This window comes from Akkermansia sp. AE01SA01 (assembly GCF_036417395.1).
Lineage (GTDB): Bacteria > Verrucomicrobiota > Verrucomicrobiia > Verrucomicrobiales > Akkermansiaceae > Akkermansia.
Genome location: NZ_CP143890.1, coordinates 1,380,310 through 1,437,980 on the forward strand (window position 1 = coordinate 1,380,310; position 57,671 = coordinate 1,437,980).

The 57,671-nt window shown below is 56.9% G+C and carries 46 protein-coding genes (2 of these 46 only partly in view); 18 read left to right on the forward strand and 28 right to left on the reverse strand.

The window, feature by feature from the left end; genetic code table 11:
- Positions 1 to 329, forward strand: partial view of a Cys-tRNA(Pro) deacylase gene (gene ybaK / locus V3C19_RS05615; protein WP_295933167.1) — the 3' portion only. Its footprint begins 175 nt before the window's first position; only the last 329 of its 504 coding nucleotides appear in the window; its start codon lies off the left edge, out of view; it ends in the stop codon at positions 327 to 329.
- Between the two features lie 48 nt (positions 330 to 377).
- On the opposite strand, the gene V3C19_RS05620 is transcribed toward ybaK, so the two are convergent.
- Both V3C19_RS05620 and V3C19_RS05625 read right to left on the reverse strand, forming a co-directional pair.
- Positions 378 to 626 (reverse strand): hypothetical protein, encoded by a 249-nt coding sequence (locus V3C19_RS05620; protein WP_295933170.1) that lies wholly within the window; start codon positions 624 to 626, stop codon positions 378 to 380.
- Between the two features lie 43 nt (positions 627 to 669).
- The gene (locus V3C19_RS05625) at positions 670 to 1,074 is read right to left on the reverse strand and encodes a hypothetical protein (protein ID WP_295874623.1); all 405 of its coding nucleotides are present in this window, start codon (positions 1,072 to 1,074) and stop codon (positions 670 to 672) included.
- A 168-nt stretch (positions 1,075 to 1,242) separates the two neighbouring features.
- Between V3C19_RS05625 and V3C19_RS05630 the strand changes: the two genes are divergently transcribed.
- On the forward strand, positions 1,243 to 1,851 hold the full coding sequence (locus V3C19_RS05630; protein ID WP_202975629.1) for a pyridoxamine 5'-phosphate oxidase family protein: 609 nt from the start codon (positions 1,243 to 1,245) through the stop codon (positions 1,849 to 1,851).
- 15 nt (positions 1,852 to 1,866) lie between these two features.
- Positions 1,867 to 2,604: a TIGR02206 family membrane protein gene (locus tag V3C19_RS05635; RefSeq protein WP_130082614.1), complete on the forward strand. Its 738-nt coding sequence runs from the start codon at positions 1,867 to 1,869 to the stop codon at positions 2,602 to 2,604.
- 684 nt (positions 2,605 to 3,288) lie between these two features.
- Here the strand turns inward: V3C19_RS05635 and V3C19_RS05640 are convergent.
- Both V3C19_RS05640 and V3C19_RS05645 read right to left on the reverse strand, forming a co-directional pair.
- The gene (locus V3C19_RS05640; protein WP_130082615.1) at positions 3,289 to 4,425 is read right to left on the reverse strand and encodes an NADH:flavin oxidoreductase; all 1,137 of its coding nucleotides are present in this window, start codon (positions 4,423 to 4,425) and stop codon (positions 3,289 to 3,291) included.
- A gap of 136 nt (positions 4,426 to 4,561) precedes the next feature.
- Positions 4,562 to 5,155, reverse strand: coding sequence for an aminodeoxychorismate/anthranilate synthase component II (locus V3C19_RS05645; RefSeq protein ID WP_130082616.1), 594 nt, complete (start codon positions 5,153 to 5,155; stop codon positions 4,562 to 4,564).
- Between the two features lie 30 nt (positions 5,156 to 5,185).
- Here V3C19_RS05645 and V3C19_RS05650 point away from each other — a divergent pair, with 30 nt between their 5' ends.
- On the forward strand, positions 5,186 to 6,202 hold the full coding sequence (locus V3C19_RS05650) for an aminodeoxychorismate synthase component I (protein WP_130082617.1): 1,017 nt from the start codon (positions 5,186 to 5,188) through the stop codon (positions 6,200 to 6,202).
- Entirely contained in the window at positions 6,183 to 6,794 is a 612-nt protein-coding gene (locus tag V3C19_RS05655; RefSeq protein ID WP_295933172.1) for a hypothetical protein, read from the forward strand. The genes V3C19_RS05650 and V3C19_RS05655 overlap by 20 nt, the downstream gene beginning before the upstream one ends.
- A gap of 157 nt (positions 6,795 to 6,951) precedes the next feature.
- Here the strand turns inward: V3C19_RS05655 and V3C19_RS05660 are convergent, their stop codons facing one another.
- From V3C19_RS05660 to V3C19_RS05715, 12 genes are all read right to left on the reverse strand, one after another.
- The gene (locus tag V3C19_RS05660) at positions 6,952 to 8,133 is read right to left on the reverse strand and encodes an AGE family epimerase/isomerase (protein WP_295874614.1); all 1,182 of its coding nucleotides are present in this window, start codon (positions 8,131 to 8,133) and stop codon (positions 6,952 to 6,954) included.
- A 13-nt stretch (positions 8,134 to 8,146) separates the two neighbouring features.
- The gene (locus V3C19_RS05665; RefSeq protein ID WP_130082620.1) at positions 8,147 to 9,064 is read right to left on the reverse strand and encodes a dihydrodipicolinate synthase family protein; all 918 of its coding nucleotides are present in this window, start codon (positions 9,062 to 9,064) and stop codon (positions 8,147 to 8,149) included.
- A gap of 145 nt (positions 9,065 to 9,209) precedes the next feature.
- On the reverse strand, positions 9,210 to 10,652 hold the full coding sequence (locus V3C19_RS05670; RefSeq protein WP_295933174.1) for a glycosyl hydrolase family 18 protein: 1,443 nt from the start codon (positions 10,650 to 10,652) through the stop codon (positions 9,210 to 9,212).
- Positions 10,653 to 10,673: 21 nt separating this feature from the next.
- Positions 10,674 to 14,036 (reverse strand): PEP-CTERM sorting domain-containing protein, encoded by a 3,363-nt coding sequence (locus V3C19_RS05675; RefSeq protein ID WP_295933177.1) that lies wholly within the window; start codon positions 14,034 to 14,036, stop codon positions 10,674 to 10,676.
- A 93-nt stretch (positions 14,037 to 14,129) separates the two neighbouring features.
- The gene (locus V3C19_RS05680) at positions 14,130 to 14,915 is read right to left on the reverse strand and encodes a LamG-like jellyroll fold domain-containing protein (protein WP_130082623.1); all 786 of its coding nucleotides are present in this window, start codon (positions 14,913 to 14,915) and stop codon (positions 14,130 to 14,132) included.
- 462 nt (positions 14,916 to 15,377) lie between these two features.
- Positions 15,378 to 16,649, reverse strand: coding sequence for an adenylosuccinate synthase (locus V3C19_RS05685; RefSeq protein WP_130082624.1), 1,272 nt, complete (start codon positions 16,647 to 16,649; stop codon positions 15,378 to 15,380).
- A 104-nt stretch (positions 16,650 to 16,753) separates the two neighbouring features.
- Entirely contained in the window at positions 16,754 to 18,142 is a 1,389-nt protein-coding gene (locus V3C19_RS05690; protein WP_130082625.1) for a TonB-dependent receptor, read from the reverse strand.
- An 18-nt stretch (positions 18,143 to 18,160) separates the two neighbouring features.
- On the reverse strand, positions 18,161 to 19,552 hold the full coding sequence (locus V3C19_RS05695) for a hypothetical protein (RefSeq protein ID WP_295933179.1): 1,392 nt from the start codon (positions 19,550 to 19,552) through the stop codon (positions 18,161 to 18,163).
- A 14-nt stretch (positions 19,553 to 19,566) separates the two neighbouring features.
- A complete protein-coding gene (locus V3C19_RS05700; RefSeq protein ID WP_295933182.1) occupies positions 19,567 to 22,092 on the reverse strand; it encodes a transglycosylase domain-containing protein in 2,526 nt (841 codons plus the stop codon).
- Positions 22,093 to 22,399: 307 nt separating this feature from the next.
- Entirely contained in the window at positions 22,400 to 23,002 is a 603-nt protein-coding gene (gene pth, locus V3C19_RS05705; protein WP_295933185.1) for an aminoacyl-tRNA hydrolase, read from the reverse strand.
- Between the two features lie 87 nt (positions 23,003 to 23,089).
- Complete coding sequence (locus V3C19_RS05710) at positions 23,090 to 23,998, reverse strand: DUF58 domain-containing protein (protein WP_295933190.1); 909 nt, start codon at positions 23,996 to 23,998, stop codon at positions 23,090 to 23,092.
- Positions 23,999 to 24,036: 38 nt separating this feature from the next.
- Positions 24,037 to 25,041: an AAA family ATPase gene (locus V3C19_RS05715; RefSeq protein WP_130082628.1), complete on the reverse strand. Its 1,005-nt coding sequence runs from the start codon at positions 25,039 to 25,041 to the stop codon at positions 24,037 to 24,039.
- A gap of 103 nt (positions 25,042 to 25,144) precedes the next feature.
- On the opposite strand from V3C19_RS05715, the gene V3C19_RS05720 reads away from it, so the two are divergent.
- Together V3C19_RS05720 and V3C19_RS05725 are read left to right on the forward strand one after the other, a co-directional pair.
- Positions 25,145 to 26,002 (forward strand): carbon-nitrogen hydrolase, encoded by an 858-nt coding sequence (locus V3C19_RS05720; protein WP_130082629.1) that lies wholly within the window; start codon positions 25,145 to 25,147, stop codon positions 26,000 to 26,002.
- Positions 26,003 to 26,256: 254 nt separating this feature from the next.
- Complete coding sequence (locus tag V3C19_RS05725; RefSeq protein ID WP_295874597.1) at positions 26,257 to 26,751, forward strand: hypothetical protein; 495 nt, start codon at positions 26,257 to 26,259, stop codon at positions 26,749 to 26,751.
- Positions 26,752 to 26,865: 114 nt separating this feature from the next.
- Here the strand turns inward: V3C19_RS05725 and V3C19_RS05730 are convergent, their stop codons facing one another.
- Complete coding sequence (locus V3C19_RS05730; RefSeq protein ID WP_295874594.1) at positions 26,866 to 27,972, reverse strand: zinc-binding dehydrogenase; 1,107 nt, start codon at positions 27,970 to 27,972, stop codon at positions 26,866 to 26,868.
- 625 nt (positions 27,973 to 28,597) lie between these two features.
- On the opposite strand from V3C19_RS05730, the gene serS reads away from it, so the two are divergent.
- Together serS and V3C19_RS05740 are read left to right on the forward strand one after the other, a co-directional pair.
- A complete protein-coding gene (gene serS, locus V3C19_RS05735; RefSeq protein ID WP_295933198.1) occupies positions 28,598 to 29,878 on the forward strand; it encodes a serine--tRNA ligase in 1,281 nt (426 codons plus the stop codon).
- 33 nt (positions 29,879 to 29,911) lie between these two features.
- Positions 29,912 to 30,694, forward strand: a complete 783-nt coding sequence (locus V3C19_RS05740; RefSeq protein WP_295933201.1) for a hypothetical protein — start codon at positions 29,912 to 29,914, stop codon at positions 30,692 to 30,694.
- A gap of 31 nt (positions 30,695 to 30,725) precedes the next feature.
- Here the strand turns inward: V3C19_RS05740 and V3C19_RS05745 are convergent, their stop codons facing one another.
- The 5 genes from V3C19_RS05745 to V3C19_RS05765 form a co-directional block, all read right to left on the reverse strand.
- Entirely contained in the window at positions 30,726 to 31,367 is a 642-nt protein-coding gene (locus V3C19_RS05745; protein ID WP_295933203.1) for a hypothetical protein, read from the reverse strand.
- Positions 31,368 to 31,787: 420 nt separating this feature from the next.
- Positions 31,788 to 32,897 (reverse strand): radical SAM family heme chaperone HemW, encoded by a 1,110-nt coding sequence (hemW, locus tag V3C19_RS05750; protein ID WP_295933206.1) that lies wholly within the window; start codon positions 32,895 to 32,897, stop codon positions 31,788 to 31,790.
- Between the two features lie 12 nt (positions 32,898 to 32,909).
- Positions 32,910 to 34,082, reverse strand: a complete 1,173-nt coding sequence (locus V3C19_RS05755) for a hypothetical protein (protein ID WP_330937178.1) — start codon at positions 34,080 to 34,082, stop codon at positions 32,910 to 32,912.
- A gap of 67 nt (positions 34,083 to 34,149) precedes the next feature.
- The gene (locus tag V3C19_RS05760; RefSeq protein WP_330937179.1) at positions 34,150 to 35,826 is read right to left on the reverse strand and encodes a hypothetical protein; all 1,677 of its coding nucleotides are present in this window, start codon (positions 35,824 to 35,826) and stop codon (positions 34,150 to 34,152) included.
- 200 nt (positions 35,827 to 36,026) lie between these two features.
- Positions 36,027 to 36,674 (reverse strand): L,D-transpeptidase, encoded by a 648-nt coding sequence (locus V3C19_RS05765; protein WP_295933211.1) that lies wholly within the window; start codon positions 36,672 to 36,674, stop codon positions 36,027 to 36,029.
- Between the two features lie 129 nt (positions 36,675 to 36,803).
- Here V3C19_RS05765 and pyrE point away from each other — a divergent pair, with 129 nt between their 5' ends.
- The 7 genes from pyrE (at position 36,804) to V3C19_RS05800 (ending at position 44,503) form a co-directional block, all read left to right on the forward strand.
- On the forward strand, positions 36,804 to 37,373 hold the full coding sequence (gene pyrE / locus V3C19_RS05770) for an orotate phosphoribosyltransferase (RefSeq protein WP_295933214.1): 570 nt from the start codon (positions 36,804 to 36,806) through the stop codon (positions 37,371 to 37,373).
- 13 nt (positions 37,374 to 37,386) lie between these two features.
- Positions 37,387 to 38,448, forward strand: a complete 1,062-nt coding sequence (nagZ, locus tag V3C19_RS05775; protein ID WP_130082639.1) for a beta-N-acetylhexosaminidase — start codon at positions 37,387 to 37,389, stop codon at positions 38,446 to 38,448.
- A 260-nt stretch (positions 38,449 to 38,708) separates the two neighbouring features.
- Positions 38,709 to 40,133 (forward strand): adenylosuccinate lyase, encoded by a 1,425-nt coding sequence (gene purB, locus V3C19_RS05780; protein ID WP_295933220.1) that lies wholly within the window; start codon positions 38,709 to 38,711, stop codon positions 40,131 to 40,133.
- A gap of 322 nt (positions 40,134 to 40,455) precedes the next feature.
- On the forward strand, positions 40,456 to 40,911 hold the full coding sequence (locus V3C19_RS05785; protein ID WP_130082641.1) for a YbjN domain-containing protein: 456 nt from the start codon (positions 40,456 to 40,458) through the stop codon (positions 40,909 to 40,911).
- A 31-nt stretch (positions 40,912 to 40,942) separates the two neighbouring features.
- Positions 40,943 to 42,052, forward strand: coding sequence for an HlyD family efflux transporter periplasmic adaptor subunit (locus V3C19_RS05790; protein WP_295933223.1), 1,110 nt, complete (start codon positions 40,943 to 40,945; stop codon positions 42,050 to 42,052).
- Positions 42,053 to 42,269: 217 nt separating this feature from the next.
- On the forward strand, positions 42,270 to 43,205 hold the full coding sequence (locus tag V3C19_RS05795; RefSeq protein WP_295933226.1) for a hypothetical protein: 936 nt from the start codon (positions 42,270 to 42,272) through the stop codon (positions 43,203 to 43,205).
- 2 nt (positions 43,206 to 43,207) lie between these two features.
- Positions 43,208 to 44,503 (forward strand): hypothetical protein, encoded by a 1,296-nt coding sequence (locus V3C19_RS05800; RefSeq protein ID WP_330937180.1) that lies wholly within the window; start codon positions 43,208 to 43,210, stop codon positions 44,501 to 44,503.
- A gap of 743 nt (positions 44,504 to 45,246) precedes the next feature.
- On the opposite strand, the gene V3C19_RS05805 is transcribed toward V3C19_RS05800, so the two are convergent.
- The 5 genes from V3C19_RS05805 to htpG form a co-directional block, all read right to left on the reverse strand.
- Positions 45,247 to 47,289 (reverse strand): alpha-galactosidase, encoded by a 2,043-nt coding sequence (locus tag V3C19_RS05805; RefSeq protein ID WP_295933230.1) that lies wholly within the window; start codon positions 47,287 to 47,289, stop codon positions 45,247 to 45,249.
- Positions 47,290 to 47,385: 96 nt separating this feature from the next.
- Positions 47,386 to 50,208, reverse strand: a complete 2,823-nt coding sequence (polA, locus tag V3C19_RS05810) for a DNA polymerase I (RefSeq protein WP_295933232.1) — start codon at positions 50,206 to 50,208, stop codon at positions 47,386 to 47,388.
- 199 nt (positions 50,209 to 50,407) lie between these two features.
- Entirely contained in the window at positions 50,408 to 51,514 is a 1,107-nt protein-coding gene (alr, locus tag V3C19_RS05815) for an alanine racemase (RefSeq protein ID WP_295933236.1), read from the reverse strand.
- Between the two features lie 105 nt (positions 51,515 to 51,619).
- On the reverse strand, positions 51,620 to 52,447 hold the full coding sequence (locus tag V3C19_RS05820) for a potassium channel family protein (RefSeq protein WP_130082646.1): 828 nt from the start codon (positions 52,445 to 52,447) through the stop codon (positions 51,620 to 51,622).
- 72 nt (positions 52,448 to 52,519) lie between these two features.
- Positions 52,520 to 54,361 carry a molecular chaperone HtpG gene (gene htpG, locus V3C19_RS05825; protein WP_295933239.1) on the reverse strand — a complete coding sequence of 614 codons (1,842 nt, stop codon included), beginning with the start codon at positions 54,359 to 54,361 and terminating at the stop codon, positions 52,520 to 52,522.
- A gap of 174 nt (positions 54,362 to 54,535) precedes the next feature.
- Here htpG and V3C19_RS05830 point away from each other — a divergent pair, with 174 nt between their 5' ends.
- Positions 54,536 to 56,407, forward strand: coding sequence for a M60 family metallopeptidase (locus tag V3C19_RS05830; RefSeq protein ID WP_161981259.1), 1,872 nt, complete (start codon positions 54,536 to 54,538; stop codon positions 56,405 to 56,407).
- A 411-nt stretch (positions 56,408 to 56,818) separates the two neighbouring features.
- Here the strand turns inward: V3C19_RS05830 and V3C19_RS05835 are convergent, their stop codons facing one another.
- Positions 56,819 to 57,445: a DUF417 family protein gene (locus V3C19_RS05835; RefSeq protein WP_130082649.1), complete on the reverse strand. Its 627-nt coding sequence runs from the start codon at positions 57,443 to 57,445 to the stop codon at positions 56,819 to 56,821.
- A gap of 218 nt (positions 57,446 to 57,663) precedes the next feature.
- Between V3C19_RS05835 and V3C19_RS05840 the strand changes: the two genes are divergently transcribed.
- Positions 57,664 to 57,671: the beginning of an MFS transporter gene (locus tag V3C19_RS05840; protein WP_161981260.1), read on the forward strand. 1,150 nt of this gene lie beyond the right edge of the window; only the first 8 of its 1,158 coding nucleotides appear in the window; its start codon is at positions 57,664 to 57,666; its stop codon lies off the right edge, out of view.

Below are 57,671 nucleotides of genomic sequence, written 5' to 3' on the forward strand. Positions count from 1 at the left end.
GGGCTCCCCGCCAATACTACGTATTCGTCATTCCCATTGATTCGGAACTCTCCCTGAAAAAGGCCGCCAGGGCCGTGGGAACCAAATCCCTGACCATGATCCCTGTGAAGGATATTACCGCGGTGACGGGTTATGTCCGCGGCGGCTGTACGGCCCTGGGCATGAAGAAAAAATATCCCACCGTGATTGACTCCGGCGCAGAAGCCTTGCCGGAAATCGTGGTGAGCGGGGGACGTCTGGGATGCCAGATCGAACTTGCCCCCGCGGATTTGCTTCAGGCGGCGGACGCTTCCTTTGCGGATGTAGCGGAACCGGGCGGCCGCCCATGACGGCTGCTATTCCGGAAATGCGGATTTTCTCCGGAAAAAGCCTTTCCGTTAATTCGTTTTGTCCTCCATGAGCTTCATGGATTGGCACTGCCGGATTCCTTCCCCGGACCATGCGTATTCGACCGTTGCGAGGCTGATCTTTCCATCTCTGGTTTCACAGGTAAAAATAATGCACCGATCATCCTGAGAGAGAGCTGCACCGCCGGGAGTGGAAGATATGTTCCCGGCATCCAGCAGGATGTCTGTTCCCTTGACGTTCAGAATCAGGGGCAGGATGCTTCTATGGGCAAACACCACGATTTGATCGCCGTTTCTGATCCCTTTTAAATTTCCTTTCCCTCTAACAAGGGCCGTTCTGACGACATACTTGCCATGATAGAAACATCCGACCGGATTCAGGAGTTTCTGTAGCAGCGTATTGTCCCTTTCGACGGAAATGCAGCCTTCCACGGGTATTCCGTGCTGATTGTGCATGCCAACGGCCCATGGTTCTTTTCCGTGCAGATCCGGAGAAAAAACAAAAAACAGGATAAGCATGGCTCCGGGAAGGAGCCATATGCTGATTTTTAGCAAGGTATTCTTTACTCTCTTTGGCATCCCGGTTCGCTTCGTATTTCTGCTGATGAAAAATTCTTAAATGGATATCCTTATCTGCACCATGTATTAAATTATCTTCTAACATTTTTAACGTTTGGTTTCCAGATTTTTTATCCTCGGCGGCTGACTGCCGATGCGTACGGATCATGCTGCCATGCTGGACATTTTGGCGGAGAGCGGGCCGCCCTGCGTCATTTCAGCCATTCCGGAAAAGCCCGCTTTTCCCGGTAAAAAGCTTTCCCGGCAGACTGTTTTTTTGTATTCCTGTCGGAGCCAGTCCTTCCGGTTCCATGAACGGCCATCCTCTTTTCCATACATGCCGGCCCCCGATGAATGGGGGGCTTTTCCTCCGCTTCCCGTCGTCGTTCCCTGCGCTGGAATGCTTCTCTTTCCGTGCGGAAAAATCAATGAATACTGTCAGGTGATGAGAAGAAAAGACAGGGAAGTCCGCCGGAGGGAGGACCTGCTGGCCATGATCTCGCAGTGCAAGGTGTGCCGCCTTGGCCTGTGGGACGGGGAGGAAGTGTATGTCGTCCCCCTGAATTTCGGGTATGAGGAACGGGCCGGAGCCCTGCATCTGTTTTTCCACTGCGCCAGGGAGGGACGGAAGCTGGACATTCTGCGGAATAACCCGAAAGCCGCTTTTGAAATGGACGGGAATCATCTGCTGGTGGAGGGGAATACGCCCTGCCAGTACGGCTATTCCTATTGCAGCGTCATGGGGCGTGGGATGGTGGAAATTCTTGAAAAAGACGCGGAAAAGATTCATGCCCTGAACCGCATCATGCTGCATCAGACCGGACGGGAAGCGGTCTTGACGCCGTCCATGGCGCGCACCGTCTGCGTCCTGCGCCTGAAAGCGGAATCCGTCAGCGGAAAACTCCGTGCGCGGCCGGATGTTCCCCCCGGTCCCGTCGATTGTTGATATTCCTGGTGATTTATGAATGACGACGTTTCGCCCTTGTTCATCCGCTGGAGCCTGGCCCACTGGGCGGCGCTCGGGGCGGTGGCGCTGGCCGCTGCAGTCCTGCTGTGGGGCGGCCGCCGTCTCCGGATGGAAAAGCGGATACTGGTGGGCAAGGTGTTGGGGGCCGTCTTTCTGCTGACTTTTCTGGCGGAAACGTTCGGGCGTATCGTCCGGGAGCACTGGGAGCCGTGGCAGGACAGGCTTCCCCTGCATTTTTGCAGTCTGATGACGCTGGTATGCTTCATTGCCCTTTGGTACCGCAGGCCCTGGGCATGTGCCGCAGCCTATTTCGGAGTGTTGACGGCCAGCATCCAGGGGCTGATCACCCCCATGCTGTATGAAGGTTTTCCTTCCGCCGCCTTTTTCGCTTTCTTTGTGGGGCACGGTCTTCTGCTTGTTTCCGCCCTTTATCTCCCGCTGGTGCTGGGATGGCGCTCCCGCCCGTGGGACGACATAAAAACCCTGCTTCTGTGCGACGCCTATCTTCTCCTGATCATTCCCGTGAACATTTGGCTGGGAACGAACTACGGATTTACCCGGTACGCTCCGGAGGGAAGCATTCTGGAATACTTCGGTCCTGCGCCCTGGTATTTGCTGACGCTTCAGATCCCGGCTCTGGCTGTGCTGAGGCTGCTGTATCTGACCGTGCGGCCCCGGAAAAAGGGGGGCAGGGAAGGGACGGCTGCCATTGAAAAAAATCCTGGACAATAGTGTGAATTTTCTTGCGTACCGGTATGCGGGAGCTAATGAGGATTTGCTAGGGAAGAAATTCCGTCGCATCTTTTGAAAATCTCTCGTTCTGAATGGGAACAGCCCGTTTGAAATGATTTCCAAAGACGGAACGCATCTGGTTTTTCAAGAAATGAAGGCGCGTCCATTGCCCTGAAATATCCGTGAAATCCTGGATTTGAAACGCCGTACCGACAGCGGAAAAATAATGTACCCCTTCAGTGAATATAAAAACTACCGGTTTTTTTGACTACTCCTGCACCATTCCGCGTAAATATCATACTTTCTTCTTCGGAGATGGAGGTGACGTCTTTCTGCTTGGAAAATCCTAGGGACCAGTGCTCCCTTCTTGGAAAGACATCATTATTTCAGAAAACTGCATATCCGTAAATGCCGTCTCGATGCTCGCAAGGGAAAACTACCGGTTTTTTACTACCGCGGAAACGGGAGGCTGCGCGGGTATCAACCGCTCTTGATGGCAGTGACGGGGCGTCCAAGCGGTTTCTCGGCGTCTACATCGTCAGATGGCTTGCAATGGCAGGGGTACGTAAAGCGCCTGTATCCGGCTCTTGATATCCGTTGCTGCCGGCGGTCTGGGCTCATGAAGTTATCGGGGGAATATTCCTGACGCATGCCGCCCCGTGTTTTTTCTGGAGGAACCGTTTTTCAGCTCAGGGACTGGAGGGCCTCCTTTGTGAACTGGCGGATTTCCTTTTCCCGTGAATGGTGGACTTTCTGCGCCCACTCCGCATCCGCCAGCAGGGCGCGCCCCACGGCAATGAGGTCGAACTCGCCTGCCTGCATCCGTTCCACAAGAGGGTCGATGCTGGCGGCTTCCGCCTCCGGGCCGCCGTCGAAAACATTCGTGAATTCCCGGTTAAGCCCCACAGAGCCGACGGAAATGGCCGGCTTGCCCGTAAGCTTCTTGGTCCAGCCTGCCAGATTAAGGCGGGAGCCTTCAAACTCCGGTTCCCAGAACCGGCGGGTGGAACAGTCGAAGATGTCCACGCCCGCTTCCGTCAGGGGCGTCAGGAAATCTTCCAGTTCCACGGGCGTGCGCGCCAGCTTGGCGTCGTAATGCCCGGTTTTCCATTGGGAGAAGCGGAAAATAATGGGGAACTGGCTGCCTACCGCCTTGCGGACGGCATGGATGATACGGCTGGCAAAGCGGGTGCGCCCTACCAGGTCTCCTCCGTACTCGTCCGTTCTTTTGTTGGTTTCCTTCCAGAAAAACTGGTCGATCAGGTAGCCGTGGGCTCCGTGAATCTCCACACCGTCGAATCCCAGTCTTTTGGCGTCCGCGGCCGCACGGGCAAAGGCATCTATCACCTCTTCTATCTTGGCGGCGCTCATGGGGTCCGTCGTCTGCTGGAGCGTATTCACGTCAATGCCGGAAGGCCCGATGGGCGGAAGTTCCGGGTTGGGAAGGTTCTCTCCCTTGAATGGCCGCGCCATGCCCACGTGCCAGAGCTGTGGGGCTATCTTGCAATCCGTCGTGTGGACGGCTTCCAGCACTTTTTTCCAGCCCCGGAGCGGCGCGCCGCCGAAAAAATTGGGATAGTTGGAGGAAGGGGAGGCGCTCGGCTCGTCAATAAACGTACCTTCCGTGATGATGAGGCCCACTTCATGTTTGGCCCGGCGCTGGTAGTAGGCGGCCACCTCGTCCGTGGGCACGCCGCCGGGGGAAAATCCCCGGGTCATGGCCGGCAGGACGATGCGCGTGGGGGTGTCAAGCTTGCGTGAATGGAAGGGCTGGAACAGAATTTCCATGTCCCTGATCTTGAGTTCATCCTGTGTATTCATGAAATGGAGGCTGTGGTGGATGGGCCGGACTGCGGAGTGCGCCGGACATGTACAGGAATGAGACAACTCCCGGCGCGCTCCTGTTCATCCCCGTTCCGGGCATGGGGGAATTCCCGTGTACGCTGCCTTCCCTCCTTTATTTCTGAGAAAGCGCCAGAAAATTGCGCAGCATGAGGCTTCCGGACGGAGTCAGGATGGATTCCGGATGAAACTGGATGCCGTACAGGGGGCGGGTCCGGTGCCGGATGGCCTGGATATGGCCCCGGCCGTCCTCCGCCGTGACAATCAGCTCATCCGGCCAGGACTCCCGTGACAGGCGCCAGGAATGGTACAGGCCCGCGGGGAACTCCTCCGGAAGCCCGGCAAAAAGGGGAGACGGGCCGGAGCGGCGTATCTGCGCCCGCGCTCCGTGGAGCGGGCTGGGGAGTTGTTCCAGAGCGGCTCCGAAGCAGACGCCTAGGATCTGATGTCCCAGGCAGACCCCCAGCACCGGAATATCCGGCGGCAGGCGGCGCAGCAGGCGGAAGGTAGCCCGGTGGCAGAAATCGTGTACCACGCCCGGACCGGGGGAGAGGATGACTTTTTCCCCCTTCCGCACCGCTTCTTCCAGGCCGGGAAAATCATTGGGAACTACGCGCGGAACGGCCATGCCTGTAGTTGCGGCCAGTTCCGCGAGGTTCCAGGTGAAGGAATCCCGGTGATCGATGATCCAGACGTTCGGTTGACTCATGACGCGCACATGATAAAGTAAATCCCGCCAATGTACACACGGGAAGAAACCATCCGCCGCATGAATGTTCTGGGCCGGTCCGGCACTCCCTTTTTTTTCGTGATTTCCTATGATTTGGAGCACAATCTCCTGTTTGAAAAGGAAGGTGCGGGGCACGGCCGCTCTGCGGCTTTTTCCCTTCCGCTGGGGGAATATGGAGCATGGGGAAACAGCCCTCCCCTCCCGGAGCAAATCCGGTTTGAGCCCGTTCCCTGTCCCGTGGACTGGTATGTTTCGGCTTTCTCTTCCGTGCGTGCCCACCTGCTGCGCGGCGATTCTTATTTGCTCAACCTGTGCGTGGCCACTCCGGTGAAGACGAATTTGACGCTTTCCCACCTGTTCCGGTTCGCCCAGGCTCCCTACAGGATGTTTCTGGGGCCGGACGCCTCCGCTGCCGGAGTGCATGGCCGCGCCTGCTCCTGCTTTTCCCCAGAACCGTTTGTGAGGGTGCGGGGGCGGGAAATCTCCACGTTTCCCATGAAGGGAACGGCAGATGCCGCCACTCTGGAAGCCCGGCGCTGGCTGGAGGAGGATGAAAAGGAAAATCGTGAATCCGCCACCATTGTGGACCTGATGCGGAACGACCTTTCCATGGTGGCTTCCCGGGTGCAGGTGAAACGCTACCGCTATATCAGCCCCGTGGAAACGCGTGGAGGGACGATTCTGCAATGCAGTTCCGAAATCGGCGGCGTTTTGCCGGAAAACTGGCCTTCCCGCCTGGGGGAGATCATAATGGCGTTGCTCCCCGCCGGAAGCGTGACGGGCGCGCCGAAGGAAGCCACCTGCCGCGCCATTGCGGAGGCGGAAGACATGGAGCGCGGATTTTATACGGGAATATTCGGCTTTTTCAACGGAAGGGACCTGGACTCCGCCGTAGCCATCCGCTTCATGGAGGAGGACGGGGCGAACCTTGTCTATAAAAGCGGAGGGGGCATCACCGTGATGAGCCGGATGGAAGATGAATACCGGGAAGCAATTGCCAAAGTCTATGTGCCGTTTGATCTTTGAAACCGTGAAGTGGGCGGACGGAGCGCCCCGCCTGCTTCCCTGGCATCAGGCAAGGGTGGAGAGGGCGATGAGCCTGTACGGCGTGGCAGGCGCGCCCGTGCCGGATTTGGCGGCCGTGCTGGCTTCCTGTCCAGGCCCCGGCAGCGGCATCTATAAATGCCACATTACCTACGACACTCAGGGACGGGTGAAAGCCCCCGTATTTGCACCCTACCGCCCCCGCAGGGTGAAAAAACTGGTGTGTGTGGAAGCTCCGCACCTGGATTACTCCTGCAAGTGGGAGGACAGGACGGCACTGGAGGCCGTGGGTGCGGGATTGGGCGGGGATGAGGAAGCCCTCATTCTCCGGAACGGCTTGGTGACGGATACCCGCTACAGCAACGTCGCATTCGGGAACGGCTCCCACTGGGTGGCTCCGGAGACCTTCCTGCTGCCGGGCACCAAGCGCGCGTTCCTGCTGGAACGGGGGAGGATGGAATGCCGCCCCCTGAAAGCGGAGGACGTGAAAAAGTTCCACTTTTGTTCTTTGGTCAACGCCATGCTGGACCCCGGCGATGTGGTGGTGCGTACGGAAGACATTCTTCTTCCCTGAGCGATCCTTGTCATTGTTGAAAACGCCGTTCCCGGTCAGGGGACGGGCGGCATGAAGCCGGAACAATCCCTGCCGGAGGACGGCCTTTTCCGGATAAAAACGGCTGTCCTGGGATAACAGGACAGCCGTTTGAATAGGGGGAACTTTTATTTTTCCGTCAAATGGCGCCGCAGTAGTGAGCGCAGCACCACATGGCGCGGGGATGGTGGAAGAAGGACTTCCAGAGACTGCCCTTAAGGGTGTTCGCTCTGGAGCCGTCCTTGTTCAGATAGCCGAACCAGTCGCCGTGCTGCACGTCCTGGAAATGGGAGAAAGCCCAGTTGTGCACCATGTTGTGCCGGATGGCGTAGCGCTCTTCTCCGGTAAGCTTGTAGGCGAGCGTCATGGCGATGAGCGCTTCGTCGTGCGGCCACCAGAACTTCATGTTGTGCCAGTATTCCTGAACGGGCTTGCCGTACACGTCCGTGTAGTAGAGCAGGCCGCCGTTTTCCCGGTCCCAGCCTCGTTCAAAGGCCCAGTCGATCATGTCGCAGCCCACTTTGATCAATTCCGGATCATGGCCGCGGTAGCGGGCTTCCTCCAGAACGAACCAGCCTCCCTCGATGGTATGGCCGGGGTTCAATGTACGCTCGTCGAAGTGGTCAATGATGGAGCCGTCCGTTCCCACCACTTCCATCACGGCCTTGATGTCCGGCTTCATGAACAGGGTGCGCAGGTCGTGGATGCAGCGGTCGATCCACCCGGTGTAGAATCCGTCCTCGTCGCCCAGGTATTTGCGCATTTCCTGGGCGGTGGCCAACGTAATCATGCGCGTTCCCAGCCCGGTCGTGGGGCGGTTCCCGGTGAATTTTGGAGCCATTTTGCCGGGAGTGAAACACATGTCCGTGAAAATGTCGAACCAGTGGCGGGCCGCTTTGGCGGATTCCTCGCTGTCCACGGCTTTCGCATGGGCCGCAAAGGCGATGGCGGCAAAGGATTCGCTGTACGCGTAGCGGCGCTTGCGGATGGGAGTACCGTCCGCCGCCACATGGAAGTACATGCGGCCGTCGGAAGGGTCCACGCATTTGGTGGACAGGAAGGTCAGGGCGCTTTCCGCCCACTTGAGCCAGTCCGGATTTTTCTCCACGCTGTTGTACATGGTCAGCAGCATCCAGGCCATGCGGCCCTGGGCCCAGACGGACTTGTCCGTGTCTACCAGGGCACCGTCCGCGTCAAAGCAGTGGTAAAGGCCACCGTTCTTCTCGTCGCAGGCGCGGGGGAACCAGAAGGGAAGCACGTCTTCCAAAAGCTGGCGGCGGTAGAATGCGCCCAGTGCGGGCATGTCAAGCGTTGCAGCCATAAGAAAAGGCAGTTCAGTTCATGGCCCACTGGAAGAAGCCGATGGCTTCCAGCTCGGAGCGGAGTTCCTTGAGCTGGTCCGCGGTCGGATTGCCTTGCGGCAGCCGCGCCGGACCCAGGTCCACGCCCAGCCAGCCCATCAGGGCCTTGGCGCATCCCATATAGCCCTTGGAGGCCAGGATGTTGATCATTTGCACGGACTTCCACTGGCAGTCCTTTGCCGTTTCCATGTCTCCCTTTTCAAAAGCCTTGATCAGGTTTTGGTACAGGGCCGGAGCAAAGTTGAAGGAACTGCCTACCGCTCCCTTGGCGCCGACGGACAGGGCCCCCGTGAACCATTCGTCCACTCCCCATGGAATATCCACGTTTTCGTCGTAATTCAGGGTGGTCTGGTACAGGGCCAGGTCCGGATTGGTGAATTTGATGCCTGCAAAATTCGGAATCTGCTCCTTGGCCAGCTTGATGAAATCGACCGGATTGAAGCGTACGCCCGTCAGCACGGGAATATCATAATAGTAATAAGGCAGGTCCGGAGCGCCGGAAGCGGCAAAGGCGCAGCATTCCACCAGGCGCTGAACCGTGGCGGGTTTGTAGTAGGAGGGGGCCAGGGAGCTGGTGGCTACAAATCCGCATTCCTGGGCGAAAGCGGCCAGTTCCCTGGCGTCCCAGACGCTGTTGGACCCGGTATGGGCGATCACCTGAACACCATGCTTGGCGGAGGCTTCCTTCCATGCGGAATAGATTTCCTTGCGTTCCGCAAGCTGCATGGAGGAGGACTCACCGGTGCTGCCGGTAATGAAAGCGAGCTTGATGCCCTGGGAGGCAAGCAGTTTGGCCTGGGCGTCTACACTGGAAGCGTTCAAAGAACCATCTGCCTTGAACGGTGTATGTACGGCGGCCACCAGGCCGTGAAGTTTCAGTGAGGTATTCATGTAGTATGAAAAGGTTCAAGCGGATGATGCCAGAGCATGTTTATGATGACAATCCCGGAATTTACAGACCACAAAAAAGACCACATGAAAAAACGGGCGTTTCCCCGAAAAAAACGCCCGTTTGGAGAAAATACGCCTTTAACGGTTAGCGGACAGCCTGTTGCTTGATGACGCCGAACATGGCCTTGGCCAGGGATTTGACGTGCGTCAGCAGCAGATCGCCGTCATAACACCAGATCATCACGCCGCCCAGCTTCTGGTTTTTTACGTATTGGCATTTTTTCTTGATCGTGGTGATGCCGTTGAAGTAGTGCTGCTGCCCGTCGATGATGCAGGTATCTGTTCCGGGCGCTATGTTGGGATAGAGCTGGATGACGGTGGAATAGCCTTTCTGGGCGTCCCAGTTGCGGTTGGAGCGCGTTTCATTCGTGTAAAACGGCAGTCCCATCACGATTTTGCAGTCCGGCACGTTTTTATTCCGCATGGTGTTCACGTCCGTCACCATGTCCGGATAGGTGGAATGCTGGCCGGCACGGTCATAGCTCATGACGTTGACGAAGTCCAGCAGGTCCATCATTTCCGAGGTAGGCGCCAGGTAATACGGATTGATGGCGGAACTCAGGGACATGCCGTTGGCACCCATGGCGGAACGGACTTCCCCCAGGAACAGGGAGAAATAATACCATTGGGTATCGTTGTCGGGATATTCCCAATCGATGTCAATGCCGTCAAAGCCCTTTTCCTTGGCAAAGGAAATCAGCTGACGGGCGAATTTGATCCGTTTTTCCGGATCGGCCGTTATGGCCGTCATGCCTGTATCGCAGTGGGCTACACCCAGAATGATCTTGCTGCCCGCAGTGCCGCGCAGGTTCTTGAGCTTGTCCAGTCCGTTCAGGAACTGTTCGTTGTTTTGTCCGGTCAGGTTCCCGTCAGTGTCACAGCCCACATTAAAGTAAATAAGGTCCGTGAAGGACTTGAAGTGCTGGGCATTCAATTGGTCGCGGTTCCATTGCATCAGGTTGGTGTGGCGGTAGTAGGGAACCACCCGGAACTGGTAGGGGTAAACCTGGGCGCAGCCTTCCGGGGAGGGATTGGAAACGGCGATGTTGGAGTCTTCCAGCAGGGCGACTCCGGTACAGGCGGCGTCCACCTTGTTCAGGCCGCGCGCTCTGGGGGTAAGGTCCACGCACAGCCAGAAATAGTTGTCTCCGGGGGAGAGGGGATGGCTTCCTTCAAACTGGAGGGTTTTCGCGCCCTTGGAAATGGTGTTGAGGATGGGGACGGCGCGGCGGTTGGCCTGGCCCGAATTCGGGGAAAAGAACGGAGTGGTTCCGGATGCGAATATCTGCGCCTTGGCAATGTCGGCAACGGAGGTGGTTCCCGCCATGGAAAAGGTCATGCCTTTCAATATCTGGCTGGTTTCCGGGGCGGTTATCTTGATTTTCATGATGGCCTGGCTGACGCCCCCCGCGTACAGGACGGAGTGTGTCTGCTCGCAGGAGGCCGTGGCTGACGCCGCGCAAAGAGGGGCCGCGCCGCAAACGCCCAGGGCCAGGGCGCACAATGTCGGTTTAATGATGCTGTTCATGGTGGAAGGAAGTAAATGTTTTTAATGGAAACGCTTTCTTCTGGCAAGCATGCTCCCGGCCGCCAGAAGAAGCAGGATGGCGGTTGAAGGTTCCGGGACGCTGAGTCCGGTGGAAATCCAGTCCAGGTACAGGGCATGGTTTTCATCCCAGCGCAGCTCCCAGCGGCCCAGTTCCAGTGAGGGGTCATAGCCTTCCAGCCCCAGATCGCCTACCGTGACCGTGGAGGAGTTGGAGAGGCCGGAAAGAGCCCCGGAAAATTCACCGTCTGTCCGTGTGACGCCGTCCGAATCCATGACCAGCCAGGACTGGTCGGTCTGCCATGGGCGGGCGGTGTAATCCACAGCGTTGTCATCAAGAGCCAGGCTGCCTCCTAGGGTCAGCATATCCGCATGCAGGACGAGTCCTACCTGTGCACCCTGTGAAAGGTCAATCGTGATGCCGTTGGACATATCAATGGCGGCGGCGGTAATGGAGAAGCTGCCTGTCCCCGCGCCGATGATGGAAACGTCGTTGCCCAGGGTCAGCGTGTCCGCGTTCAGGCTGCCGGTTCCCGTGATGGAAAACCGCGTGCCGTCCGCAAAGCTCACGTCCGCCGCATTCAAGGAGGATTGTTCGCCTATGTGAAGCGTTCCGCCGTTGACCGTGAAGGAAGTGCGCGAATCTTCCGCGATCCAGTCGGAAGACTGGTAGCCGTAGGAAGCCCCGTTGATGACGGAGAATGTGCCTCCGTGTACCGTGGTATTGGCCTTGATGCCGGACTGGCTGTCCGCTCCGGACATGGAAACATCGCCTTCGGCCCCCGCTTCTTCGTTCACATTGATTTCTACAACGGAATCTTCCAGTGAGCTGATGCCGTCTTCAAAAAGAATCCGGTGCCCGGCTCCGGCATTGAAGGAGGCTGTGGCGCTGTCGTTAAAGTGAATCGCGTTGCGTACGCTTCCATTCTGGGCCGTATTGCCGCGGAAAACGATGTCCGCATGGTCCGCCGCCAGTGTCAGGGTACCGCCGTTTTGCAGGTTGACGGCTCCTCCGTTGTCCTCCGCGCTGTTGTTCTCGAACAGGACCGTATCCGTATTTCCGGAAATGGTGACGTTGCAGGCATCCAGGGCTCCCCCGTCATAGCCGGCGGTATTGCCGGAAAAGGTGACCTTTCCGGAATCGGAAACGGTGATGTCGTTATAGGCGGAAATGGCCCCTCCGTAGGTGGAGGCATGGTTACCTGAGAAGATGATGCTGTCCACGCTGGAGAAGGAAACGCTGCCGTCTGCGTAAATTCCGCCTCCACCTCCGTCCCCTGCCTGGTTGTCCGTTACGGTGAAGGAGACGGCCGTATCCACCGTCATGTCCATGCCGGTCCAGATTGCGCCTCCGGCACCCGCCTCCGCGTTGTTGGAGGTGAAGGAAACGTTGCCGACGCTGGACCATTCCACGGTCTCAAAATCGTTGTTGATGGCCCCTCCGTTTTCTCCCGCCGTATTGCCGGAGAAGGAAATGTTTTCCGTGATGTTGGAAAATGCCAGGCTGCCCGTGGTGCCTCCCGCATGGATGGCGCCTCCGTGCGTCATGGCGGTGTTGCCCGCAAAGCTGATAGCGCCGGTATTGGTGAACAGAGCTCCCCCGGAAGCATAAATGGCCCCTCCGGATGCGGCGGAATCTCCCCGGACGCTATTGCCGCTGAACGTAAGGGCTCCCGTGCCACTGAACGTAACCGTGTCATTGGCCGCAATGGCGCCTGCTCCGTAAAGGGCGTCCGTATTCGTCATATCCGCCGCATTGTTGGAGAAAGTCAGATCACCGGTATTCTGGAAGGTGACGTTTTCCGAAAGAATGACCGCCCATTTGGCCCCGTAATTGTCAATGTTGATGCCGTGTCCTCCCGTGAAGGAAATGCTTTGACGCGTGTTGTTGTTTCCCCTGCCTCCTATCCAGCAGTTGACGGCGGCTCCCAGTGCGCCCAGATTCTGGTTCGTGGTCAGCGTAAAGACGGTATCCGTGTCCGTGACTATGCTTCCGGCTCTGGATTTGACCCCCAGTTCCAGTTCCGTGTGGGTCATGATGTTGAGCGTGCCCTTGTTGTTCTCCGTGTTCAGGAGAATGCCGCCTTCATGCCAGTTGATCAGTCTGGCGTAGGAACTGCCCCCCATGTCCAGCGTGGCTCCGGAAACCACCTCAATGGTGTTGTTCAGCCTGTGCCCGTCCATGGAAAGCATGGCTCCGGAGGCGATATTCACGCCGCCCAGGCCGGACCCCGAGCCGAAGGCGTTGTCCACGTCCAGCGTCAGTTTGCCTGCATCCACCCGTACCACGCGGCCGGAGGAAATCGTATTGGCCCGTTTGATGACCAGTTCCCCGCTGCCGGATTTAATCAGGCTCAGGCCGGAAAAATTGGAGGTGGTCGGCGCCCCGTATTCGTTGGCCGTGTTCTTGTTGGCGAACTTCTGGTCGAAATTGAACACGGAATTTTCCCCGACGTCCAATTGCAGGGCACTTCCCGCGCCGGACTCGCAGACGATGGAATCAAAATTCTGTCCGTTGGAAGAACTCCAGGTAAATGTCTGGTTGGCTCCCAGTTCAATCACGGCGGTGGTGCCCCAGCCGGCAATGTAAATACCCCGGCTGCCCGTGCCTCCGGACTCGTAGCCCTGGGAGATAACGACGCGGCTGGTGGTGCCGGAGGAGAATTTAAGGGCGTAAAAATTATTCTGCAAACATCCCAGTGAGGCGGAATTATAACCGAACTGGTTCAGCTTAAGTGTTCCGCCGTTCAAGGTGATGGTAGGCTGCTCCCAATTGGATGCGTAGTTGGCGGCATGGAACAGGCGTCCTCCGCTGGCATCCAGAACCGCGCCGGAGGCAATGTTGATCTGCCCCCCCCCCGTAATATCCCGTGTACCTGTAAATACGAGGGTTCCTTCATTGATGTTCCAGGCTCCGTTCGCCGTATGCGTTCCGGATAAGGCAACCGTTCCGTTTCCCGTTTTGGTGAGCGTGGAGGAACCGCTCAGGCTGGTATCCCGGACAGTCCACCCATCTTCCTGATTGGTGGAGTTCAGGGTCAGCGCCGTTCCGGAGAGGGTGGCGGAACCTCCGTTGCTGCCGGAAGCGCTCCCGGCCAGAGTCAGGGAACCTCCGTTCAGCGTGACGGCCGCTCCCTCGTAAAGGAGGCCGGAGGCGCTGATGCCGCTGCCCACGGTAAGGGTGGAGCCGGTTCGGAACAGGGCGGTGTTGCCGTTAATCCAATCCGCGGAGCTGCCGTCCAACAGCCACGCTCCGGAGTCCGTCCAGGAAGCGTTGCCGCCGTTCCAAGTATAGTCGGCGGCACAGGCAAAGGGAACAGAAATGCAGCCGGCGAAGATTCCGAACAGAAGCGAGATAATTTTCATGAAAAATGTATAAGAGGATGTTGTCAGACAAACAAAACGGGAAAACAAACCTGTTTTCCCGTAAAAAAAATAATTGCCATGTGGGGCCGGTATTCAGGCTCTGCGGCGGCAGCTCAGGGCAGCCAATCCCAGCATGCCTAAGGCGGCCGTTGCTGGTTCCGGTACGGGGAGGGCTGGATTGGCGGCCAGGGCCGCAATTTCATCGTGATTCAAGACGCCGGAATACAACTGGAGGTCATCCATGATAGTATCGGCCGTGGAAGCCAGTTTCAGAGATTGGGCATCCCCGGTGAAATTGACGCCGGAAGCGCTGATCCTGCGCTGTCCATCCAGATAAATGTTCAGCTCTCCAGCCTGGAAGGTAATGATGATATTGGAGAAGGAATCCCTGGAGATGGTCATGTTGGCCCAATTGCCCACGTTGCCGCCGCAATAGGCGGCCCATTCTCCGGCGCTGGAGGCGTCTCCGGAGTCCTTTTGAAGATACATGGTTTGCCCGCTTCCGGAAGTGAAGGTCAGCAGCCCTTTCCAAAGAGCGGTGGATTGGGAATGGCCGGGGGAGAAGTCCTTGACGGCAATGGAAAGGCTGAATCCATCCTCCGTATTCAGGCCCAGGCCGTTGTCGGCGGACCCCAATGTAAGCTGGCCACCGTCCGAACGGCTGTCGTATCCCTTTCCTTCATAACCGTCCGCATAATTGATCCAGCCACCGCCGCTGAATACGGCGGCGCCTGCCGTTTCTCCCGCCAGATTGTTGTCGTTCAGGGAAGACAGGTTGCCGTTGAGTTTGTTGAAATCATAATAATATTTAAGAGTGGCGGCCTGTACGTCCAGCCCGGAATAAAGCAGAGTGGCTGCAATAAATAAGGATTTTTTCATTTTTAATTCAGATTGTTAAAACCAAACAAAAAGATATTCGGATTTATAATCCGGAATATTTTTCAATGGGAGGAATCATGCTTTTCCCGTCGAATAGAAATTTCATATTCCGGGGAATCAACAAATTCACCTTGCTTTGAAACGGAAAATAAACTTATGACAGTGAGTCTATTCCATCATGTTCAAAACTCTGGATGACAAAAAAGAAAGAAGAAATCCTCATGTAAAGCACTTTTGGAATCTTTTGTTTACGCGATCCGAAATGCTTCTGTCCCCGGGAATACAGCTTTTGTTCATCAAGAGAGCTTTTAAACGCAACCTGTTTTATGTTAAAAATGTGGCTTGACTTCCGGATTATAAATCCGGTGCAGTCTGAAAAATATTGAAAATAAAAGGACTGCTCCGCCTGGATGACGGCGGAGCAGTCCTGAAGATAGGAAAAGGGATATTTCCCCGGATGGGTTATTTGACGGCAATCGTCTGCTCGCGGTCGGGTCCCACACCTACGGTGGTGACGGGGCAGCCGATGAGTTCGCTCATGCGTTTGACGAACTTTTTGGCGTTTTCCGGAATCTCTTCCCAGGAGCGGCAGGAGGAAATGTCCTGGAGCCAGCCCGGCATGGTTTCATAGACGGGCTTGCAGCGTTCCCATTCGTCCACCGTGGCAGGCGGATAGGCCAGGATTTCCCCGTCCAGGTCATACCCTGTGCAGATTTTGATTTCCGGGCACTTGTCGTAGCCGTCCAGGTTGGTCATGGCCATTTCGTCAAAACCGTTGAACATGGCGGAGAAGTGGAGCAGCACGCCATCCGCCCAGCCGCAGCGGCGGGGGCGCCCGGTCGTAGCGCCGAATTCGCGGCCCATGCTGTGCAGGTGGTTGGAAATGTCCTCATCTTCCGTGACAAAGGGACCGGCTCCCACGCGGGTGGTATAGGCCTTGCAGACGCCAATGATGCGGTCGATCTTGTGGGGGGGGACTCCGGTGCCGGTGCAGGCCCCGGCAGAGGAAGTGTTGGAAGAGGTCACGAACGGATAGGTGCCGAAGTCCACATCCAGATAAGCTCCCTGGGCGCCTTCAAAGAGGATGCTCTTTCCGGAGGCAATGGCCTCATTCATGACTGGGATGGTGTTGGTGATATGCGGGCGCAGCACATCCGCGGCGGCGCTGACTTCCTTCACCATTTCTTCCTCGTCCATGGCGGGAAGGCCCATGCGTTCCATTTCCGCGTTCGCCATTCTGATGCGGCGGCGCAATACTTCGTCAAAAATGGACGGATCACGCATGTCCGCCATGCGCACTCCGATGCGGCGGGCCTTGTCCGCGTACGTCGGGCCGATGCCGCGCTTGGTGGTGCCGATGGCTTTTTTGCCGAGGGCGGATTCCTGGGCAGCATCCATTTCCTTGTGGAAGGGGAGGACCACGTGGGCGCGGTCGGAGATGAGAAGGTTTTCACTGGTGATGGAAACGCCCTGGCCGCGGAGTTCGTTGATTTCCTCCACCAGGCCTACGGGGTCCAGTACGACGCCATTACCAATGACGCAGAGCTTGCCCGGCCACAGGATGCCGGAGGGGACAAGGTGCAGAATATACTTCTTCCCGTTGGCGATAACGGTATGGCCGGCATTGTTGCCGCCCTGGCCGCGGGCTACCACGTCGGCCGATTCCGTTAAGAAATCAATCATTTTGCCTTTGCCTTCGTCGCCCCATTGGGAGCCGATAATAATGGTATTCATGATAAAAATGGAACTCGAAGACCTTAATGATTTTCCTGCCGCATGGCAAGACAATCTTGTTAAGTTTTCCTGATTAAAGGAATAGGAATGCAGCCGCGCGGGCGTTAGCGGAAGTGCAGGGCGGAGCGGTGCGCCTCCGCCGGGACCAGGGTTTTCCAGATGTCCTCATCCGCGGCGATCATGCGCTGGATGTCTCGCGGCGTGTGGCGCAGCAGGTATTCGTTGAAGAAGGGGACGTCCACCACCAGTCCGTTGGCCAGGAAGTGCTGGTAAAGGTGCACGTACTGCTCCGGGGCGCGGAAGGTTCTGGCCGTGACGAATTCACCGGATTTGCGGTTGAGCCAGGGGGAGACGTACAGGCGCGTCTTGTTCTGGAAGGTGCGGCCGAAGGATTCCAGAATGCCGCCGGGAATGTCTTCCGTCCATTTTTCCTTGAACAGTTCGTTGAGCAGGCCAATGGAAAGGGCGATGGCGATGGGTTCCTTCGTGTAGCGGGCGAGCAGTTCCGACAGGTTGTCGAAACGCGGCATCTTGGTGATCAGCACATTTTTGCCCAGCGCCTTCAGGCTGTCCGCGCGGTCCAGGAATTCCAGATGGTCCACGTCTCCGCCGCGCAGCAGGTTGTTCATGGAAATCTCGCAGATTTCCATGCACCGGTCCGCCTGCGTCTCATTAATGTGGGTGAGGAAACATTTTTTCACCTGCGACATGACTTCCAGGTGCAAGTTGCAGACGGGGTTGAAACTGCCCCTCATCAGCACGATGGGGCGCTTGTACAGCACGTCCGCCGCCTGCGCCACCTGTCCGTTGGCCAGGAACAGGGTGGCCGGAGTCAGGCCGGACTTCACCAATTGCAAGGCAAAGAGGCGGTTGTCCACCATGGAGAAGCCGTGGCCTTCAAAGCGGACGACGTCTATTTCCACCAGCCGGGGGTCCAGGTTGTCCACCAGCGCTTCAATGAATTCCTCCAGCCGGTCCCTCTTGAAAAAGACGGCGTGCAGGATATTGACGCCCAGAATGCCCAGGTCCTTCATCTGGCTGTCGTGGTCAGGATCATTCAGACGCACGTGGATGATCAGGTCTGAGGGTTCGGCTTCCGGCTTCAACTGGAAGCGTACGCCTATCCAGCCGTTCCACGGGCCGTTGTCCCGGTAGCCTTTCACCTTTACCGTATTGCAGAAGGCAAAGAAACGGGTGTCCTTCCCGCGCTTGGGGCCCAGGCGGTTGATGAGCTGGGAGAATTCATAGTCCAGCATTCCCTTCAGGCGTTCCTCGGAAACGTAGCGCTTGACGGGGCCGTACAGCGTGTCGCTGACGGTCATGTCATAGGCGGAGATGGTCTTTGCCACAGTTCCGGCGGCGCCGGAAGCCCGGAAAAACCAGTTGGCAGTTTCCTGCCCGGCGCCGATTTCCGCAAAGGTCCCGTAAATGGAGGTCGCCAGATTGAGCTGGAGGGCCTTGTCCTGTGTTTGCGCTAATGCCTTGGAACTCATGAGAAACAGGTAATCCGGTTAATATTGTCGGTCGTTTTTGGGAAGAAGCTTCCGGGTAGTGTCGCTCATCCAGCCGGGAAACTCCACCCTGTCTATGATGACGGATTGGCTGCCGGGGAGGTCCGCCGGATAATGAATGGAGATGCAGGCACGCACGGCGCCGTTGTAAAGCAATTTGGTCAGTTCCAGCGCCAGCGGAGAATATCTGTCCACATAGGCGTTCAGGCGTTCTCCGTTAGGGAATTCCAGCGTAAAGGCAATGTAGGCGCTATTGCGGTAGCTTTCCGGGGCGGATTCTTCCAGGAACGGAGCTGCGTAATGGCTGGACATGCTGATGGTCACCCTCACCGGAACAGGAGAAGAAGGGCGCTTTTCCTTCAATTCATCCGGGAAAAGGGGGGAATAGCCTTCCCACGCCTCCCAGTCCAGCTTCCATTTTTTGGAGTCGTGGTCATACAGGAATACGGCCGGGCGCATCGTATTGTCGTCCATCAGCACGGGAATCTGGAGCAGGTCGCCATTCTTGGAGCTCTTTCCCGGTTCGTGGGGCAGGTAATCCTTGTAATGGGCGTACTTGGCCCAGTGCGCCATCTTTGGACGCGTGGCGGCGGGAGAGATAACATGGTTGAGCCGTTCTTCGTCGGATCCTGCCATGCAGTACAGGGCCAGTTCATTCATGGCGGCCGTGATGTGTCTGGCTACGGATTCAGCTTCGCGGTCCTCCTCCCTGCGGTGTCGGAAAGCCATTTGATATTGTTCCGCCTTTTTTTTCAGGGCCTGCATCATGGCGTCATCCGCTTCAGTAGAGAAATCAGCCTCATGATCCACGAATTTTTCCGAGATGTTCAGAATCTTGCCGTCTTCCGCCTCCAGGTCATTACCTCGGAGGAACATGAAGACGCCCAGAACGGCGAGAACCAGTCCGGAGATAAACAGCCAGATATGCCAGGTGGTTTTGCGCTTCTCCCCGGCAGTTCCGCCTGAGGGGGAATTGTATTCGGGCAATTCTTGCGCCAGGGCGGAGGTGCCTGCCGTGGCGATGGCCGGGGATTCTTCTTTCCGTTCCCCACGCTTGCGGATTTTCGTGGTGTTCCGTTCCGGTGCGGAAGGCGCTTTTCTGGACCGGGGGATGTTCCGCACATCCGTCTTCTTTTGCGGTGAAGGAAGATATTCGGAAACCGGGGGGCGTGGGTGTTTTTCTTCTTCCGTTTCCGGTCCGGATGGCGTTGTCTCTTTATCTTGCCTTGCTTTTGATACGGTTTCCGGCTGTTTTACGTCCCGGGCGGCTGTAATGATGGAGCTGCAGACGGGGCACCTGACCTGACGGCCCAGGAAGGAAGTCTTGACGGCAAAAAGATTGCCGCATGCCGGGCATGAGCAGGCTACCGTATCCTGGGGAAGGGATGACATGGGGAAAGAGCGTATTACAGGTGGATGAATTCCGGAACCGGGATGGCGATGGGCTTGGGAGCGGGCAGCGTGATGCTCGTGTCCGCATGGTCTGGAGCGACGGGATCAGAGGAAAGTGCCTGCGCCTCCGGCACGTTTTCATTGGTGCCCAGCAGTTCGAAATTGCGGTTGGGCGGTCCCTGGTTCAATTCCGTGTGGTAGGGATCGGCCCCTATCAGGATGGGCTTGACAGGCAGGATGGGAGGCAGGGGAAGAATACGGTTCTGCGCCGTGAAGGGGGAGGACGGCGCGGCAGGGTCTTCTCCGTGCAAGTCGCAGAAGGGGAGGCTGGAATCCCCCTTGCGGAGGTATTCGAACATGGTGTGGCGGCGGTATTTCTTGTCCACCGGGTCAATGTCGTAGCAGCTGTGGGTGGCCCGCTTTCCAGTCGTCAGGCAGATTTCCACGCGCTCCACGCTGGGCGGGGGGACCAGTTCCCCGGCTGGGAACAGGCGTTCGGATTCCTTAAAGGCCGTTCCCAGGATGGAGGCGCAGGTATCCGAGGAGAAGGCGCCGTTGTAAATGGGCTTTTTCCCTTCCAGGAAGCCGATCCAGATGCCGCAGGTCACCCGGTCGTCATAACCGAACAGCCAGTTGTCCCCGAAGTCGTACGTGGTGCCGGTCTTGACACCGCCTTTGAAATTCGCGGGCAGGCTGTCCGCCACCCGCTGGGCGGAACCGTTTTTCAGGGAAGAGTGCAGAATATTGTGAAGCTGGAAGGCGGTGGCCGTGGAGGCGGCTCCTTTCCGGACCTGGGCGTTGTTTCTGGTTTCAATGGCCTGGGTGGATTCCCAGATCAGCCGTCCGTCCTCGTCTTCTATCCTGTCCAGGTAATAGATGTTTTCCGGCCGGGAGCCTCCGTTGGGAATGGCGGTGTAGGCCAGCGTCATTTCCGTCAGGGAGGCCGGTTCCGTTCCCACGAAAATCTTGGGCCGGTAAACCGGGTTTACCTCCGTGCTTCCCGCTTCCCGGACCGGTTTGCGGATGCCGAAGTCCGCCAGTTTCTTGATGAAGGGGGCCGTTCCCATGTCCATGCCCATGCGCAGGGAGGCGGCTATCTTGGAGGCGGCCAGGCCGCGGTGGGCGGTGATCATGCCTTCATAGCGGTTCCTGGAGTTTTCCGCCCCCCATTCTCCCAGGATTCCTTCCGATCCGCCGATACCGGTCAGGCGGTTGTCGATGGCGTCGTCCAGGATGCGGGTGACGGGGCTTTTGCCCGTGTCAAAGGCGGCGGCGTACAGAAAGGGCAGGATGGCCGTGCCGGTGGGGCGCGCTCCTTCCTTGATGACGTCGTACTGGCGGTTCGTATAGTTGCGGCCTCCGTGATAGGCGAGGACGGCGCCGGACTGGTTGTCCACCATCAGCACGGCTCCTTCCAGATAGCGGGGCTTGGTGCCTGAGAAGCGGTCGTAGTCCGCGGCTTTCTGGTGGCTGTATCCCGGGCGTTTTTCAATGTTTTCCAGAGCCTGGGACAGGGCCTTCCCGGTAGCGTCCTGAAGTTTCTTGTCAATGGTGGTGTAAATCCTCAGGCCGGCGGCGTTGACGCGCTCCTCGCCCAGATAGGCGGTGATTTCGGCAGAAATGCGGTCGTAAATGTGGGAGACTCCGCGTTTCAGAGGCTTGGGATTGAGGCCCAGGTCCATGGAGGAAAGCCGCTGCGCTTCTTCCGGAGTAATGTATTTTTCCCTGGCCATGCGGTTGAGCACGTGGTTGCGCCATTTCAGGTTACCCTCCTTGTTGTTGAGGGGTGACAGGCCGTACGGGTTCTTGATCAAAGCGGCAATGGAGGCGGCTTCCCGCGTAGTCAGGTCCGCTGGTTCCTTGCCGAAGTACCCCAGGGAGGCGGATCGTATGCCGTAAAACCCGCTGCCGAAGTACACGCGGTTGAGGTAAAACTCCAGCACCTGTTCCTTGCTGTACCGTTCCGTGATGCGCCGCGCCAGGGCTATTTCCACAAACTTGCGGCCAAAGCTTCCTTCATTCCGCGCCTTGGCCCTGTTTTTCAGGTCGTAGGCGTTTCTGGCAAGCTGCTGGGTGATGGAAGAGGCTCCCTGGTTGATCTCCCCGCTGTTGCTGGCATATTCCTTGGCCGCTCTCAGAATCCCCAGAAAATCGTAGCCCGGATGTTCCCAGAAGCGCGAGTCCTCCTGGGCGACCAGGGCGTTGATCATGGCGGGGGAAATTTTATCCAGCGTCACATAACTGCGGTTTTCCACGTAAATGCGGCCTATTTCCTCCCCGTTCCGGTCAAAAATAATGCTCGGCTTCTCCACGTCGTTGATGCGTTCCAGGTCAAACTCCGCGGCCCAGTTGTCGTAGCGCTTCCAGGCGGCCATGAAGCCGAAGTACCCCACAGCGCCGCCGATCAGGGCCAGAACGAGGCACCAAGCGACGAATTTTTTGACAAAACCCCGGAAACGGTTCCGTGGCTTGGCCTTGGGATGCCGCCTTTTGTTTGCCTGGGTGTGTCTGCGCGGAGCCTGTGAATTTAATTCAGCCATGAATACGTAGCAGGGTCTGTCCTGAGGAAAAAAACGTGTAAAAAAGCTTACCGGATTCCGGTTTGTTTAGCAATACCATACACTGTTGGCAGGTGAAAAAGATGCGTGCCCGCGCCATTCTCCTTTCCGCGTCCGGATGGTCGCGGGCCTTTGCCGCGGCGGGGCGGCGATGTGGCCGCAGCCGCACCTGCTTTTTGGAAAAAACTGTTCTCTGTTCTTAAGAGAATTTCAACGGACACTGGGACTTGCGGCGTTCGGGCCGGAGCAGGACTGGGATTGAAGGGCGGCGGACGATGGAAAGACGCTTCTACACATCCTGCACGGCATTGAAGATATTGCCCGCCTTGGTCAGCCCGTGCTGCATGGTGTACAGGACGGCATCCGCGGCTTTGGCCACCATGACGTCCAGAAGCTCCCGTTCCTCCGGGCGGAATTTTCCCAGGACATGGCCCGTCATTTCCCCCTTGCCGCGGGGCAGCCCGATGCCGAAACGGAGGCGCGGGAACTCCTGCGTGCCCATGTGGGCGATCAGGGACTTGAGGCCGTTGTGGCCTCCCGCGGAGCCCTTCTCCCGGAGCTTGATGACGCCCAGCGGAAAATCCACCTCGTCATGAATGACGAACACGCTGCGCGGGTCCAGCTTGAAGAAGCGCATCATGGGCCCTACGCAGAGGCCCGATTCGTTCATGAACGTGTCCGGCTTCACCAGCAGTACGCCGGGACCTGCCGCCAGTTCGCACTTGCGCTGTTTGTCCGCCTTGAACACGCATCCCCAGTGGGCGGCCAGGCGGTCCGCTACCATGAATCCGGCGTTGTGCCGGGTATCTTCATAAGTCTTGCCCGGATTGCCCAGGCCCACGATGATTTTGGGAGTAACGTCCACGGTGGGAAAAACAGGAATGATGAACATGGCGGAACCCGTCCGGGAACACGCGCGGGCCATCCTGCCTCCGCTGCGTCCGGCAATCAACCGTTCCGTGAGACAGCGCCGCCGCCTTTACCTCCCCGTCTTCTTCTTCTGGCGGCCCATCAGGAATCCCGTCAGCACGGATTCCAGGGAATCCCCGGTGCGGACCAGGCGGTAGTCCGCGTTGATGTCCGTGCAGATGTTTCTCGTTTCTTCCAGGTAATTGGAGACGATGGTGCGGTACTCGTCCGCGATGAGGTCCGGTTCCGTAATCAGGGAGCCGCCCCCTTCCATGTCCACGAAGCGGATGGGGCGGTCGAAGTCGAAATCTATTTCCAGCTGGTCCACCAGATGGAATACGGCCACGTCGTGCTTGCGGAAGTGGAGGTGCCGCATGGCGTTTTTGAGTTCGGCCGTATCCGTGAACAGGTCTGAGAAAATCAGGATCAGTGCGCGGCGGCTCACCCGCTCCGCCAGTTCGTGCAGCGTCTCCGCCAGGACAGTCTCCCCGCGGGGATGGTGCGTGTCCATCTGGCTGATGAGCACGTTCAGGTGGGCGGGGCGGCGGGAGGCGGGAATGTGCAGCGCGGCGCTGTCCTTCCCCTGCTGGGAAAAGCTCAGCCCAACGGCATCCCCCTGCCGGATGCCGATGTAGGCCAGGTTGGCGGCCAGCCTGCATGCGCGCATGTATTTGGACTCCACCTGTTCCGGGTGGTAGTTCATGGAGCCGGAAAGGTCCATGACGATGTAGGCGCGCAGGTTGGTGTCCGCCTCAAACTCCTTGATGTAATACCGGTCCGAGCGGGCGTAGGCCTTCCAGTCCAGGCGCCGCGTGTCGTCGCCCGCCACGTACTTGCGGTATTCCGCAAACTCCACGGAAGAGCCGCGGTTGGCGCTCCTGTGGCGTCCGGACACGTTCCCCGCCATGCTCTGGCGCGCCTCCAGGGGGAGGTTGCCCAGGCGGGAAAGCAGGTCGTGGTTCAGGTACTTCGTGGACATGAACAGTCGGGGAAAAGGGGTGAATGTGTTCCGCCGCGTCAGACTTCCGCGGCCAGTCGGGCAACGGCCTTGCGCGGCGTGATGCCCTGGGATTCCGCGGCGAAGTTCGTGACCACGCGATGCATCAGCACGGGTTCCACAATGGCGTCGATATCCTCCTTGCGGACGATGTAGCTGCCCTGGAGTGCGGCGCGCGTCTTGGCGCCCAGGATCAGGAATTGCACGGCGCGCGGGCCTGCGCCCCAGGCTACGTATTGTTTCACCCATTCCGGGGAAGTGTCTAGGGAGGGGCGGGTGGAGCGCACCAGCTTCACGGCGTATTCGTAAATATGTTCCGGCACGGGGACGCGCCGCACCAGGTCCTGGTAAAAGATGATTTCGTCCCCGGAAAGGATGTGCTTCAGTTCCTCGCTGCGGTTGCCCGTAGTTTCCCGGGCGATGCGCATTTCCTCGTCTTCCGTGGGGTAATCCACTTCAATCAGGAACATGAAGCGGTCCAGCTGGGCTTCCGGCAGGGGATAGGTGCCTTCCTGCTCAATGGGGTTCTGGGTGGCAAGCACGAAGAAGGGGGGAAGCAGGGTGAAGGTGCGGCCCATCACGGTAACGCGGCGCTCCTGCATGGCTTCCAGCAGGGCGGACTGGGTCTTGGCGGGGGCGCGGTTGATTTCGTCCGCCAGCACGATGTTGGCGAAGACGGGGCCCCTGATAAATTCGAACTGGCGTTTTCCGCCCGCGGAATCGTCCTGGATGATATCCGTGCCCGTGATGTCCGCGGGCATCAGGTCCGGGGTGAACTGGATGCGGTTGAAGCTGAGGTCCAGGGTCTTGGCCACGGAACTGATCAGCAGGGTCTTGGCCAGTCCGGGCACGCCCATGAGGAGCGCGTGGCCCCGGGAAAACAGGGCGATGCTCAAAAGTTCCACGACGCGCTGCTGGCCGATAATGACCTTGCTTAATTCCGCAGAGAGTTCCTTGTAAATGGTGCCGAGACGGTCAATGGCGGCTACGTCGTCGGCGGGCAGGGAGGGGTTGGCTGGTTCCATATTGAGGATTCATAGCACTTTTTAGCGTGTTTTCCATCAAATAATTGCGTCGCGCGCATTTTCCCTGCTTGGAATGCGGGGACAAACAGGGTAAGGAAGAGGCATGCCGAAAATCGCACTCATTCAATTGTCCGCAGACGCCCGGCCCGCCGTGAACAAGGAGAAAACGGAAGCCGCCATCCGGGAGGCCGCCGCGAACGGGGCGCAGATCATCTGCACCCAGGAACTCTTCACCACGGAATACTTCTGCAGAACGGAGGAATGCGAACTGTTCGACCTGGCGGAACCGGTTCCCGGAGAACTGACGGCTGCGCATCAAAAGCTGGCGGCGGAACTGGGCGTGGTGATCGTGGCCTCCGGCTTTGAAAAGCGTGCCACCGGCCTCTACCACAACACCGCCTGGGTGATTGACGCGGACGGAGCCTTCCTGGGCATGTACCGTAAAATGCACATTCCGCAGGACCCGGGATTCGAGGAAAAATTCTACTTCACGCCCGGAGACCTGGGCTACAAGGCGTTCGACACCAAATTCGGCCGCATCGGCGTACTCATCTGCTGGGACCAGTGGTATCCGGAAGCGGCGCGCCTCACCGCCATGCAGGGGGCGGAAATACTCTTTTATCCCACGGCCATCGGCTGGCTGCCGGAAGAAAAGCCCCTGCTGGGCGCACAGCAGCACTGCGCGTGGGAAACCGTCCAGCGCGGGCATGCCGTGGCAAACGGGTGCTACGTCTGCGCCGTCAACCGCGTGGGCACGGAAGGGGAAAGCGAATTCTGGGGCCAGTCCTTTGTGGCGGACTATTACGGCCAGATCGTCGCCAAGGCTCCCGTCAGTGATGAAACCATCCTGTACGCGGATCTGGACCTGGATGCTCTGGAAGACCACCGCCGCATCTGGCCCTTCTTCCGCGACCGCCGCATCGACTCCTACGGCGGAATCACGGAACGCTGGGGAAAATAGGATATTGAAAGTCCGTACTGAAAGTTTTTGCCCTTTGCGGTCCACTCCCCTCCCGGGCGCTTCCCTGAAGAAACGTTATCGGTTATGAAACGGCTTCTTCATGTGCGCAAGGCAGTGGCGAACCTGCGCAAGGCGGTGCCGTGGAGGCAAATTGTCCCTGTTTCCCTGGGAATCATCAGGATGTGCTTATTCGGAAACCGGAAACTTGGCAAACGGAGCCGCAGCCGGAATGGGTTCCCGGTTTTCTTTGCCGGATGAAGGAAGATTGCAGGGAAGTAATGGTTGACTGCCTTGCGGAAACGGTGGATGAACGGGGATGCCGGATTACTGTCCGGGATCGGGGGGCTGTCCTGAACCTGTTCCACATGCTCAACGAATGGTATGAACAAGGTCTGCCCCGGAGGGAAGATGGCGACGATGAAGAAAATGATCCGTGGGACGATGTGGAACAGGGCGTGTGGTGCTCCGTGGCGACCTGGCTGTATGAATTTGATTTTTACGGAAGGCCGGGGGAGCTTGTCCAGTTTGCCGTGGAGGCCCGGCTGAATCCCGATGGTTCCTTCCGGGGAATTTATTCCCTGCGCCGTGACGCTTATGGAAATGAGGCCCGTTATTTTGGGGAAGAAAAAGATGTGGCTGAAAACGAATTGAATACGCTGGTTCCGGAATTGAAAAAGCTGGTGAACGCTTCTTCGAACGCATACGAGTTTCTGGACTGGAAAGACGCGTTTCCGCAGGATGACGATTAACCTCAAGAAAACCGCTCCGGCACAGGAGAGGACGGTCCCGTTCCAGCGGACAAAAAAGGCTGTCGCACTCTTCAGTACGACAGCCCGGAAGTGGGGGAGAGGTACAGGGAAGGATTAGTCGCAAATGACGGCGATCTTGATGCCCTTCATCTGAACGTTGGTTTCCAGAGCCTCCGTGATTTCATCCAGCTTGAAGCGGTGGGAAATCAGCTTGGTCAGCGGCAGGCCGATTCCGTAGGCGCGCTTGAGGAAGTCAAACGTGGTCGGGTAATCCTGCGGGGAATACACCCAGGAGCCTACGGCGGTTACTTCCTTGTTGCAGAGGTCGAAATGATGGTTGATGACGCTTTCCCCGCCGTCCATGAAAAAGCCCACCTCGCACAGGCCGCCGCCGCGCTTCACGAACTTCCAGGCGTTGGCCCCGGCCTTGCCGACGCCCGTGCACTGGAACACGAAATCCGCCAGACGGCCGCCGTTGTCCGCCTTCACGGCGTCCAGCAGGGTGTTCAGGTCGGCGTAATGAGTAAAATTGTAAGTGCGGGAAGCGCCCATCTCCCTGGCCAGTTCCAGGCGGGAATCGTTGCCGTCCACGGCGATGATGGTTTCAATGCCCAGCGTGCGGAGCGTCGCGATCTGGAGCAGGCCGATGGGGCCGCAGCCCTGGACGAGCACCACGGAATTGAACTTGAGCAGCCCCGTGGACTTGGCGCGTTCCAGGGAGTGGACCACGACGGCGGCTGGCTCCACCAGGATGCGCTGGTCCAGGGTCATGTTGGAAACGTTGAAGAATGTGGAACCCTTGCGCACCACCATGTACTCCCCGAAGTAGCCGTTCAGGTGAACGTTGTCGTCGGGCATCAGGCCGTACACGCCCACGTTTTCGCACAGGTTGGTGCGGGCCGGGGTGTTCAGGCAGGCGTCGCAGGTGCCGCAGGGAATGATGCAGGTGACGATCTTGTCCCCCAGTTTCACGGGATTTCCCGCCGTATCCCTGGTGATGTTTTTCCCCATCGCGACGATTTCCCCGGTGCCTTCATGGCCGAGCACCACGGGGCAGAGACCGAAGGGATCGCGGTTGTACTCATGGCCGTCCGTACCGCAAACGCCGCACGCTTCCACCTTGATCAGCATTTCGTCGTCGCCGATGGAGGGAATGGGGTATTCACGGATTTCAAATGTCTTGGGAGCTGTCAGAACAGCTACGCGAGCGGTTTGTTGCATAGTGTTTCTACACTAGCCTTTTGCCTTCGGCCTCTTCAAGGACAAATGAAACCGGACGTAAATTAGTCTGCCGCCAATCAGGATGGAGCGCGTTGTGCTGGGGACGTTTTCCGGACGGAAACGGAGTGCGAAGTGTCCATAAAATACTGTCGTTCCGGATGGAACCCACTGGAAGGAGGACGGCTTCCGGTGTGAAAACGATCAGCCGGACCTTTGCGCTTTCAGCCAAACTTCCCCACGGCATTCTGGCGGTTTTAGGGGTCAAGGGAACGATTTCCGGAGCATGCTCCGGGAATCGCTCTGGAGAAAGAAAATGCCCCGGTTTGTGGAATTGGAGTGTTGGCTTGCATGCCGCCCATCCTACAGGGAAAAGGCATGGGAATGGCGGTTGAATAAAAATCAACGGTCTTTCCGGAGGCGCCTCGTCAAATGCTCCGTAGCCGGGAATCACGCATATTCCACTGTCGTGAGTTTTGCCGGAAGAAACCCGGAAGCCGTGCAACATACAGGTTGTAAAGCATGTGGCGTGTGTCTTGGCGGCATTTGGAAGCGGATGGCGTTTTTCTGTTGGGGGCCGTTCATTTGGCTTGCCTGACGGAGGGAAGAAGTGCAAGCTGTGCGCGTTATGCTCGATATCCGTGTAATACGAGAAAATCCGGAGGAAGTGAAAGCGCGCCTGAAGCCCCGCAGCGGCGACGCGTGGAAACTTGTCGATGACGTTCTGGCGTGCGACGAAGCTCGCCGCAATGCAGAAACGGAAAAACAGACTTTGCAATCCGAGCGCAATGCCACCTCCAAGCAGATCGGCATGCTCAAAAAGAAGGGGGAGGACACCTCCTCCATGGAAGCGCGCGTGCGCGAAATCGGAGAACGCATCCGGGAATTGGACTTGGCGGCGGAAGAAAGTTCCGCTCAGCTAGCTTCCCTGCTGATGAACATTCCCAACCTGCCGCACGCGGAATGCCCCGTTGGGGCGGATGAAACGGCCAATCCGGAAATCAAGGTGTGGGGTGAAAAGCCCGCCATTGACAACCCGAAGGACCATGTGGAACTGGCCGCCGGGCTGGGGATGATCTCTTTTGAGGACGGCACGCGCATTACGGGCTCCGGCTTTGTGGTGTACCGCGGCGCGGGCGCCCGTCTGGAACGCGCCCTGATCAACTTCCTGCTGAATACGCAGACGGTGGAGAACGGTTACCAGGAAGTAGGCGTTCCCTTCATCGTCAAGCGCGAGTGCATGGAAGGCACGGGCCAGCTTCCCAAGTTCGAGGAAGACATGTACGGGACGGAAGACCAGCAGATGTTCCTGATCCCCACGGCGGAAGTCCCCGTGACCAACCTGTACCGGGACACCATTCTCCAGGAGAGCGACCTGCCCGTTAAAATGGTCGCGTACACGCCCTGTTTCCGGCGGGAGGCGGGGAGCGCCGGACGCATCAACCGCGGCATGATCCGCATCCACCAATTTGACAAAGTGGAGCTGGTGCAGATACTGAAGCCGGAAGACTCCTTTCGGGAACTGGAAGTGCTCCGCAGCCACGCGGAATCCATCCTCCAGAAGCTGGGGCTGCACTACAGGGTGATTGAACTCTGCACGGGCGATCTGGGCTTTTCCTCCGCCAAGACGTATGACATTGAGGTATGGGCGCCGGGCCAGGGCCAGTATCTGGAAGTTTCCTCCTGTTCCTGCTTCACGGACTATCAGGCGCGCCGCATGCGCCTGCGTTACAAGGACGCGGACGGCAAAAACCAGTTCTGCCATACGCTGAACGGCTCGGGAACGGCTCTGCCGCGCCTGTATGTGGCCCTGCTGGAAACCTACCAGCAGCCGGACGGTTCCATCCGCATTCCGGAAGCGCTCGTGCCGTACTTTGGCGCGGACTGCATCCGTCCGGAACAACCCTGACAAATTTTCACTTCCACCCCCTGAATCAAGCCCATGCCTGACGAGGGTCCCCTGGAGCACTATCTGGCCGCTTCCCCCGGGCACGAACCGGAAAATCCGGCTCCGGCTTCGTCTGTGGAGCGGAAGCCGGGGCCGTGGAGGGAAAGGGGAATCATGCTGGGCCTGGGCTTTCTCCTGGGCTGCATCGGGGCGTATGCCCTGGTTTATATGGAAATGTCCGGCAGCATGGGGGTGCTGAAAAAATCGTTGTCGGAGGAAAGGGAATCCAATGTAGTCCTGCAGAAGGAACGCGAGCGTCTGCTGGAATCCCTGGAGCAGGTGCGCATGGACAGCCTGCTGGCGGAGCGCGCTCCCCTCTCCATGACGGGCAGCGGAATTCCGGCGCAGCAGCCACAATCCGTCCCCCAGGCTCCCCCGCTGACGCCGTTGCCTTCCGGCGGCTTTCCGCCGGGAGTTTCCCCTCCTCCCGGTTCCGTGGCGTCCCGGCTCGTCAATCCCGGTCCGGAAGACTGGAAGGAACGCTACCAGTACGCCGCCCTGAAATACAACCGCGTGGTGGAGGACTACAACAGGCTCAGGAAACTTTACATGGGCATGGTGGGAAAAAGCGGCGCGGACGGCGTTCTGGTGACCGGAGTCCAATTTTACAAGGCTCTCCGGAAAAACACACGGGAGGAAATGCGCAAGCTGGACGAACAGTATATGAAGGGGGGACTGCGCGGCAGCGAACTCAGGAAGCTGGAAAACAGCCGGGATGAAATGCGCCACCGAGACTGGTGGCTGAAAAAAATGGCGCGGCAGTTCAGGATTGACTAGGCAGGGTATTTGTATTCCCTATGAAGGCTCTTTAAGGTTGAGGGGATGCCGGCCATGGGTCTTTGAAAGCTTCTTCAATGCTTTCCTCGGATTCGTTTCGGGATTCAATAAACCTTGAAATCTCAAGCGCTGATGGGGATGTCAATCCTAGAATAAGTTCAAAAAGTTTGGCACTGTCGCGGTAACATGTTTCAGCTTTTAATTTTTCTTCATTTTGCATGGGCAGGAAGATAATGAGCAGCCGTCCTTGCAATTGAGAAATGCGTAGAAATATGAACTTTTGCATTTCAGGAGAAGCAGGAATGGCAAGAGCCTGTTTTTTCATGTCGGCGGAACATCCTGTGAGTTTTTTAAGAATAGGCAGGACGTCCTTGTTGAAGGAATCAGCCGCGGCATCGGCGGATTTTTTGTCGACGATGGAATTGTACCAGTCCTGAACCTTGCGGACGGGCGTTTCATAGGTTTTTACGAAGGTTTGCCACGCTTTCCTGTTTTGTTCATTGGAGAGCAAATCCTGGCCTGGCGGATCATAGGAAAGATTTTTCAATACTTCAGGATCCGACTCCAATATTTCCTGTTCTATTCTGTTGATTTTGAAAATATCTCCGTAGCATGTGGAACAATACAGGAACAAGGCGTATATGAGGGCGGTGTTTTTTATATTTTTCATCATTTAATTATTGATTGAAATGGTTTATGGAATCGGCAGCCCTTCTACCGCATCAAATCCCTTTTGTATTGGCAGCGGGAATAATTTGTCTCCATGCAGCTTCTGTATAGGACAGAATAGTGAAGACCGGAGATGCTCCTCAGATGTTGGGGAATGAGATCGGGATAATTGAAAGGCAAAGGTTTGCGGCATGAGGATAAATTCGGTTAAACAGCAAACGAGTGGAATGTTCATGGGAGAGCTCATGGAAACATTTTCCTGTTTATATGAGAACAGGAATACAATTTCTATCAAAGGTCAAGAAAATACTTGTATGCGTGGCTGTTTTTTCAAATTCATGCCGTTGATTTACATGGAATTATTTTATTCCGCATGCAGAAGACAGCTCCTTTTTCCTCCTTGCTGCCGGTATTAATTTTCAGCTCAGCACAATTCCGCGGCGATGGCGTCCACCAGCAGGCGGCCGCGGCCTTTCAGGATGAGGCATTGTTCCGCGGAGACGTCCGCCAGTTCCAGAGAACGGTAACGTTCCAGCAGGGGCAGGGCTTCCGGCAGAAGGTATTTCAAAGGAAGCCCTTCGTCCGTGCGGAGCATCAGGGCGATGCGCTCCAGGCGGTAGTCTTCTGCAGTGACGGGTTCGCGTTCGGATTCCGGCAGGCCGTTTTCCAGTGTGGTGCGAATGTAGGTTTCCGTGTTCCGTGTGTTGGAGTAGCGCACGCCGTCGATGGTGCTGACCGCGCCGGGGCCGATGCCTACATAGTCCTCCCCCTTCCAGTAGGCCATGTTATGCGGAGACCGCGCGCCTTCCCTGGCGTAATTGGAGGTTTCATAATGCCGCATTCCCGCGGCTTCCAGAATGTTTTCCGCCAGTTCAAAGTAGGCCGCGTCCTCGTCCGGGTCCTGGATTTTTTCTCCGCGGGACAGGCTGCGGAAGAATTCCGTGTCTTCCTCATAGGTGAGGTTGTAGGCGGAGATGTGGTCCGTTCCGGCGCGGACGGCTTCCCTCAGCGTATTTTCCCAGACGGAAAGGCTTTGCCCCGGAATGGCGAACATGAGGTCCATGTTGACGTGGGGCATTCCGGCGTTGTGGAGCATCTCCACGGAGCGGAGGGCCTGTTCCGGCGTATGTTCCCGGCCCAGCAGGCGCAGGATGCGGGCGTCCAGGGATTGGACGCCCAGGGAAACGCGGTTCATGCCCAGGCTGCGCCAGAAGCGGACTTTTTTTTCCGTAAAGGTAGCCGGATTGGCTTCAAAGGAGAATTCGTCCAGGCTGTCCACGGGGATCAGCCTGTCCAGGGATTCCATGAGGTTCCCCAGATGCGTGTCCGACAGCATGGAGGGCGTCCCTCCTCCGAAGTAGAGCGTGGAAGCCTCGCCGCCGCGCCTGGTTGACAGCGCTGCGGCGCGGGCTTCCGCCTCCCGCGCCAGCGCACGGATGAAGAGCTTCATGTCCGTGGAAGCCGGTGTGTGCTTGAAAAACGCACAGTACGGGCAAATGCGGTGGCAGAAGGGAATGTGGACGTAAAGATGCACGGGGCGGAGAACTCAGCGTCTCCGGCGGCGGCCGGAAGATTCCTTTCCTTCTCCCTTATTGTTGGAGAGGTTCAGGATGTTTTCGGAAGCCTTTTTCATTTCCCCTTTGATGCGGGATTTCTCCGAGCCGTCAACCAGGGACATGTAGTTTTTGGTCAGGGCGCTGTAGAAGGGGTGGATTTTCGTTTCCTTCTTGTTCTTGGGCTTGTACTTGAAGCCATCCGGGCAGGTGTCCAGCATTTCCTTCATCCAGGGGATCAGCTCGTCCTTGGGGAGCACCATGCACAGGGCGTCCAGGGAGAAGGACATGTCCTGCTGGTCCACGTCTTTCGGAGCGGCCAGCGCGTTGCTGTCGTCCCGGTAGAAATTGACTGCTTTTTTGAAGCCGCGGTCCACCGTTCTCTTGAGCCGGTCGGTTCCCTGAGCCTTGGCGTAGGCGATCTGGTAGGCGGCCTTCGGTTCCGGATAGGAGTTGTCCTTGGATTCGGATTTGAGCCAGGACATGAGTTCCGCCCATTGGAAGGTCTTGTATTCGTTGTCCTGTTTCAGGGCGTTTTCCAGAATCACGGAGCAGAGCACGTTGACGTATTCCTTGGTGTGATTGGCCAGGATGTCCTTGCCCTTTTTGTCGCCACGGCCCACGGAGGAAACGTATTTGCGCGTTTTCCAGAGTTTTCTGATCCCCATGCCGTCCGGCAGGGCTTCACGCACTTCCTCCACCATTTTCCTGGCGCCCATGAGGTCCTGCGGCTCCGTCTGGAACAGCGTGTACCAGGCTTCCGTATAGAACGGATTGTCCTTAATAATGGTCCTCATGGCTGTCTTGGTAAATTCCTGCGGAAGCGCGTTGGACGCAATCTCTCCGGAAGATTCCGCGGAGGAGTTTCCTCCCGCCAGCTTGTAAACGTTCATGGCGAAGCGGCTGCCGATGAATTTTTCATAGTCGATGTTCATGGACAGGGCCAGGCCGGACTGGTATTCGGCGTTGCCCGTGCGCGCCGCCTTGGAGTCCCGCAGGTACCAGAAGCCTGTGGTGGCCTTGAGGGTGTCTACGCTCTGGCCTACGCTTAGCCAGCAGCCGTTGCCGCCGAAGTTGGTCGTCATCAGGTTGCCGTGGCCGGGCTGGCCCGCCGGGGCGGCAGGGATGCCGCGGGCAATCTGGGAATTGCGGGAAATGAGGGACATCGTGCCGCAGACGCCGCCTTCATGCAGCTTGCGTTCGTTGGATTCACGGGACCATTCGGGATCCGGGTCAAAGCTGAACAGGATGGGGGGGCTCCTTGTCGTCGTCCATGCGGTAGGGACCGTACAGCCACAGGCGCGTCGGGCCGCGATGGCCCATGTAGCGTTCCCATACGCTGTCGCATTCCCGCAGGGGCCGCGTTTCGGAAAGAGCCATCATGGCCGGCCAGGGCGTCCCTTCCAGGGAAACCCCGGTCCATTCCACCCGTTTGCGGTCTACATCCCGCAACTTGCTGCAGTTTTCGTACTTGTCCACCAGGTAGGTGAAGAATTCCACGGGGGTGGGGAACGGATCGCGCTTGCGCCTCAACTGGTTGTGGCGGTACATGTATTCATGAAGGAATGCGGCGATGTTGCCCTGGGTAATGCCTTCGTCCCCGATTTCCGAGACAGTGTTGTACTTGTTGATCCAGGCCTGCTTGGTCGTTATTTTCTTGTTGTCCAGATAAGTCTCCACCTTTTTATAGAGTTCCTCGTCCACCATCCGCGGAGAGGAACCGTACCAGTTGACGGGAGGCTTGCCCGCGCAGTACAGGTCCGCGGGGGAGGTCATGATGCCGGAGTTCTTGAATTCCCTGAGCTTGCCCAGGGCGTCGATGTAGCGGCCCTGCTGGGTGAGGTCGAAGGCGCCCATGCCGAATTCACGGCGTCCCACGGCGAAGGCCAGGACGAGCTGGTTGTACTTTTCCGTCATTTCCAGTCCCAGCTCATCCACCATGATCGCGACGTTCGTGGCTACGCTGGGGTCCGGCGGATAGAACATCGCAAAGACTTCACGGTTGGTCTTCGTGTTCTTCAGCCATTTTTCAAATTCGGGAGAAAAGGAGCCGCCGCGCTTTTTCACGTAATCGCGCACGTAGGCTTCCGCATAGTAGGGATATTTATCCAGAAGCTTTTCCGTGAATTTCCCTTTGGATGCCAGGGCCTCTTCCCGGATTGCCTTTTCCATGGCGATGACTTCCGGGGAAGGGGAGAGGTCCGGAGCCGGCTCTTCAGGTTCCGGCTCCGGTTCCGGCGCCACGACGATGGGCTCGGGTTCCGGCTCCGGTTCCACGATGACCGGTTCCGGCTTGGGAGCCTCGGGCTTGGGTTTGGGCTTGGGCGCCACCACCACGGGTGTTTCAATCTTCGGGGCGAGGGGCGCCTCCTTGTCCTTGAGAATCTGGTATCCCAGGAATCCAAACAGGGCCAGCATCCCGGTGACGATGACCGTGATGACGGGGAAGCCGCCGGATTTCTTCAATTTGGGCAGCGGGGCCCTGGGAACGGCTGTTCCGGCTATGGGCTTGCGGATTTGCGGCTGCGTTTTTTTGGCCGGGCGCAGGGCCTGGGCGTGCGCAACCGCCGCCACGGGAGGCTGTTCCTGAGCCGGAACCGCCGGATAAACGAAGAAGACGGTGCCGAACCCCCGCAGTTTTCCCTGGGCGTCCACGGAGCAGCGGGCTTCAAAGGCTTCCCGCGCCTGGTCGAATTGCGCCTGGTTTTCCGGGGAAACGGTCAGGTTGCCGCTGACCATGTCGCGGGTGGCCAGTCCGGCGGGGCAGAATTCACGCATCAGCACCGTTTGCCCTTCCGGGGACACGGCCTGGTATAAATAATAGTCCGGCCCGTTTTCCAGAACGGCTGTAATTTTATAGCCGCCTGCGTTGAAATGGGGCGGCAAAGGGGAAATTTGCTGGTTTGTCATGATTAAGGGGTAGAAAAATCAAAGCCTTATATATTAAATAAAGTACACCCCCATTTGTCAATGCCGGAATGCGGAAGTTACACTCATCCTGTGTCTTAAAAAACTTCCGGCATCCGGCGGAAAATGAAGGAAGAGAAGGGAGCCCTTCCCGTCATAACTCCCGCCACCGGTTTGTCTACCGGAGGGCAGAGCAGGAACGGTCAGCGGATGGTTACCTTGGTGCCGAGAGGCGTGTTTTCAAAGAAGGTCTTGGCCATATCCGCAGGCAGCCGCACGCACCCGTGGCTGACCGGGTACCCGGTCACGAAGCCCACGTGCATTCCGTAGCCTCCCGTGATGCGCATCCAGTAGGGCATGGGAGCCGGGTCAAAGTAGGTTCCCGCAGGCGTGGAACCGGCTCTGGCGTTGTAGTCGCTGTTTACGACGGCCCCGGTCGCCCGGCTGCGCAGTACCCCGTAGGTACCTGACTTGTAGTTGGCGTCCTTCTGGATGATCTTGTAGGTCCCCTTGGGGGTGCCGTACCCTTCCTTGCCGGAGGACATGGGGGAAATTCCTACCAGCGTGGCTCCCACGTAGTAGAAGACTTTCTGCTGCTTGAGGTCAATGATGATGTGGGGTTCGCCCTGAATGCCGGCGGGCTTGTCCCAGTAGCCCTGGCCCAGCCGTGCCTCCGGCGGGATTTCCGTATTGACGCCCGCCGTGGAGCCGACGCCTGCCAGATAAGCGTCTTTCTGCCCGTTGCCGCGTACTCTGTCCGCAATTTTATCAAAAAGGGGCGGCCTGTTGTACTGAGTGCAGGAGGCGAGGATGATACCGAAGGATGCTAGTGCCAGTATGCCGGGTTTCATGGGAACGGGAAATTGACAGGCAGGTTATGGGCCCTGTCCGCTCTTTTGTCAAGATTTGCATACTGTTATCCGTTGCTTATTGCGGGCGGATTTGATATACACGGCCCAATCACTTCACCATACTCCGCCATGAACGAGCAATACGACCTTCTGAAAAGCATCCTTCTTGAAAAATCCGTGCGCACGGGCACTTTCACTCTGGCATCCGGCAAGGTGTCCGACCTGTATGTGGACTGCCGCATGACCGCCCTGGACCCCGTGGGCGCCACGCTGGTGGGTTCCCTGGGCTGGAAGCTTGTCCAGGAGGAGATTCTCCCCCGCTTTCCGGAAATTGCGGCGATCGGCGGCATGACCATGGGGGCGGACCCCATTTCCCTGGCCGTGGGAATGACCAGCGCGCTGGAGGGGGCCGACAAAAAGCTCCAGGTGTTCACCGTGCGCAAGGAACCGAAGGACCACGGACGCGGACGCCGCATCGAAGGGAATTTCCAGGCGGGAGATACGGTTCTTGTCGTGGACGACGTGATCACCACCGGGGGCTCCACGCTAAAGGCCATTGACGCCATTGAGGCGGAAGGCGGCAAAGTGGCTGCCGCGCTGGTGTTGATGGACCGGGAGGAAGGAGGCCGCCAGGCGATCGAAGCGCGCGGCATTCCCGTGTACGCCCTGTTTACCAGATCTTCCCTGCTGGGCAAGTAAGCCTGCGCCTGCCATGCTTCCCGTCCTGATCGGCATCGACGGTCCTGATCTGAACGCAGGTGAAGAAGCGGCCATCCGCCGTTTCCAGCCCGCGGGCTTCGTCCTGTTTTCCCGGAATGTGGAATCCGTAGAGCAGGTCAGGCGCCTGGCGGCAAGGCTAAGGGAATTGAGCAATCACCATCCCGTCATCGCCGTGGACCAGGAAGGGGGCAGGGTGGTGCGGACGGCCGCTCTCGGTCTGAACCTGCCTTCCCCTTCTTCCCTGGCGCGGAACGGTGATTTTTCCGGCGTGGTGGAGCTGGCTTCCGTGACGGCGCTGGCCCTCCGCTGCCTGGGCGTGAACATGAACTTTGCCCCGGTGCTGGACATCTGCCACGATCCCGGCGCCGCCAACGCCCTCCCCGGACGCTGTTGGGGAAACAATGCCCAGGACGTGATTTCCTACGCCGGGGTGTATTCCTCCAACCTCCGCAGGGGCGGCATCCAAAGTTGCGGGAAGCACTTTCCCGGCATGGGCCGTGCGCAGGCGGATCCCCATTTCAGCCTCCCGGCGATTGACCTGGATGAACGTGAGCTGTTCGAGACGGACATGCTACCTTTTCTGGCCCTGTGTCCGGAGCTTCCCGGCATCATGTCCGCCCATATCATGCTCCCCCGGATTGACGCGGAATTTCCCGTCACCCTGTCCTGCCGGGTGATCGGCGGAATGCTGAGGGAGCGCCTCGGCTTTCGGGGGGTGGTGTTTACGGACGACCTGTGCATGGGGGCCATTGCCGGCCAGTATGCCCCGGACGAAGCCGCTTTTTTATCGTTGAAGGCTGGTTGTGACCTGCCCCTGGTCTGCCATGAACCGCTTCCGTGGCTGGAGCCCCTGGCTGCGCGCCTGGACAAACTTGATCCTTATGAAAGGGAGGATTCTTTCAAACGCGTGGAGGCATTGAGCGATTCCCTGTGTTTCCCCCTGTCGGAGGCCTCCTTGTGGATCAAGTGCCTGCACCGTGCGGAACTCCTTTGCCTGTCTGCGGGAGAGGAGGGGGAGCAGCCTCTTCCTTCCTCCCCGGTGCAGCAGTATTAGAAGGAGCGGCGTCCCGTGTTTTTTCGTTGGCCCGATAAAAAGAGGACATCCTCCTGCGGGATGCCTCCCCCATTTTATGGAAGGGAGCGGATTCCGGACGGGAAAGTTCCCTGAGGAGCGTAAGCCCGGAGAATGGAAGGTGCCCGGTTTGCGCCCTTCCTTTCCTGTGCCGGAAGAGGGGAAAGTGCTTGCTTTTTTCCTGTTCGTCATGATCATGACGGTTCACCATTTTTTAACCTGCATAATACACATTTGTTGACATGAGCGTGATTCCCAATGTTCTGGCGGAGCGGTACGCCTCTCCGGCGATGAAATCTATCTGGTCCGCCGAAGGGCGCATCGTTCTGGAGCGCGAATTCTGGATTGCCGTAATGAAGGCCCAGAAAGACCTGGGGCTGGATATTCCGAATGGCGTGATTGAAGCCTATGAACGGGTGAAGGACCAGGTGAATCTGGCTTCCATCGATGCCCGCGAACGCGTCACCCGCCACGATGTGAAGGCGCGCATCGAGGAATTCTGCGACCTGGCCGGATGCGAGCACATCCACAAGGGAATGACCTCCCGCGACCTGACGGAAAACGTGGAGCAGCTCCAGGTATGGAAATCCATGCAGATCATCCGTGACAAGGCCGTGGCCGTGCTGAACCGCATGAGCGCGCTTTCCGAACAATGGAAGCACGTGGCCCTGGCCGGACGCACGCATAACGTAGCCGCGCAGACCACCACCATGGGCAAGCGCGTGGCCATGTTCGGGGAGGATATCGTTCACGGCCTGGGTTCCTGGATTTCCATCATGGACCGCTACAGCGTCCGCGGCCTGAAAGGCGCCGTGGGCACCCAGCTTGACCAGCTCTCCCTCTTTGGGAAGGATGCCTCGCGCGTGCTGGAGCTGGAGGACCGGGTGTGCGCCCATCTGGGCATTCCCGCCAAATGGATGAACGTGGGGCAGGTGTATCCCCGCTCCCTTGACTTTTCCGTGGTTTCCGGCCTGGTGGAGCTGACCTCCGGCTGTTCCTCCTTTGCCAAGACCCTGCGCCTGATGGCCGGCCATGAACTGGCTACGGAAGGCTTCGCCAAAGGGCAGACGGGCTCCAGCGCCATGCCCCACAAGATGAACGCCCGTTCCTGCGAACGCGTCAACGGCTTCCATGTCATCCTGAAAGGCTACCTGATGATGATCTCCGGCCTGGCAGGCGACCAGTGGAACGAAGGGGACGTGTCCTGCTCCGTGGTGCGCCGTGTCGTGATGCCGGATTCCTTCTATGCCGCCGACGGCCTGTTTGAAACCTTCCTGACCGTTTTGAACCAGATGGGCGTTTATGAAGCCGTGGTGGCCGCGGAACTTCGCCGCTACCTGCCTTTCCTGATGACCACTACCATTCTGATGGAAGCCGTCAAGCGCGGCATCGGCCGCGAGACCGCCCATGAGGTCATCAAGGAACATGCCGTAGCCGTCTCCAACGACCTGCGCGCCGGAAAGATTTCGGAAAACAACCTGCTGGACCGCCTGGCGGAAGACGGCCGCCTGGGCATTGACCGGGCCGCCCTCCAGAAAATCTTTGACGCCAATTCCGCCGCCATCGGCATGGCGGACGCCCAGGTGGAAGCGTTCCAGGGCATGGTGGCGGACCTGGTGGACAGGTTCCCCTCCGGTGCGGGTTACACGCCGGGAGACATTCTTTAAGAGAGAGCCGCTGGCGGTTAACTGGTGACGGAGAGCAGGCTCTCCATGCGGGGCGGGACCGGAAGGCTCCCGCTCCCTTTTTTTCCGGCATGGGCGCGGCATGACGGATGAGGCGGAAATCCGGCGCGCGCGCCTCCGCTTCAGGGAGGGAGCGCCCGGAACGCCCGGCCTCCGATGCCGAATACATACATTGTTTTTCAATATCTTTGCGTCAGGAGAGCTTGACGAATCTGGAGGATGCCAGTAATCTGGAAACCAGTAAACGGGCGCGCAACTTTTCTCGCGCTTTTGCAAATAAACCCTCCTGTAAACAATTTTCAATATGGAAAACCAGCAGCTCAACCTTTTGGACCGTGTGTATACCGTTCTCAGAAAGAGAGGGGAAGAGACGGAATGGATCACCTCCGCGGACAATCATGAAATCAGAACGGGCATTGCGTTCGTTCCCTGTGACACGTTCACGCCCGTGAGCCTTCTGTACACGATGATCGAACATCCGGAAACGCTGGTCATTGACGTCCTCTTCGCCGCCAAGGTCCCCGAAAGCCGCCGGGTGGAAGTCAGCATCATCCTGAGTGAACTTAATGCGGACCAGACCGCCGGCGCCTTCCAGCTGGACCCCAACAGCGGATACGTTTATTACCGCCAGTCCTTTGTGCTGGAGGGAATGGACCTCAGCGAAGCCCAGTTCGCCCAGTTGATGAAGAACATTGAAACCGTGGCTGTGGAAACGGCGGAAGCCTACTCCCACATCATGGAAACGGAATATCCCAAGTAAAGGCGGCGGCTTCCCTCCCGCAATGCTGTTCATGAGCGAAGCCCCCCAAAAAAAGGGAACATGGTGGTCCATAGGCGCCGGCCTGGGGATCACTGTCCTTTTGATAGGGACGGCCATCGTGACGGAGCCGGAAACAACGGAATCCGCAGACAGCGGTACGGAGACGGCGCAGCGCTCCATTCTCCCCCTGCAATTGCAGGACAATTCCTTTGGAATCACGGCGCGCGGCTTGGTGCAGGCCGCACACCTCACGATGCTCTCCCCTGGTGTTTCCGGCAAGGTGGACAAGGTGCACTCCCTGTTCAGGCCCGGAGAAATCATCCTGAAGGGAACACCCCTGGTGGAGCTGGAAAAGTTTGAATACCGCGCCAGGCTGGCCAAGGCGCAGGCAGAACTGGAACAGGCGCGCCTGGACGTATCCACGGAGCAGGCGGAAGCTTTGAAAGCGGTCAAAAAGACGTACAGTTCCGTCTCCAAAAGCGGCCGGGACTCCGAACTCGTGTTACGCGTGCCGCAGAGGCGTGCCGTGAATGCCCGGCTGAACGCCGCGGAGGCGTCCGTGGAGGAATCGGAACAGGCCCTGCGGGATACGGTGCTCCAGGCTCCTTATACGTGCCAGGTAGTGGAATGCTCCGTGGGGCTCGGTTCTCGCGTGGTAGCCGGCCAGACGGTGGGGAAAATCATTCCGCTTCAGGAGCGGATGATCCGCATTCCCGTGCCGCTGGAAGAATTTTCCGCCCTGCCCAGGGATGGGCAGGGCAGGGTGAGGGTTTCCCTGACGGCCTCCTGCACGCTGAAAAACGGGAAGCTCCTGCAATGGCGCGGCCATGTCACGGCGGTGGAGTCCGCCCTGGACTCTACCGGGAATTCCGCCATTTTGATCGCCGCCCTGGATCCGAATGAATCCCACGTGGCGGAATGGCAGGTTGCTCCCGTCAACATGGCTCTTCAGGTGGAAATGAAGATAAATGTTCCCGGCTCCGTCTGGATTCCTTCAGTCGCCTTCAGGGATGGGAGCTCCATCCAGGTAAAGACTCCGACAGGAATGCAGGAGCGCAAGGTGCAGGTGGTGGCGTTGAAAGACGGAAAAGCCCTGGTGACCATTCCGGAATTCCAGGACGGGGACGTCCTGATTCTTTAATTAAAGAATTATATATTTAACTTCTCTATAAACATCTAAAAACAATTTTTAAATATAAATTTTCTGTGCTAGTTGTGTTGAAAACAATTAAATTCATTCTTCTCTATATTTTGTCATTTTCAATTAAAAAAATAAGAGATGATTGAGTGATTTTGGTTATCAATAATTTATATAATTTCTCTGTTAAAACATCAATCAGGAAGTATTTATTAAGAATATGAATTTTAAAGATAGTATACCATCTGCCAATATGGCTTCATCAGGACATCGTTTAGGCCAAATTATAGGAGATTGGTATGAAGAATATTTTGCATTACCGCTTCTAACTAAGATAGCAAATGGATTGAATCTTTTTGTTGATTCACGCTTTAAGAAACGCTCATGTCGTGGAGATAAGATTCTATGGGCAGATATTGATGGAAATACGGTTGATTATGATTTCGTAATGGAATTAGCTGGAACAGATAGCGAATTTGGCACGCCGGTTGCATTTTTTGAAACATTCTGGAGAAGAGGGGCTAGGCACTCTAAAGATAAGGCTCGTGATGACAGTGGAAAACTACTTCCAATGAAAGATACTTATCCAACAGCTAGAGTCTTGGGTATCGTTTCAGCAGGGAATTTTACAACTCCAGCTAGGGAACTTGTACGGAGTCGAGGTGTTGAGTTATTTTATGTTCCCAAAGAACATATTGTCAAATCATGGAAAAAGCATGGGATTGAGATTGATTATCCGGATAAAGCTCAGGAATTAACCAAACAAAAACTAGTAGAACAAGCAGAGCAAAAAATAAAGGACTACCCATCTATTTTTAGCGAGGTCGCATTAACCTTATGTGAATTTATAGGAAAAAGCCAATTATTTGCATTTGAAAAACTCGTTGCTTCTAAATTGGGTGCGACTCCTCAAGAATATAAAATTACAGCTCATCATAGTTCTAATCCCTTTAGTTTTACTACACATCAAGCTGTTGATGATTTTTTATGTAAAGATATAGTATGTTCGAAATTTTCAAATATACGTTATTCTTATGAAGTTGTATTTGGTGATGGTGATACATATTTGGGACAATCTTTTACAATCGAAGAATTAAAACAAAGACATTTAGAGTTGAAAAGACTTATTATGCACATGGAGGAACTTATAAAATGAATATGGAGGAATTGTATTTTTTTAATCTAAATAAGGATATAGAACTTGTGTCGATCAAACACAAAAGGTCTGGTTCATTTATCGATAATATGAAATTACCTATCCATCGGTGGTTTAGATATTCTGCGGGTTTCTCTGCCGAGTGGGTTAAAACAATAGTACAAAAAGAACAGCCATTGACCATTTTAGATCCTTTTGCAGGGTCTGGGACCGTTAATATTGCTTCTGATGAGTTAGGTATTAACTCGTTTGGATATGAACAACATCCTTTTGTGTATAAACTTTCTTTAGCTAAAACACATTGGAATTCCTCCGTCCATCAATTTTTAAAGGCAGGAAAAGAACTTTTAGAATTAAGCCGTACATTGGCAGCTGATTGTGATTACACAGAAAATACATTATTGGCAAAGTGCTATAGTCGTGAAGCATTAAGTTCATTACTCAAATTGCGTAAAGCGTGGTTAGATATTTATGGGAATGATACGTCGTCTTTGTCTAAATTACTCTTTTTAGCTATTACGGCCATTTTACGATCAACTAGTTCTGCAGGAACAGCACAATGGCAATATGTTTTACCTGAAAAGAAAAAACATAGAGTTATAGAGCCACGAATAGCTTTTGAGACTCAATTATGTTTAATGGCTTCTGACATGAAATGGATGCAGTCTCAACAGAAAGAAAGTAAAGCTATTCTTTTTAATAATGATGCAAGAACATTTGATGGACTTGAATCTCAATCTATCGACTTAGTGATTACATCTCCACCATATGCCAATAATTACGATTATGCAGATGCAACACGATTAGAGATGACTTTTTGGGGAGATATTTCTTCTTGGGGTGATTTACATAGTGCAGTAAGACAATACCTTATATGCTCAAATACACAACATGCAGCGAAAGAAAAATACCATCTTAATACCTTGTTAGATTCTTCTCATTTAACTGCTATCAGAGAGGAAATTTCTGTTGTATGTTCAGAATTAGCTTCTGTTAGAGAAACAAAAGGTGGCAAAAAACATTATCACACAATGATTGCTGCGTACTTTAATGACATGGCACAGGTAATGCAAGGATTAAGAAGAGTTGTAAGGCCCAATAAAAAACTATATTTTGTCGTAGGCGATTCGGCTCCTTACGGAGTATATGTCCCTGTTGAAAAATGGTTGGGAAACATTGCGTTAAATATGGGATTTACTAGATGGAATTTTGAAAAACTTCGTGACCGCAATGTGAAATGGAAAAATAGAAAGCATCAGGTTCCTTTGCATGAAGGGATATTGGTGATAGAAAGTTGATTTTAGATAATTAGCTCTTTAGAAGCTCCCTTTAGAAAGTCCCATGCGTTCTCCATACCGTTGGGGTGAGTACAAACTGTTTTACGCTGTATTTTTATGATCTTATAGGGATATCTTTAAGGTTGGTGGTTCAGTTCAGCATAGATGGTTGATTCAATAATATCAGGTATAGCTCTGATTATGACCTCACCACTACATATCCTTATTTCAAAGATGGTAGTTTTATCAACCGTTCTACATTCAGAGTTCAACTTTTCATTAGCGTGCTTATGTTCTTCCTTACCATTAGCATACGTTTCATCAGCTTCAAACTATGATTTAACTTTTTTTAGTTGGAAATTTCTAAAAAGCTCAATAATGAAAAAGATGAGATTGCCGTTCACGCTGGAAAGTCAGCATGAATAGATGACGAAGCGAAGTATATAATTTTCTTTGGAATTATCTACTTTAACCTTGTTTTGTCACATCTGCTTGGCTCGTCCGCCTCAAGCTATGGGCTAACAGCATCAATCTTCTATATTTACTATTCAAATGCAGCCAATAGCGGAGAAAAATGACGTTACAAGATTATAATTCCGATTTTCTTTAATCAATATCTCCTTAGGGATGGGGAATTTCTTCTCTTGCACCCTTTTTCCGCCGTGGGAGGCAGTCTCTCCGGAACCGGACTCAGAACATGAAAAACTATGCCGCCCAGGGCGGGGACATAGCATGTCGCGTTCAGGGGGCCTGAGGCCCATGCGTTAGTGTCTGTCCGTCCTCATGTCGAACACCAGCACTTCAAAGGGCTGAAGCTCTAGAGAAGCCGGCTTGCCCTGTTCCAGTTTCAACGTTTTAACACGCTGGTCCGGATAGGAGGCTTTCATGGAAAAAACGGCAGGCGTTCCCTTCACCGGTTCAAAGACGGTAGCGGCGTCCAGGACGATCGTTCGCGGCTGGTCGTCCGGATTACGGAGGGCCAGCGTACATCCTCGCGGACTCCAGGCCGCATAGCCGTAGGGTTCCAATTGATTCGGATTGCCGCCCACCCAGTGCACATCGGCCAGGATGTCCTGGAAGCGCCGCGCCCAGCGTGCTCCGTCCGCGATGTCGTCCCACGCCTTTTTGTCCATCATGGACGGCGTGAGGTAAAGTTCCTGAAGATTGGCTCCGGAGCCGAAATAAATGCGGGCGTCGTTCTTCAGGTTCCTGTTGTCCTGCTTGCCGTCTTCTCCCTTGCTGACGCGCGCCGCCTGGAACTTGGTACCCAGCACCATGCCGTGGTGCATGATGGAGTTCAAGGGATAAAGGGGACCGGGCTTGACAATGACGTTGTAGCAGGCCCCGTCGCGGAACGTGATCCACTGCTCGCGGTCATTTCCCTTCCCGGTCCAGCCCACATCCGCCGTGCCGCTGCGCCAGGTGGAATCCACATGGTTGAGCCAGAAGGGGGAGGGCCAGGTGCCTACCGTCGTGTTGATGAACAGGCGGGGATTCTCCCGGCGCAGTTCGCTGGCGATGGAAAGAAGGGCCATGAAGTGGGGGCTGATGCCGTCTCCGGCCTTGTCCCATTTGAAGTAGGTCACCTTGTCCTTTTTCATCAGGTCGGAACAGCGTTTTTTGAACCATTCGTAATACTTGGGGCAGGAAAGGTCGAATCCCGCGGCGTCCTCGGGCAGGATGCCCTTGTCCTTGGCGTGCTGCACCCTCTTTTCCGGGCCGAAATACCCTCCCAGCGGAGAAATCCAGATGCCGAAGCTGGAAGGAATCCTGCCCACCGCCTTGACTACGGGGCCGAATCCGTGCGGGAATTTTTTGGTGGATGGCTGCCAGAGGTCTTCGTTGACGTCATCCCACCCGTCATCCAGCACAAAGCCGTCCAGTTTGACATGGCGCGCTCCCAGCTCCTTCCCGTATTCTCCGGCTGTCTTGACCAGCGTTTTCTCCGTGGGGTCCAGGCCGTCGTCATACCAGCCGTTGTAATGCAGGAACTGGTGGTAGGGCGCCGCCCGTTCCCGCTCCAGATAATAAAGGAAGCCGCGGCGCAACTGGTTTTCCGGCCATACGCCCAGCACCGTGGTAAATGTCTGGACGCTTCCGCTGCCCATGGGAAGGTTGCAGTCAAACCCGACGGTCCCCGTTCCTCCTCCGGCCTGGGCCCTGGCTACGGGAAGTTCAATTCCGGCAAACGTGCCTTCCCTCTCGCTGACCAGGGGGCTGCCCGGCACGGAACCTTTCACGGCCAGGGTGGAATCCTTCAAATCAATCAGTTGGATTTTCTTCAAATCCACATCCTTGGACGCTTCAATTCTGTAGGTTTCCTTGACGTAGGAGGAACCCTCCCTCAATTCCGCTTTCCAATGGACCGTCACCCCGCTCTTTTTATCCCTGAAAATGGCGGAAACCACAGCTCCTTCCTGCCGTTCCCCCAGCCGGGGACTGGCGGCGCTCCCTTTCAGGGCGCTTATGGAGGGAGCCCCCTCCATCACAAACCGGGAGGAGGGGAGATTGTAATCTTCCTTCTCCGTGGAAAGACGGAATAACTCCGGAGCCTGTTCTGTGGGGACTGCATTCTCCGCCCCGGAGGGCCGTTCTTTATTTACGATTCCCATAGGAACCAGCCTGTTGCCGGAAACCTTCCATGAAGCGGTCAGGACATTATTGCTCAAGCTGTAGACATCCCCCTCCCGGTGGGCTGCCGCCGCGCCGGGCGCTGTTCCCGGGTACGTTACGGAGGCCGTCGCGGCTTGAAGGCAGATGCAGGAACAGGCAGTCAGGGCAAGCGCCGGAAGAGATGATGAATGCATGATTCGGAAGAATCCGCCATGCGGCGGCATTCGTCAATTCAAAAATCCGGCGCGGACCGGGGGCTGCATCGTGCGCCCCGTGTCGCCGGGAAATTCCTAGTGGGCTTCCAGCCAGTTGTCCCCCGTTCTGGCTTCCACAAGGATGGGGACGCCGTTGGGCAGGGGCAGGGCGCCCGTCATGGCCGCCTCAATGCGGGGAATAAGGTCCGTTTCCTCCTTGTGCAGGTCCACCAGCAATTCGTCGTGAATTTGGAGAATAAGCCGGGACCGGGTGCCTTCCAGCAACTTGTCCACATTGATCATGGCAATCTTGATCATGTCCGCCGCAGTTCCCTGGATGGGGGCATTGATGGCGGTGCGTTCCGCGGCGGATTTGATGGTCCTGTTGGCGGAATTGATATCCGGGATGATCCTTCTGCGCCCCAGGAGAGTTTCCGCATATCCCTTCTGTTCCGCCTGGTGCGCCAGGTCTTCCATGAAGGTCTTGACGCCTGGGAATTGGAGGAAGTAATTTTCAATCAGGGTGGCGGCCTCGCTGCGGGGGCAGCCCAGCCGCTGGGAGAGCCCGAAGGCGGAAATGCCGTAGATAATCCCGAAGTTCACCGTCTTGGCCGCGCGCCGCATGACTGCGTCCACCTGGTCGCGGGGAATGCCGTACACGCGGGAGGCCGTTTCCGTGTGGATGTCCCGGCCTTCCTTGAAGGCCTCGCACATGGCAGGGTCTCCGGACATGGCGGCCATGATGCGCAGCTCAATCTGGGAATAGTCCGCGGAAAGCATGGTGTATTCACCGGAGGCGGGAACAAAGGCCGTGCGGATCAGCCGCCCTTGTTCCGTCCGTACCGGAATATTCTGCAGATTGGGATCCTGGGAGGCCAGCCGTCCCGTGGACGTCAGCATCTGGTGGAACTGGGTGTGGATGCGGCCGTCCTTCGGGCAGATGTACTTGGGCAGGGCGTCCAGGTAGGTGCTCTTCAGCTTCATGTTTTCCCGGTAGGCCAGGATGTCTTCCACGACGGGATGGAGCGGCGCCAGGGCGGAAAGGGTTTCCTCATCCGTGACGAACTGCCCGGTCTTCGTCTTCTTGGGCTTCTTCACCAGCTCCAGTTCCCCGAAAAGGAAATCGCCGAGCTGCTTGGGGGAATTCAGGTTGAGCGGGTGGCCCGCGGCCGTCTCGATCTTTGTGCGCAGGTCCTCAATGATGGCCCCCACCTTGACGGAAGCTTTTTCCAGAGACTCCGGAAGAACACGGATGCCCGTGAATTCCATGTCTGCGAGCACCGGCAGCAGGGGAAGTTCCACCGTGCGGAACAATTCCTGCATGCCGCTGTCCGCTACCTGTTTCTTCAGAATGGCCGACAATTGAAGGGTGACGTCCGCATCTTCCGCGGAATACCTGCCCATCACTTCCACGGGAATATTCTTCGTGTCCAGTTCCCGTTTTTTGGCCCCTGCCGGGGCAATGTCGCTCAGCTTGATGGTGGAATACTGCAGCAGGGATTCCGCCAGAATGTCCATGCCGTGCTTCATGCCGGGCGCGATCAGCGCGTGGGCCAGCATCGTATCGAAAAACGGGCCGGATACGTGGATGCCGTGGGCGCGCATCACCTGGAGGTCGAACTTGAGGTTGTGGCCGATTTTTTCCGCGGAGCCTTCAAAAAGGGGCCTCACCGCTTCCAGGTCTTCCGGACCGGAGACGGGCAGGTACCAGGCTTTGTGGGGTTCGGCGCAGAAGGAGATGCCCAGCAGGGTGTCCGTCACCGGATTCAGGCCCGTCGTCTCCGTGTCGAAGCACCAGGAATCGTGCCTCTTCAGTTCCGCGGTCATGGCGTGGCGGGCCTCCTTTGTGTCCGCAATAATGTATTCGTGCCGGATGTCGTCCACGGTTTTCAGCTGGCGCTCTTCAAACAATTCCATCTGTCCCGTTCCCGTCTGCTGCGGCGGGGCGGCCGTGACGGGAGCCTCCTGCGGCTGGGCGGGAGCGAACAAATCATCTGCGGGAAGGGGGGCGGACGCTCTGGCGGCCGAAACCTTCCTGCCGAACAGCTTGGCCTGCATGGCGCGGAACTCCAGTTCCTGAAGGAGGTTCAGCAGTTCGTCCGGCCTGGGCTCCTTCTTGACAAGCTCGTCAAGGGTTACGGTCAGGGGCACGTTCCTGTCAATGGTGGCAAGCTCCTTGGAAAGGGTTGCCAGCGCGGCGTTCTCCTCCACAATCTCCCTGCGCTTTCCTTTCAGCTTGTCCGCATTAGCCAGCAGGTTTTCCACGGAGCCGAATTCCCCGATCAGCAGCTTGGCCGTTTTCTCCCCCACGCCGGGCAGACCCGGAATATTGTCGGAGCTGTCGCCCATCAGGGCCAGGATGTCGATCACCTGCTCCGCCCGTTCGATGCCCCATTGTTCCTTGAGCTTTTCCAGGTCAATCACCTCGTGGTCATTGCCCCGCTTGCCGGGTTTCCATAAATGGCAGGTGGGGGAAATGAGCTGGCCCAGGTCCTTGTCCTGGGAAACCATGTAGGTATGGAATTCCTTCGTATCGTCCGCGATGCGTGCCAGCGTGCCTATCGTATCGTCCGCCTCATATCCCTCATAGCGCAGAATGGGAATATTCATGGCTTCCAGAAGACTGAAAATGATGGGAATCTGAACGCTTAGCTCTTCCGGCATGGATTCCCGGTTGGCCTTGTATTCAGGGTAGAGCTTGTGGCGGGCCGTCGGGGCCGAGGTGTCAAAACAGGCCGCAATGTGGGTGGGGTGCTCCTGTTCCAGAATGGACAGCAGCGTGTTGGCAAAGCCGTAAACGGCTGATGTGTTGACTCCCTTGGAATTGCGGATGGGATTGGAGAAAAAGGCGAAGTGGGCCCTGTATGCCAGAGCCATGCCGTCCAGGATGAAAAGGCGCTTGGGAGTGGATTCAGTCATTTCTGCGCCAATGTACCATTCCGGCCGGAAGGTGGCGACAGTTAAATGCGGCTTGTGCCTTCCGGATGGACGGCATTCCGCAAGCCTTATGGCGGCGCAAGGTCCGGCCGGACGAGGATGGAATGCCTTTCCGGGGCGTGCGCCGCGCGGGGGCGTGGTTTTCATCCGGAAGGGCGGTTTTTTCGGCGCTCCGGAAAAATCAGTGCGTGTAATGCCTGGGGACGCGCGGGCCGATGCCCGTGAATATTTCCCAGGAAATCGTGCCCGCCTTTTCCGCCAATTCCGTCACGGGAATATTCGGTCCCATGATTTCCACGGTCATGCCGGGCTCCGGGCTGGGCACCCGGCTGACGTCCACCATGATCTGGTCCATCGTGACACGGCCCAGCAGGGGGCAGGAAATGCCTTCCACCACGACGCGCGCTCCCTTGTGGGCCAGCGAACGCAAATAGCCGTCCGCATAGCCGATGCCCACAGTCGCCACCTTTGTGGGATGGTCCGTCACGAAGGTGCCCCCGTAGGAAATGCCATGGCCTGCCGGCAGGGTGCGCGCCACGGTCAGGCGGGAAAAGAGGGACATGGCAGGCTTCAATTGCGCTTCCCACGGGGAGGGAATGGGGGAAAAGCCGTACAGGACCAGGCCGGGGCGGCACAGGTTGTTGGAGGGAATATCGTAATCCAGAGAAGCGGCGCTGTTGGCCAGGTGGCAGAATTTCAGCGGCAGTTTTTCCCGGATGCGCGCGGCCATCCGTTCAAAGCAGGCTATCTGCTCCAGGGTGGTTTCCCGGTCCTCGTCCGCGCAGGGCAGGTGGGCGCCCAGTCCTTCCATGTACAGGCTGTCCAGTTCCCCCAGGCGGGAGAGCAGTTCTTCAAGCTGGTCCGGGAGGAACCCGCCGCGGCCCATGCCTGTGTCCACGGAAATATGAATGGGCAGCGTTTTCCCGTACAGCCGTGCCAGGGAATTGTAATGCACGGCTTCTTCCATGGTGGAGATGAAGGAGCGCCAGCCGTTCAGCACGATTTCCTCCCGCTCCTCCGGGAAGGAGGGGCCCAGGATGTACGGCCGCGTGCGGCAGCCCGCCTGGCTGATGCGCCGTGCCTCCCCCACGTTCGCGACGCCGAAGAAGGCGATCCCCTCCGCGTCCAGTGCCCGGCAGACTTGTTCCAGACCGTGGCCGTAGGCGGACGCCTTCACCACGGGCATGTAATATTCCCCTTTGTCCGCCTGCTTGACGACGTTCAGGTTGTGGCGGATGGCTCCGAGGTCGATTTCGGCCCAGGCGCGGGGAGGGCTGGTGGCTGGCATGGCAGAGAAAGGCGGCTGGTTGAAAGGAAAGCGGGCGCGAACGCCCCAAACGCGAAAGATTGTCCGTCTTTGCGCGCGTAATGCCAGACGGATTTTTGTCAGTCGTTACTTTGAACCGTCCGCATGCGTTTCCGGAAGCGTTTCAGGCTCGGAGAAGGAGTGCTGATCGTGCTTCAGGGCCTTCAGCATGGCCGCCAGAGTGTCTATGTCTTCATCGGACATGGAGGAAAGGTGGTCCAGCTTTTCCTTGATACCTTCAATCACTTCCTCCCGGTATGGCAATTCTTCCCCTGCGTGGGTATGCAGGAAGAAGGAAGTAATGGTGCTGGTGAGCGTCCCCACGAAGCCGATTCCGGTAATCATCAGGAAGACCGCAAGAAACTTGCCCGGCGTGGTGATTGGGTAGGTGTCTCCGTAGCCCACGGTGGTGGCCGTGACGAAGGACCACCAAATGCCGTTGGACAGGCTCATGCCCTCCGCCAGATGGATGCCTACGGCCCCCAGCAGGATAATGGTCAGCGCGGCAATGCAGATGTACTTGAATCCGTTCGTATTGAAAAAACGCCGGATGCGCGCGGAGAACCGCATGGAGTAGGAAAACAGGTCCAGGTACCTGGCGAGCCGCAGGATCTCTTCCAGTTTGGCAAAGCGGAACAGCCGGAACAGGGAATCGAACGGGATGATGGCCAGCAGGTCCCAGACGTGGCTTTTCATGAAGAGCCATTTGGAGGGGCTGAGGAAAAAACGGGTGACGTAGTCCAGGACGAATATCCAGTAAATGACACGGTCCACGGTGACTTCCCATTCCGCGGCTCCGGAGGTCAGGTCGATGGCGGCCAGCGTGACGGCCACCAGGGCCAGCAGGCACATGGCCGTTTCATATGCCAGTTTCAGGAACAGGAAGTGCCGGGGAATTTTTGCGCCTTGAGCCATGGTGGGGAAGGGTAGTAAAAAGCCGCTCCCGGATGGCGGGAAGCGGCTTGAAGGGATGAACCTCCGGCTGGGTTACTTCAGCAGAAGCTGTTCCATCAGCGTCTGGGAGGACTGGGCGAGCACGGCGGGGTCGTCCAGCATACCGGCGCGGAGCAGGGCCGTGTTCGCGATCTGATCCGCTACCATCTGGGCCAGTTCCGGGTTCTCCGTCCGCAGGACGGAAAGTTTCTTGACCAGGGGATTGGAGGGGTTCAATTCAAGCTGGGGATGGCTTTCCGGAACTTCCTGCCCCATGGCCTTCATGTACGCCCTCATTTCCGGCCCCATGTCGTTGCCACTCTGCAGGGCCACCGCGGGACCGCTGACCAGGCGTTTGCCCAGGGTAACCTTGGAAAATTTGTCCGGATAAAGTTCTTTCAGCCATTCCTCCAGGGCGGCGGCTTCCTCCTGCGGCAGGGCGTCCTTCCGTTCCGTTTCCAGTTCAGGAAGTTCCACGTCCGCGCGGTCGATCATCGTGACGGGCTTGGCGTCCACGCTGGACAGGGAATCCAGTACGAATTCGTCCCCGTGGTCCGTGAAGAAGGCCACTTCATAGCCGCGTGCCTTGAAGGCTTCCAGATACGGGCTGTTTTCCAGATGGGCGCGGGAGGGGCCGGTCAGGGCGTAAATGGCCGTCTGGCCTTCCTTCATGCGGGTGATGTATTCCTGGAAGGAGGTCGTTTCCCCCGGGTCCGTGGCGGTGGATTCAAACCGGAGCAGCTTGCCCAGGGATTCCTTGTTCGGCCAAGAGGTCACCACGCCTTCCTTCAGGTAGCGGGAAAACTGGGCGTAGAATTCCTTGTAGGTTTCCTTTTCGTCCTTGGCGAGCTTCTCCAGATGCTTGATGAAGCGCTTGGTGATGATGTCGCTGATCTTGCGCACCAGGGAATTGTCCTGGAGCATTTCACGGGAGATATTCAGGGGCAGGTCTTCGCTGTCCACCACGCCGTTCAGGAAGCGCAGCCAGTCGGGCAGCAGCCCTTCCGGTTTCGCGTCGATCAGCACGCGCTTGCAGTACAGGGACACGTTGGGGTCCACGCGGCCGAAGCCGAACATTTCCGGATTCCGCCGCGGAATGAAGAGCAGGGAATGGAGCATGATGGGCGCGTCCGCGCTGAAATGCATGTAGGAAAGGGGCTTCTCGTCCGTGTGGGAGATGAACTGGTAAAATTCGTCGTATTCCTCCGGCTTCACGTCGGATTTGGACTTGGACCAGATGGCTTGCACGGTGTTGATGTGCTCCCCGTTGAAATTGATCGGGAAGGCCACGAAGTTGGAATAACGGCGGAGCAGTTCCTTCACGCGGTAATCCTGGGAGAACTCCGCGTATTCCTCCTTCAGGTGGATGACGATGCGGGTGCCGCGGTCCAGGGGCTCGTCCAGCGTTTCAATGGAATAGCCCTCCCGGCCTTCGGATACCCAGCGGAGGGAGGCGGCTTCCGGTTCATGGGAATGCGTGAACACTTCCACCTGTTCCGCCACCATGAAGGAGCTGTAGAACCCCACGCCGAACTGGCCGATCAGGTCGGTTCCGCCTTCCTGCTTCTGCTTCAGCGCCTCCAGGAACTTCTTGGTGCCGGAGTGCGCGATGGTGCCGAGGTTTTCCACCAGGTCCGCTTCCGTCATTCCGATGCCGGTGTCCGCGATAGTGATGGTCTTGTTGTCCTTGTCCGTGGTGATGCTGATTTCCAGCGGCTTGTCCGGCTGGTAGATGTTGGAGTCCGTCAATTGTTTAACGCGCAGTTTTTCCAGGGCGTCCGAAGCGTTGGAGACGAGTTCCCGGACGAAAATCTCGCGGTCGCTGTAAAGGGCATTGATGACAATGTCCAGCAGCTGCCGGACTTCCGCCTGAAATTGATGTGTTTCTGTATTCATATGGAAAAATGTGTTGCGGGCACCATTATAGAAGAGCCGTCAAGAGGGTGGACACTTTTTAACATTTTGGGCGTCATCCCATGTCACACAATCCGGTTTTTTTCCGGTCCGGCGGTCCGGCGGGGAATTTTCCTTGAAACAATTCCGCAAACTCACCAGTATTACTTTATAATCATGATGCTTTCACAGCTTTTCAAAAAAGGGTGTCTTCTGCTGGCCGTCTGCGGATGGCTGGGAGGCGGCATGCTCCCGGCCCAGGAGGTTCAGCAGCCTCCCATTACGGAAGAAGGTCTGAAGGCGCTGGATTCCAATGTCTTCACGAATGAATTCATGGTGGCGCTGAAGCCCGCCGTGAACCGTGACCGGATTGCGAAAATCCGCGACCCCTTTGTGCGCCGGATCGCCCAGCAGATGGCGGACAAGAAGTACGACAGCAAGTCCCGCACCATGCTGGCGGAACCGTACGAACCGGTGAAGGACCTGGCGGACCGCCTGCGCACCAGCCAGTACAGCAAATTTGAAAACCCCACGGGCATTTTCTTTGAAGAAGGAGAGGACGTGCTGGTCATCATGGGAGACCCCAAGGATGAAAAGCTTTCCCTGGTCATCCAGAACTTCGGGCGCGGCGGGGGCCGCAGTTCCTACCCGCTGAAGGCGGGCGTCAACATTTTCAAGGCCAAGAACAAGGGGCTGGGCTACATCGAATACTTCACGCCCAACTACAAGAAAGCCGGAAAGGTGAAGGTCTCCATTCCCTCCGGCAAGGTGAACGGCGTTTTCGTGGGCGGCGTGCACAAGAACAGCGACTGGAAGAAGATGCTGGAAAACTCCCCGACGGAGGTTATCGACATCGTGGGCAGCCGCGTCCACCTGGTGTACCCGGTGGAGGAGCTCAGGCAGGTCTGCCCGGACAAGGGTGAGGAACTGATCGCCCTGTACGACAAGATCATCGGCATGGAACAGCAGATCATGGGCTTGTACAAGTACAAGATGCTTCCCAAGAACAGAATGTTCGGACGCGTGATCTGGCAGGGATTCATGCACGCGGACGGCACGGGCGCCGCCTTCCACAACGGAACGATGAAGGAAGTGGCCAATCCGGACAAGATTCCCGGCAGCGCCTGGGGCATCGCCCACGAATTCGGCCATGTCAACCAGGTGCGGCCCGCGATGAAATGGGTTTCTACCGGGGAAGTGACCAACAACATTTATTCCGCCTACGTAAATTACATGCTGAATCCCACCAGCATGCGCCTGGAGCATGAACGGATCAACGGCGGTGACGGCAATATGATCGGCGGCCGTTTCAATGCGTATCTGAACAACGGCATCGTGAAGGGGGAAAACTGGCTCATCCAGGGCGGCCCGGACAAGCGTTCCGGCGGCGACAACCGCCCGATGGTGCATGACCACTTCGTAAAGCTGGCCCCCCTGTGGCAGCTGGAACTTTATTTCAAGGTGGCCGGCAAGGGGAATCCGGATTTTTATCCGGACATCTTCTACAAGGCCATCAAGATGGATACCAGAGGCAAGAAGGATGGTGAACTCCAGCTGGCGTTCATGAAAAACGCATGCGACGTTTCCCGGCAGGACCTGACGGATTTCTTCCGGAAAACCGGGATGCTCAAGCCTATTGACCAGGAACTGGACGACTACACCTGCGCCCGGATGACCATCACGGAAGCGGATTGCAGGAACCTGGTCGCCTACGCCAGAAAGTACAAAAAGCCGGAAAGCCCGGTCATCTACTACATCTCCGTCAACAGTGTGGAGGCCTACAAAAACCGTCTCCCCGTCCGCGGTTCCTACAATCAGGGCATTACGGAGCAGGGCAACCGCCGCATCATTTCCCATGACGTATGGAAAAACGTCGTCGTATTTGAAACCTACAAGGATAATGAACTGGTCCGCGCGACGATGGTCGGCACGGACTCCAAGGACAATTCCTCCACAACGGTGACATATCCGGAAGGCTCTACCAGGATTGAGGCTGTCTCATGGGACGGCAAGCGCACCCTGGTATATGGAAAGAGGCCAACCAAATAATATCTTAAGAGGTTAGCGTGTTCTGGCGCCGCCGTTCCGGAAGGAACGGCGGCGCTTTTTCATGGAGAGGATAGACCGGAGAAGGGGAAACGTGTTTTTTCAGCCTGTTATGAATACCTGAAAACCGGCCATCGTGTTGACGGGGGCCATGAATCAGTGATGGGAAAGGCCCGTGAATTTGAGAAGGGGAGGAATCAGCCATTCATGGGATGTCCGGGACACAAGGGAGCCGTGACTGCGTCGTTCGCTGCCCGGCAGAATCTGATCAGGCGTACTGTCCCAGGGACGGAAACGGCTTCTTTCTCTAAAAAACCGTCCTGGCATCTGTTTATGACTCCTTTCCGTGGAAAAGAAAATTCCCGTCCCGGCTTTCGGCAAGGGCGGGATGAAACAGGAACGAGGTATGAAAAGTTAGTCGTTCCGGCGGCTGCAGGATTTTTCCCCTGCCGCGCAGCCGAGGCGCGCTTTAAGAATGCGCCTGATATCCGTCCCCAGCAGCGTGACTGCACCGGCCAGGATGACAATGTCCTTGATCACCAGGCGTCCGGCCCCGCTCAGGTAAGGAAAACCGTGGTTCGGCCCTCCAAGGTCGGGCACCCACGTTTCCGGCGTGGTGATGAGGAAGGACAGGGTGCCGAAAGTCATGATGATTGCCAGGCAGTCTCCCGCCAGGCCCACCTTCGGGAAAAAAAGGCCCAGCAGCACCAGCGTGCCGATGGAAACGATCAAAACTCCCAGCCCATAAGAAAAGCCGTAGGTGTTGTTCTCCTTGTGCCAGGCGATGTTTTCCGGCACCACGGCGCCTTCCTTGTTCATGTGCTGCTTGTATTCCGGAGCCTCCTTGTTGTAGAAGAAGCTCATCATCGGACTGTTGGCCACAAAGGGAACGATGCCGTCCGCTTCATATTGAAAGGCCTTGAGGCCGCCGATCCAAGCGAATACGATAAAAATGGCCACTCTGATGAAATTGATGCCCAGTTTCTGCAATTGTTCGGCATAATGAAGGCATTTTTCAGGAGATGAATGTAAAGTAAACATATCTCCTCGTAGTAAAGGAAGGTATCAAGGTCAAGAGAATTATTCTAATTTCAAATAATTTTCTCTAATTTCCGTAATGCCGCACGGGCTGGAAAAAGGGAGGCTTCCGTTTCCCGGCAGGCGGCAAAAACGGATTCCCTGCCGGGAAACGCGTTTTGAACGCAAGCGGCGGGGATGCTGTATAACATGGGATGGATAAGACGGATTCTTCTGGGATTATGAAAGG

Excerpts from the sequence above, each read along its gene's own strand:
- V3C19_RS05625 (WP_295874623.1), bottom strand. The coding sequence starts at position 1,074 with ATGATCCGTACGCATCGGCAGTCAGCCGCCGAGGATAAAAAATCTGGA.
- V3C19_RS05630 (WP_202975629.1), top strand. The coding sequence starts at position 1,243 with ATGCCGGCCCCCGATGAATGGGGGGCTTTTCCTCCGCTTCCCGTCGTC.
- V3C19_RS05635 (WP_130082614.1), top strand. The coding sequence starts at position 1,867 with ATGAATGACGACGTTTCGCCCTTGTTCATCCGCTGGAGCCTGGCCCAC.
- V3C19_RS05640 (WP_130082615.1), bottom strand. The coding sequence starts at position 4,425 with ATGAATACACAGGATGAACTCAAGATCAGGGACATGGAAATTCTGTTC.
- V3C19_RS05645 (WP_130082616.1), bottom strand. The coding sequence starts at position 5,155 with ATGAGTCAACCGAACGTCTGGATCATCGATCACCGGGATTCCTTCACC.
- V3C19_RS05650 (WP_130082617.1), top strand. The coding sequence starts at position 5,186 with ATGTACACACGGGAAGAAACCATCCGCCGCATGAATGTTCTGGGCCGG.
- V3C19_RS05655 (WP_295933172.1), top strand. The coding sequence starts at position 6,183 with ATGTGCCGTTTGATCTTTGAAACCGTGAAGTGGGCGGACGGAGCGCCC.
- V3C19_RS05660 (WP_295874614.1), bottom strand. The coding sequence starts at position 8,133 with ATGGCTGCAACGCTTGACATGCCCGCACTGGGCGCATTCTACCGCCGC.
- V3C19_RS05665 (WP_130082620.1), bottom strand. The coding sequence starts at position 9,064 with ATGAATACCTCACTGAAACTTCACGGCCTGGTGGCCGCCGTACATACA.
- V3C19_RS05670 (WP_295933174.1), bottom strand. The coding sequence starts at position 10,652 with ATGAACAGCATCATTAAACCGACATTGTGCGCCCTGGCCCTGGGCGTT.
- V3C19_RS05675 (WP_295933177.1), bottom strand. The coding sequence starts at position 14,036 with ATGAAAATTATCTCGCTTCTGTTCGGAATCTTCGCCGGCTGCATTTCT.
- V3C19_RS05680 (WP_130082623.1), bottom strand. The coding sequence starts at position 14,915 with ATGAAAAAATCCTTATTTATTGCAGCCACTCTGCTTTATTCCGGGCTG.
- V3C19_RS05685 (WP_130082624.1), bottom strand. The coding sequence starts at position 16,649 with ATGAATACCATTATTATCGGCTCCCAATGGGGCGACGAAGGCAAAGGC.
- V3C19_RS05690 (WP_130082625.1), bottom strand. The coding sequence starts at position 18,142 with ATGAGTTCCAAGGCATTAGCGCAAACACAGGACAAGGCCCTCCAGCTC.
- V3C19_RS05695 (WP_295933179.1), bottom strand. The coding sequence starts at position 19,552 with ATGTCATCCCTTCCCCAGGATACGGTAGCCTGCTCATGCCCGGCATGC.
- V3C19_RS05700 (WP_295933182.1), bottom strand. The coding sequence starts at position 22,092 with ATGGCTGAATTAAATTCACAGGCTCCGCGCAGACACACCCAGGCAAAC.
- pth (WP_295933185.1), bottom strand. The coding sequence starts at position 23,002 with ATGTTCATCATTCCTGTTTTTCCCACCGTGGACGTTACTCCCAAAATC.
- V3C19_RS05710 (WP_295933190.1), bottom strand. The coding sequence starts at position 23,998 with ATGTCCACGAAGTACCTGAACCACGACCTGCTTTCCCGCCTGGGCAAC.
- V3C19_RS05715 (WP_130082628.1), bottom strand. The coding sequence starts at position 25,041 with ATGGAACCAGCCAACCCCTCCCTGCCCGCCGACGACGTAGCCGCCATT.
- V3C19_RS05720 (WP_130082629.1), top strand. The coding sequence starts at position 25,145 with ATGCCGAAAATCGCACTCATTCAATTGTCCGCAGACGCCCGGCCCGCC.
- V3C19_RS05725 (WP_295874597.1), top strand. The coding sequence starts at position 26,257 with ATGAAGGAAGATTGCAGGGAAGTAATGGTTGACTGCCTTGCGGAAACG.
- V3C19_RS05730 (WP_295874594.1), bottom strand. The coding sequence starts at position 27,972 with ATGCAACAAACCGCTCGCGTAGCTGTTCTGACAGCTCCCAAGACATTT.
- serS (WP_295933198.1), top strand. The coding sequence starts at position 28,598 with ATGCTCGATATCCGTGTAATACGAGAAAATCCGGAGGAAGTGAAAGCG.
- V3C19_RS05740 (WP_295933201.1), top strand. The coding sequence starts at position 29,912 with ATGCCTGACGAGGGTCCCCTGGAGCACTATCTGGCCGCTTCCCCCGGG.
- V3C19_RS05745 (WP_295933203.1), bottom strand. The coding sequence starts at position 31,367 with ATGATGAAAAATATAAAAAACACCGCCCTCATATACGCCTTGTTCCTG.
- V3C19_RS05755 (WP_330937178.1), bottom strand. The coding sequence starts at position 34,082 with ATGTCCCTCATTTCCCGCAATTCCCAGATTGCCCGCGGCATCCCTGCC.
- V3C19_RS05760 (WP_330937179.1), bottom strand. The coding sequence starts at position 35,826 with ATGACAAACCAGCAAATTTCCCCTTTGCCGCCCCATTTCAACGCAGGC.
- V3C19_RS05765 (WP_295933211.1), bottom strand. The coding sequence starts at position 36,674 with ATGAAACCCGGCATACTGGCACTAGCATCCTTCGGTATCATCCTCGCC.
- pyrE (WP_295933214.1), top strand. The coding sequence starts at position 36,804 with ATGAACGAGCAATACGACCTTCTGAAAAGCATCCTTCTTGAAAAATCC.
- nagZ (WP_130082639.1), top strand. The coding sequence starts at position 37,387 with ATGCTTCCCGTCCTGATCGGCATCGACGGTCCTGATCTGAACGCAGGT.
- purB (WP_295933220.1), top strand. The coding sequence starts at position 38,709 with ATGAGCGTGATTCCCAATGTTCTGGCGGAGCGGTACGCCTCTCCGGCG.
- V3C19_RS05785 (WP_130082641.1), top strand. The coding sequence starts at position 40,456 with ATGGAAAACCAGCAGCTCAACCTTTTGGACCGTGTGTATACCGTTCTC.
- V3C19_RS05790 (WP_295933223.1), top strand. The coding sequence starts at position 40,943 with ATGAGCGAAGCCCCCCAAAAAAAGGGAACATGGTGGTCCATAGGCGCC.
- V3C19_RS05795 (WP_295933226.1), top strand. The coding sequence starts at position 42,270 with ATGAATTTTAAAGATAGTATACCATCTGCCAATATGGCTTCATCAGGA.
- V3C19_RS05800 (WP_330937180.1), top strand. The coding sequence starts at position 43,208 with ATGGAGGAATTGTATTTTTTTAATCTAAATAAGGATATAGAACTTGTG.
- V3C19_RS05805 (WP_295933230.1), bottom strand. The coding sequence starts at position 47,289 with ATGCATTCATCATCTCTTCCGGCGCTTGCCCTGACTGCCTGTTCCTGC.
- polA (WP_295933232.1), bottom strand. The coding sequence starts at position 50,208 with ATGACTGAATCCACTCCCAAGCGCCTTTTCATCCTGGACGGCATGGCT.
- alr (WP_295933236.1), bottom strand. The coding sequence starts at position 51,514 with ATGCCAGCCACCAGCCCTCCCCGCGCCTGGGCCGAAATCGACCTCGGA.
- V3C19_RS05820 (WP_130082646.1), bottom strand. The coding sequence starts at position 52,447 with ATGGCTCAAGGCGCAAAAATTCCCCGGCACTTCCTGTTCCTGAAACTG.
- htpG (WP_295933239.1), bottom strand. The coding sequence starts at position 54,361 with ATGAATACAGAAACACATCAATTTCAGGCGGAAGTCCGGCAGCTGCTG.
- V3C19_RS05830 (WP_161981259.1), top strand. The coding sequence starts at position 54,536 with ATGATGCTTTCACAGCTTTTCAAAAAAGGGTGTCTTCTGCTGGCCGTC.
- V3C19_RS05835 (WP_130082649.1), bottom strand. The coding sequence starts at position 57,445 with ATGTTTACTTTACATTCATCTCCTGAAAAATGCCTTCATTATGCCGAA.